Origin of the sequence: Sulfitobacter sp. UBA4523 (genome assembly GCF_002388305.1) — a bacterium.
Lineage (GTDB): Bacteria > Pseudomonadota > Alphaproteobacteria > Rhodobacterales > Rhodobacteraceae > Sulfitobacter > Sulfitobacter pontiacus.
The window spans coordinates 1,065-57,830 of the sequence record NZ_DGMH01000022.1; the positions used below are offsets into that span (position 1 = coordinate 1,065).

48 protein-coding genes and 1 pseudogene are annotated in these 56,766 nt (G+C 61.3%); 20 read left to right on the top strand and 29 right to left on the bottom strand.

All coding sequences use genetic code 11. From position 1 onward, the window contains the following. A partial coding sequence (locus B3849_RS04745) for a saccharopine dehydrogenase (protein WP_286779879.1) occupies window positions 1-855 on the top strand: 855 nt, incomplete at its 5' end. Window positions 856-891: 36 nt separating this feature from the next. Here B3849_RS04745 and B3849_RS04750 read toward each other — a convergent pair. The 12 genes from B3849_RS04750 to puuE all read right to left on the bottom strand — a co-directional run bounded on the left by B3849_RS04750 (window position 892) and on the right by puuE (window position 14,298). After that, window positions 892-1,623, bottom strand: a complete 732-nt coding sequence (locus B3849_RS04750; RefSeq protein ID WP_278425028.1) for an SDR family NAD(P)-dependent oxidoreductase — start codon at window positions 1,621-1,623, stop codon at window positions 892-894. Then, a complete protein-coding gene (locus B3849_RS04755; RefSeq protein WP_064217046.1) occupies window positions 1,620-2,183 on the bottom strand; it encodes a DUF3833 family protein in 564 nt (187 codons plus the stop codon). Before B3849_RS04755 ends, B3849_RS04750 begins: the two co-directional genes overlap by 4 nt. After that, entirely contained in the window at window positions 2,180-3,421 is a 1,242-nt protein-coding gene (locus tag B3849_RS04760; protein ID WP_180828320.1) for an MFS transporter, read from the bottom strand. Before B3849_RS04760 ends, B3849_RS04755 begins: the two co-directional genes overlap by 4 nt. Continuing rightward, entirely contained in the window at window positions 3,418-4,179 is a 762-nt protein-coding gene (locus B3849_RS04765) for a DUF1365 domain-containing protein (RefSeq protein WP_064217044.1), read from the bottom strand. The genes B3849_RS04760 and B3849_RS04765 overlap by 4 nt, the downstream gene beginning before the upstream one ends. Beyond that, entirely contained in the window at window positions 4,176-5,495 is a 1,320-nt protein-coding gene (locus B3849_RS04770; protein ID WP_278425027.1) for an NAD(P)/FAD-dependent oxidoreductase, read from the bottom strand. The genes B3849_RS04765 and B3849_RS04770 overlap by 4 nt, the downstream gene beginning before the upstream one ends. Before the next feature lie 143 nt (window positions 5,496-5,638). Further along, window positions 5,639-6,880 carry a DNA recombination protein RmuC gene (locus B3849_RS04775; RefSeq protein WP_184583452.1) on the bottom strand — a complete coding sequence of 414 codons (1,242 nt, stop codon included), beginning with the start codon at window positions 6,878-6,880 and terminating at the stop codon, window positions 5,639-5,641. Further along, window positions 6,877-8,775, bottom strand: a complete 1,899-nt coding sequence (gene mutL, locus B3849_RS04780) for a DNA mismatch repair endonuclease MutL (RefSeq protein WP_278425026.1) — start codon at window positions 8,773-8,775, stop codon at window positions 6,877-6,879. Before mutL ends, B3849_RS04775 begins: the two co-directional genes overlap by 4 nt. 73 nt (window positions 8,776-8,848) lie before the next feature. After that, a complete protein-coding gene (locus B3849_RS04785; RefSeq protein WP_132997885.1) occupies window positions 8,849-10,072 on the bottom strand; it encodes a urate hydroxylase PuuD in 1,224 nt (407 codons plus the stop codon). Window positions 10,073-10,083: 11 nt separating this feature from the next. After that, complete coding sequence (locus B3849_RS04790; RefSeq protein ID WP_278425025.1) at window positions 10,084-11,526, bottom strand: uracil-xanthine permease family protein; 1,443 nt, start codon at window positions 11,524-11,526, stop codon at window positions 10,084-10,086. 59 nt (window positions 11,527-11,585) lie between these two features. Continuing rightward, on the bottom strand, window positions 11,586-12,077 hold the full coding sequence (locus B3849_RS04795; protein WP_278425024.1) for an ureidoglycolate lyase: 492 nt from the start codon (window positions 12,075-12,077) through the stop codon (window positions 11,586-11,588). Continuing rightward, the gene (locus B3849_RS04800) at window positions 12,074-12,889 is read right to left on the bottom strand and encodes a bifunctional allantoicase/(S)-ureidoglycine aminohydrolase (RefSeq protein ID WP_132997883.1); all 816 of its coding nucleotides are present in this window, start codon (window positions 12,887-12,889) and stop codon (window positions 12,074-12,076) included. Before B3849_RS04800 ends, B3849_RS04795 begins: the two co-directional genes overlap by 4 nt. Continuing rightward, window positions 12,886-14,298: an allantoinase PuuE gene (gene puuE / locus B3849_RS04805; protein WP_005850229.1), complete on the bottom strand. Its 1,413-nt coding sequence runs from the start codon at window positions 14,296-14,298 to the stop codon at window positions 12,886-12,888. The genes B3849_RS04800 and puuE overlap by 4 nt, the downstream gene beginning before the upstream one ends. 603 nt (window positions 14,299-14,901) lie before the next feature. Here puuE and uraH point away from each other — a divergent pair. The 3 genes from uraH (at window position 14,902) to B3849_RS04820 (ending at window position 18,745) form a co-directional block, all read left to right on the top strand. After that, window positions 14,902-15,261, top strand: coding sequence for a hydroxyisourate hydrolase (uraH, locus tag B3849_RS04810; protein ID WP_005850231.1), 360 nt, complete (start codon window positions 14,902-14,904; stop codon window positions 15,259-15,261). Window positions 15,262-15,354: 93 nt separating this feature from the next. Continuing rightward, window positions 15,355-16,356: a deoxyribose-phosphate aldolase gene (gene deoC / locus B3849_RS04815; RefSeq protein WP_037965258.1), complete on the top strand. Its 1,002-nt coding sequence runs from the start codon at window positions 15,355-15,357 to the stop codon at window positions 16,354-16,356. A gap of 49 nt (window positions 16,357-16,405) precedes the next feature. Beyond that, window positions 16,406-18,745, top strand: a complete 2,340-nt coding sequence (locus B3849_RS04820) for an aldehyde dehydrogenase family protein (RefSeq protein ID WP_278425023.1) — start codon at window positions 16,406-16,408, stop codon at window positions 18,743-18,745. Window positions 18,746-18,825: 80 nt separating this feature from the next. Here B3849_RS04820 and B3849_RS04825 read toward each other — a convergent pair whose 3' ends face one another. From B3849_RS04825 to B3849_RS04855, 7 genes are all read right to left on the bottom strand, one after another. Further along, window positions 18,826-20,148 (bottom strand): M16 family metallopeptidase, encoded by a 1,323-nt coding sequence (locus B3849_RS04825; RefSeq protein WP_005850236.1) that lies wholly within the window; start codon window positions 20,146-20,148, stop codon window positions 18,826-18,828. Continuing rightward, window positions 20,145-21,488, bottom strand: coding sequence for a M16 family metallopeptidase (locus B3849_RS04830; RefSeq protein ID WP_278425022.1), 1,344 nt, complete (start codon window positions 21,486-21,488; stop codon window positions 20,145-20,147). Before B3849_RS04830 ends, B3849_RS04825 begins: the two co-directional genes overlap by 4 nt. 92 nt (window positions 21,489-21,580) lie before the next feature. Continuing rightward, complete coding sequence (locus B3849_RS04835; RefSeq protein WP_278425021.1) at window positions 21,581-22,084, bottom strand: DUF3035 domain-containing protein; 504 nt, start codon at window positions 22,082-22,084, stop codon at window positions 21,581-21,583. Window positions 22,085-22,146: 62 nt separating this feature from the next. Next, a complete protein-coding gene (lspA, locus tag B3849_RS04840) occupies window positions 22,147-22,656 on the bottom strand; it encodes a signal peptidase II (RefSeq protein ID WP_278425020.1) in 510 nt (169 codons plus the stop codon). Between the two features lie 18 nt (window positions 22,657-22,674). Continuing rightward, window positions 22,675-24,261 carry a bifunctional phosphoribosylaminoimidazolecarboxamide formyltransferase/IMP cyclohydrolase gene (gene purH, locus B3849_RS04845; protein ID WP_278425019.1) on the bottom strand — a complete coding sequence of 529 codons (1,587 nt, stop codon included), beginning with the start codon at window positions 24,259-24,261 and terminating at the stop codon, window positions 22,675-22,677. A 17-nt stretch (window positions 24,262-24,278) separates the two neighbouring features. Then, entirely contained in the window at window positions 24,279-26,027 is a 1,749-nt protein-coding gene (locus B3849_RS04850) for a heparinase II/III family protein (protein ID WP_278374901.1), read from the bottom strand. Between the two features lie 123 nt (window positions 26,028-26,150). Further along, window positions 26,151-27,422 (bottom strand): RsmB/NOP family class I SAM-dependent RNA methyltransferase, encoded by a 1,272-nt coding sequence (locus B3849_RS04855; protein WP_278425018.1) that lies wholly within the window; start codon window positions 27,420-27,422, stop codon window positions 26,151-26,153. A 90-nt stretch (window positions 27,423-27,512) separates the two neighbouring features. On the opposite strand from B3849_RS04855, the gene B3849_RS04860 reads away from it, so the two are divergent. After that, window positions 27,513-27,788 carry a DUF1674 domain-containing protein gene (locus tag B3849_RS04860; RefSeq protein WP_278425017.1) on the top strand — a complete coding sequence of 92 codons (276 nt, stop codon included), beginning with the start codon at window positions 27,513-27,515 and terminating at the stop codon, window positions 27,786-27,788. 101 nt (window positions 27,789-27,889) lie between these two features. Here the strand turns inward: B3849_RS04860 and B3849_RS04865 are convergent, their stop codons facing one another. Both B3849_RS04865 and dapB read right to left on the bottom strand, forming a co-directional pair. Next, the gene (locus B3849_RS04865) at window positions 27,890-28,246 is read right to left on the bottom strand and encodes a dihydrodipicolinate reductase (RefSeq protein WP_235183737.1); all 357 of its coding nucleotides are present in this window, start codon (window positions 28,244-28,246) and stop codon (window positions 27,890-27,892) included. 90 nt (window positions 28,247-28,336) lie between these two features. Beyond that, a complete protein-coding gene (gene dapB / locus B3849_RS04870) occupies window positions 28,337-29,152 on the bottom strand; it encodes a 4-hydroxy-tetrahydrodipicolinate reductase (RefSeq protein WP_278425016.1) in 816 nt (271 codons plus the stop codon). A gap of 79 nt (window positions 29,153-29,231) precedes the next feature. Here dapB and rbfA point away from each other — a divergent pair, with 79 nt between their 5' ends. From rbfA to pnp, 8 genes are all read left to right on the top strand, one after another. Further along, window positions 29,232-29,651: a 30S ribosome-binding factor RbfA gene (gene rbfA, locus B3849_RS04875; RefSeq protein WP_037942790.1), complete on the top strand. Its 420-nt coding sequence runs from the start codon at window positions 29,232-29,234 to the stop codon at window positions 29,649-29,651. Next, complete coding sequence (locus B3849_RS04880; protein ID WP_005850259.1) at window positions 29,648-30,394, top strand: phosphodiester glycosidase family protein; 747 nt, start codon at window positions 29,648-29,650, stop codon at window positions 30,392-30,394. Before rbfA ends, B3849_RS04880 begins: the two co-directional genes overlap by 4 nt. A 118-nt stretch (window positions 30,395-30,512) precedes the next feature. After that, window positions 30,513-31,430, top strand: a complete 918-nt coding sequence (truB, locus tag B3849_RS04885) for a tRNA pseudouridine(55) synthase TruB (protein ID WP_278425015.1) — start codon at window positions 30,513-30,515, stop codon at window positions 31,428-31,430. Further along, window positions 31,427-31,936 (top strand): DUF1643 domain-containing protein, encoded by a 510-nt coding sequence (locus tag B3849_RS04890; protein ID WP_278425014.1) that lies wholly within the window; start codon window positions 31,427-31,429, stop codon window positions 31,934-31,936. The genes truB and B3849_RS04890 overlap by 4 nt, the downstream gene beginning before the upstream one ends. Window positions 31,937-32,041: 105 nt before the next feature. Then, window positions 32,042-32,986: a calcium-binding protein gene (locus tag B3849_RS04895; RefSeq protein ID WP_278425013.1), complete on the top strand. Its 945-nt coding sequence runs from the start codon at window positions 32,042-32,044 to the stop codon at window positions 32,984-32,986. Window positions 32,987-33,180: 194 nt separating this feature from the next. Next, window positions 33,181-33,450 (top strand): 30S ribosomal protein S15, encoded by a 270-nt coding sequence (gene rpsO / locus B3849_RS04900; RefSeq protein ID WP_005850267.1) that lies wholly within the window; start codon window positions 33,181-33,183, stop codon window positions 33,448-33,450. A gap of 104 nt (window positions 33,451-33,554) precedes the next feature. After that, window positions 33,555-34,028: a GNAT family N-acetyltransferase gene (locus B3849_RS04905; RefSeq protein WP_278425012.1), complete on the top strand. Its 474-nt coding sequence runs from the start codon at window positions 33,555-33,557 to the stop codon at window positions 34,026-34,028. A 215-nt stretch (window positions 34,029-34,243) separates the two neighbouring features. Beyond that, a complete protein-coding gene (gene pnp / locus B3849_RS04910; protein ID WP_260004073.1) occupies window positions 34,244-36,379 on the top strand; it encodes a polyribonucleotide nucleotidyltransferase in 2,136 nt (711 codons plus the stop codon). A gap of 87 nt (window positions 36,380-36,466) precedes the next feature. Here the strand turns inward: pnp and B3849_RS04915 are convergent, their stop codons facing one another. From B3849_RS04915 to B3849_RS04950, 8 genes are all read right to left on the bottom strand, one after another. Further along, a complete protein-coding gene (locus B3849_RS04915; protein WP_286779880.1) occupies window positions 36,467-42,205 on the bottom strand; it encodes a hypothetical protein in 5,739 nt (1,912 codons plus the stop codon). A gap of 97 nt (window positions 42,206-42,302) precedes the next feature. Then, window positions 42,303-44,948 (bottom strand): beta strand repeat-containing protein, encoded by a 2,646-nt coding sequence (locus tag B3849_RS04920; protein WP_278374923.1) that lies wholly within the window; start codon window positions 44,946-44,948, stop codon window positions 42,303-42,305. A 47-nt stretch (window positions 44,949-44,995) separates the two neighbouring features. Then, on the bottom strand, window positions 44,996-45,508 hold the full coding sequence (locus tag B3849_RS04925; RefSeq protein ID WP_243250790.1) for a hypothetical protein: 513 nt from the start codon (window positions 45,506-45,508) through the stop codon (window positions 44,996-44,998). A gap of 368 nt (window positions 45,509-45,876) precedes the next feature. Beyond that, window positions 45,877-46,395 (bottom strand): DUF6505 family protein, encoded by a 519-nt coding sequence (locus B3849_RS04930; RefSeq protein WP_005850279.1) that lies wholly within the window; start codon window positions 46,393-46,395, stop codon window positions 45,877-45,879. After that, window positions 46,392-47,093 carry a biotin/lipoate--protein ligase family protein gene (locus tag B3849_RS04935; RefSeq protein ID WP_243250791.1) on the bottom strand — a complete coding sequence of 234 codons (702 nt, stop codon included), beginning with the start codon at window positions 47,091-47,093 and terminating at the stop codon, window positions 46,392-46,394. Before B3849_RS04935 ends, B3849_RS04930 begins: the two co-directional genes overlap by 4 nt. Next, the gene (apbC, locus tag B3849_RS04940) at window positions 47,090-48,157 is read right to left on the bottom strand and encodes an iron-sulfur cluster carrier protein ApbC (RefSeq protein ID WP_074636371.1); all 1,068 of its coding nucleotides are present in this window, start codon (window positions 48,155-48,157) and stop codon (window positions 47,090-47,092) included. The genes B3849_RS04935 and apbC overlap by 4 nt, the downstream gene beginning before the upstream one ends. Next, complete coding sequence (locus B3849_RS04945; RefSeq protein ID WP_009825478.1) at window positions 48,154-48,354, bottom strand: DUF6494 family protein; 201 nt, start codon at window positions 48,352-48,354, stop codon at window positions 48,154-48,156. The genes apbC and B3849_RS04945 overlap by 4 nt, the downstream gene beginning before the upstream one ends. Before the next feature lie 37 nt (window positions 48,355-48,391). Beyond that, window positions 48,392-50,344 (bottom strand): 4Fe-4S binding protein, encoded by a 1,953-nt coding sequence (locus B3849_RS04950; RefSeq protein ID WP_286779881.1) that lies wholly within the window; start codon window positions 50,342-50,344, stop codon window positions 48,392-48,394. A gap of 365 nt (window positions 50,345-50,709) precedes the next feature. Here B3849_RS04950 and B3849_RS04955 point away from each other — a divergent pair, with 365 nt between their 5' ends. The 7 genes and pseudogenes from B3849_RS04955 to B3849_RS04985 form a co-directional block, all read left to right on the top strand. Then, on the top strand, window positions 50,710-51,246 hold the full coding sequence (locus B3849_RS04955; RefSeq protein ID WP_005850288.1) for a DUF3305 domain-containing protein: 537 nt from the start codon (window positions 50,710-50,712) through the stop codon (window positions 51,244-51,246). Further along, the gene (locus B3849_RS04960) at window positions 51,243-51,860 is read left to right on the top strand and encodes a DUF3306 domain-containing protein (RefSeq protein WP_278424898.1); all 618 of its coding nucleotides are present in this window, start codon (window positions 51,243-51,245) and stop codon (window positions 51,858-51,860) included. The genes B3849_RS04955 and B3849_RS04960 overlap by 4 nt, the downstream gene beginning before the upstream one ends. Then, window positions 51,857-52,465 (top strand): TorD/DmsD family molecular chaperone, encoded by a 609-nt coding sequence (locus tag B3849_RS04965; protein ID WP_278424899.1) that lies wholly within the window; start codon window positions 51,857-51,859, stop codon window positions 52,463-52,465. Before B3849_RS04960 ends, B3849_RS04965 begins: the two co-directional genes overlap by 4 nt. Before the next feature lie 56 nt (window positions 52,466-52,521). Next, window positions 52,522-52,710 (top strand): twin-arginine translocation signal domain-containing protein, encoded by a 189-nt coding sequence (locus B3849_RS04970; RefSeq protein ID WP_005850294.1) that lies wholly within the window; start codon window positions 52,522-52,524, stop codon window positions 52,708-52,710. Window positions 52,711-52,811: 101 nt separating this feature from the next. Continuing rightward, a complete protein-coding gene (locus B3849_RS04975; RefSeq protein WP_286779882.1) occupies window positions 52,812-55,790 on the top strand; it encodes a formate dehydrogenase subunit alpha in 2,979 nt (992 codons plus the stop codon). A gap of 13 nt (window positions 55,791-55,803) precedes the next feature. Beyond that, window positions 55,804-56,397, top strand: a complete 594-nt coding sequence (gene fdh3B / locus B3849_RS04980) for a formate dehydrogenase FDH3 subunit beta (RefSeq protein ID WP_005850298.1) — start codon at window positions 55,804-55,806, stop codon at window positions 56,395-56,397. Window positions 56,398-56,483: 86 nt separating this feature from the next. Then, window positions 56,484-56,766 (top strand): annotated as a pseudogene (locus B3849_RS04985) (formate dehydrogenase subunit gamma); the annotation flags it as partial.

Below are 56,766 nucleotides of genomic sequence, written 5' to 3' on the forward strand. Positions count from 1 at the left end.
CCCGCCGATGCGATCATCTTTGGCCTGAAGGAACTGCCAGAGGACGGCACACCGCTGGTGCACCGGCACATCATGTTCGGTCACGCCTACAAGGGCCAATCAGCGGGGCGTATCCTGTTACAACGTTTCAAGGCGGGCGGCGGCACCTTGCTGGACCTTGAGTATCTGACCGACGAGACAGGCCGACGCGTCGCCGCCTTTGGCTATTGGGCAGGGTTCGCGGGGGCGGCGGTGGCCGTCAAATGCTGGGCCGCCCAAACCCGTGGGCAAGCTGTCGCCCCCATCACCCCCTACCCCAACGCCGATGCGCTGACCCGCGACCTGGCGGCAGAGATCGACGGGCTCGCCACGCCCGACGCTTTGGTCATCGGCGCACTTGGTCGGGTGGGCAGCGGTGCCGCCGATCTTTGCAGCCGTCTGGGGATCAAGGTCACCGGATGGGATATGAAGGAGACCGCCCACGGCGGCCCCTTCCCCGAGATTTTGCAGCATGTGCTGTTTTTCAACTGCATTCTGGCGGGACCGCAGACACCGGTTTTCGTGCCCAAAAGCGCGCTGGACAGGGATCGCGCGCTGCGGGTGATCGGCGATATCGCCTGCGATCCCGACAGCGACTTCAACCCCGTGCCGGTCTATGACCGCGCGACCACATGGGAAGAGCCCGCGTTACGCGTGCATGACACCCCACCTTTGGATGTCACCGCGATTGACAACCTGCCGTCGATGCTGCCGCTGGAAAGCTCTGAAGACTACGCCGCGCAGCTACTGTCGACGCTCTTGGCACTGGCGGAAGATGCCTCGCCCGTCTGGGCGCGGGCCCGTGCGCTGTTTAAAGAACACAGCGCCGCCGTGTGACGCGGTCAGATCGGGCGGATCACCCGCCCGGTCAACTCACCCGAATAGACGGTAGTAGATGCCGTCGGGCAGGAACTGCGCCAACCGGAAGAAAAGTGAGAACCCGAAGGGGAAGCTTTTCTTAAAGCTGCTGCCGCTCATATGCTCGACCACTTGCTGCGCAGCGGCCTCGGGCTCCATCAAAAAGGGCATCTTGAAGTCGTTCTTGTCGGTCAGCTGCGTGCGGATGAAACCGGGGTTGATCACCTGAACTTTCACGCCGGTCTTGCGCAGGTCGGCGTGCATACATTCCGCCAAGGACAGGGTGCCCGCCTTGGACGCCGTATAGCCAATAGACTTTGGCAGCCCGCGATAGGCCGTCAGACTAGAGGTGATCACGATGTGGCCCGCGTCGCGCTTGACCATATCGGGCACCACTTCGCCCATCACGCGCACCAGCCCGGTGAGGTTTACATCGATCATTGTGGTCGCATGCTCCGGCTCCCACTCCTGGGCCCCAAAGGGCCAATAGGCCCCCGCCAGATAGACAACGCCATCCACCGGCCCGACGGCCTTGACCGCCGCGCGGATGCTGTCGATATCCTGCACGTCGATGGTCTGGTAGCTTGCCGAAACGGGCAGTTCATCGACCAGCGCCGCCAGCTCGTCTTCAGACCGGGCAGAGACGATGACCTCGGCCCCCAGTCGGCCCAGCTTATGTGCCAGTGCTTCGCCCAGTCCGGCGCTCGCCCCGATCAGCCAATAGCGTTTTCCTGTCCATTCGGTCATGCTGCGTCCTTTCTGCGGATGGTGGCGACCAATTCGGCCACCTTCACCCCAAATTTTCGGAACTGACTGCGGTTGATGATCGTGCCATCGCCGGTCAGATACATCCAGTCCACGGTATTCAGCAGGTGCCCGCCCACGTCATCGGGCAGCCTGATGGTGTATTTCGATTGCACCGTCGCACCGACGTTGCGGCCCTTGGCCGTGCCTTTGACGTCCGGGGCGGTGGCGGTGAAATGCCCCGTCTCGCCCAATGTGATCGTCCATGTGCGGTCTTGGGTCGTGTTGTCGTCATAGACGAAATGTTCTTCAATACATGCGGTGTCGCCGTCCCATGTCACGTTGAAATCTGCCACGAAACTGCTGGTGACCCGCCCCGCGGGGCCAAAGATTACGCCTTCGCAGACCATGGCCCCGTCCAGATGTTTCCTCATGTCAAATACGGTGTAGTCATCCGCATAATCCGACGGCTTTTGCGCAGGGAAATCGGTGATCCGCCGCCGCGCCAGCCAGATTGCGGCCACCACTGCGGCCCCCAGAGCAAACTGCAACATGTCCATCATTCTTCATCATCCTTTTGCATCGGCGTGGCGGCCAGAAAACCGATGGCCAACAGCTTGAGCCCGCAAGGCACGCCAGCATAGAGCCATATGAGCGTCGAGATTGCCACCGGTCCATTGCCCGTCGTACCGCTGTCAAAGCCGGACGCCTGCAGGGTGGGAAGTAGCGTTATCGCCGCGAAGGCAAGGGCGAATTTCGACACCAGCGACCACAGCCCGAACCCCTCGGCGGCCTGCGGGGCGACCACCGCCATCCGCGCGGAGAACATCGCGGGCAGCAGTGTCAGGTCGGCCCCCAGCACCGCGCCAGAGGCGATGCAGACCAGCACGAACCACGCCACATCCCCCGCCCCCAGCAGCAAAGTCCCTGCAAACACAAGGATCGCCAAGCCCATTGCGGACAGCAGGACGGGTTTGGGGCTGAAACGCTCTGCCAGCTTGCCCCACAACGGGGCGGCTACCGCAGCCGAAAGAAAGAAGAGCAACAGCAGCGCCCCCGCCCACCCCGGGGCACGCAGCACGCTTTCGACGTAGAACAGAAATAACGTAGATGTGACCGCGACAGGGGCCGCATTGAACAGCGCGATCAGCAGCAACCGACGGGCAATCGGATCGCGCAGGACCACGCCGATCCCCGTCGGCCCCGCGATATCCGCGCCGCGCCATTCGCCCCGCATGGCAAAAACGCTGCCCAGACCAAGCGCGGCAAAACCGATGGCAAACCCTGTAAACGGGGCCCCCATCACCAGCCCCAGCATCACAGGCAGTACCGAGGCCGCGCAGACACCCAGCAACGCCCCCGTCTCGCGCCAGCGCGCCAGCACCAGATGCCCGCGTCCGGGCAGCAGCGCGGCTTTGGCGACCCCTTGCGCGTAAAAGCAGATCGTCAGAAAGCTGAACGCCGAAAACACCCCCGTCAGTGTCAGCGCGAACCACATCAGCGGCGGCAGCAGGGGCGGCACTGCAAACAGGGCAAACATCGATACAGCCATCAGGGCGACACCGACTGCGACAGCCGTGCCACGCCTGTGACGCAAGGCTTGCGATAGCCGCCCCAGCAACGGGTCCTGCACCACATCCAACAGGCGCAGCGCAAAAAGCACCGTGCCCAAAGCCCCGAGAGACACCCCGTATTCATCAACAAAGAACTTGGGCGCGTGAATATAAATCGGCAGCCCCGCCGCCGCCAGAAGCGACGCAAACAGCGCATAGGCAGGCAGTTGATGTGCCGAACGGGTCACGTGCCCGACACGTCTTTCACTGGCGGTTCAGGACGCGGGCGATAGCCGCCGCCCTTCCACCACAGCTTTAGCGCCTGCCAGTGGATCAAGGCCAACACCCGCCGCGCCCCGAAGGGACGCCGCAGCAGCGACCACAGGATTGCCCGGTTCGTGAGAGGGCCACGACGGCCCGTCAGGGTGGCGATCAAGCCCCCTTCGGACTGGGTATAATCGATCCAGACACCGATACGGTCGGCGCGGATATCAAAGCGAAAACTGTATCCCCCTTCGACCGGCTGAAATGGCGATACGTGGAAAATCTTGGTCGCGTGCAGATGATCAGTGGCCGTGATCGGGCGCAGGTCATCGTGGTGGCATAGATAGCTGTGCCGGTCACCGAAGGTATTCGATACCTCTGATATCACGGCGATCAGCGCCTCGTCCGCGCGGTGGCACAGCCAAAAGCTGACAGGGTTGAACACATGCCCCAGGACGCGCGGTTGCGCCATCAGCTCTATCCGCGCGACGCCCGTGACCTCGTGCTGTGCCAGAACATCGCGCACCCACGCGGCCCCGCGACCCGCGCCTTTGGTGCCGCCGTGGTCTTCGTCCCACAGCGACGTCACGGCCCCGCGGTTGCGCCCGAACAACGCTGGTGTTTGCAGCGATGCCTCTGCATCCAGAACCACGTAATCGACCGAATAGCGAAAGCTGTTTTCGACCGCCCCCTTGCGCCCATGATAGGTCACACCACGGATATGATCGACGCCGGCGCTCATTCTGCGGCCAGTGCGACCTTTGCCTTGGCCCGCAGCCCCTGCACCACGTCAACCGCGCTAGAGAGCCCGTCCTCGTGGAAGCCATGCTTCATCCAAGCGCCGCAGAACCAGGTATTCTGCGTGCCGTTGAAGGCGCGCACCTGCTCTTGTGCGGCCAGCGCGCCCAGATCATAGACCGGATGGCGCAGGGTGACCTGATCATAGATCAGCTCTTCGCGGATCGGGCGCTTGGTATTGAGCGTCACAAAATGCGGGTCGTCCATCGGGATCGGTTGCAGCGAGTTCATCCAGTAGGTCAGGTCGATCCGGTCGGACTTTTGGCCCTTATCCTCGGCATAGATCCACGAGGCCCAGGTCTTGCGCAGCTTGGGCATAACAGAGGCATCGGCATGTAGCACCACGTCGTTGGGCTGGTATTTCACCGCGCCCAAGGCCGCACGCTCTGCCGCGCTTGGGTCGGCCAGAAGGGCAAGCGTATCATCGGAATGGCTCGCAAAGACGACCTCGTCAAAGGCTTCCCATTCCACGCCATGGGTTTTCACCTCTGCGCCCAAGGGCGTGCGGCGGACGGATTGCACCGGCGTGCCAAGGCGAATGTCGACGCCCTTGGCTGTCAGCGATGCCCCCAGACGGTTCACATATTCCTGGGACCCGCCCTCAACCGTATACCACTGGTGCTGGCCTGTGTGGCTCAGCAAGGCGTGGTTCTCGAAGAAGTCGATCATGGAATAGGCGGGAAAATCCATGATCTTGTCCACCGGCGTCGACCAGATCGCGCCCGACAGCGGCGTCAGGTAGTATTTGCGAAAATATTCACCCGCGCCAAGCTTGTCCAAGAACCCCGCGATGGTCAGCGTACGGTCTTGCGCCAGCTTGGTCGCCGTGCTGTTGAACCGCACGATATCGGTCAACATACGCAGGAATTTCGGATTCAGCGCATTGCGCCGCTGCGCGAAAATCGAATCCAGCGTCATCAGCCCGTATTCCAACCGCCCCCCATCGATGGAGGCCCCAAAGCTCATGTTGGATTTGATCACCGGCACGTCGAGCTCTTTGAACAGCGCGGCGAGGTTGGGATAATTGGCGTAGTTGAACACGATAAAGCCCGTATCTACAGGCTGGTCGCCGTTCTTGCCCGCCATCTTCGTGCGCGCGTGGCCACCCAGACGGGGGCAGCTTTCGAACAAGGTCACCTGATGGTCGTCGCCCAGCATATGCGCCGCCCCCATGCCGGAAATACCCGCGCCGATGACGGCAATCTTTCGGTGGCCTGCCAAAGAGGTGTTCTGTGGCGGGTCGATGGCTTCAAATGGCATAAGGCGAGAATTTCCAGTCTGTCAGGTTTGTATCGGCACTTTCGGTGATACACGGGCTGGACGGTACATGAGTTGCAGTTAATCAGACACTAACTACGACTTTTTGTGACACCCTTGTCGTGGCTCCTCGCTTAGATAGCCCGTCAGGGCCGTTTGTCAGGGCGCGAAAGCGGCACAACGCGATTATCCTGCTCTGACAGTTCTTCGAAATCGAAATTATCCAGTTTTGCCGCACGTTTACCCGCGCGTTCAGCGGCCGTGCCCAAACCTTCAAGATCAGCACGGGCCTGCCCGAAATGGGTGTTCAGCTTGCCCACACGTTCGACCACGATCTCGACATCGCGGTGCAGCATCTTGAGCGTTTTCCGGATGGCCCCTGCCTGTTCCCGCATCCGCGCATCCTTGAGGATCGCGCGCATCGTATTCAGCGTTGCCATGCAGGTGGTCGGCGAAACGATCCAGACCCGCGCATCAAAGCCTTCGCGGACGAGTTCAGGGAAGTTCGCATGCAGCTCGGCATAGACGGCTTCCGAGGGCAGGAACATCAGCGCGCCATCCGCGGTCTCGCCCTCGATGATGTATTTCGTGGTGATCGCCTGAATATGCGACTTGACCGCAACCCGCATGGCGCGGGCGGCATCCTTAACCTCGTATTCCGTCTTGGCACGACGTAGGGCTTCATAGGCTTCAAGCGGGAATTTACTGTCGATCACGATCGGGCCGGGCGGGTTCGGCAGGTGGATCAGGCAATCCGCGCGCCTGCCGTTGGAAAGCGTCGCCTGCATTGTGTAACTGTCACTTGGCAGCGCCTTGGAGACGATATCGTGCAGCTGGATTTCACCGAATGCGCCACGGGTCTGTTTGTTGCTCAGGATATCCTGCAGCGACAACACGTCGCCCGACAGTTTGGTGATATTGTCCTGCGCCTTGTCAATCGCGGCCAGCCGTTCCTGTAGCTGGGTCAGGCTGGTCGTCGTCTGCTTGCTGGAACCGTGAAGTGTCGCGCTCATGCGTTCCTGCATCTCTGCCAAGGACCGTGCAGAGCGGGCCGCGTTCTCGGCCAGCCGGTCCTGCATTTGCTGCTGAACATGGGCCATGCGGGCCTCGATGCTTTGCACCATCTGGGCCTGCGCATTGGCTTGGGTATCCGACACGGTTTGCAAGCCGCCGCGCAGCTGTTCCTGCCCCATGCCAAGCTGTTGCACATGGCCGCCCAGTATCTGCATCTGGCGCGCCAGCGGGGCCGCCACCCGCGCCGACCGCCCCGCCGCACGCACCGCCATCACCAACAGGATCAGCACCAGCAAGACCACGCCCCCGCCGCCAATCAGCAGCAGCATGGCAGGGTCTGTCAGCGCGTAGGTTTCACCGCCAAGCTGGATCATGTGCGCCCGAACAGACGTTCGATATCGCTCAACTTCAACTCGACATAGGTGGGGCGGCCGTGGTTGCACTGGCCGGAATGGGGCGTCGCCTCCATCTCGCGCAGCAGCGCGTTCATTTCCTCGCCCCGCATCCAGCGGCCCGAGCGGATGGAACCGTGACAGGCCACACGGCTGAGGATCGCCTCGATCCGGGCCTGTAACGTGTTGCTTTCGTTCTGATCCGCGAGCTCATCAAGGATATCCAGCACCATCGCCTTGGCGTCCACTGTGCCAAGGATCGCGGGCGTTTCGCGCACGGCAATGGCACTGCCGCCAAAGGCTTCGATCCCCAGTCCAAACCGCGCGAGGTCTTCCGCGACCTCAAGCAGCCGCGCGCAGTCCGACGCTGACAGATCCACGATCTCGGGGATCAGCAAGGCCTGCGCCGCGACACCGTTTTCGGCCATCTGGCGTTTCAGCTTTTCATAGACCAGTCGTTCATGCGCCGCGTGCTGGTCCACGATGACCATGCCCGTCGCCGTCTGTGCGATGATATAATTCTCGTGCACCTGCCCCCGCGCGGTCCCGAGGGGGAAGTCCGGCGCGGGTTCGGCGGCGGGAGTGTGTGCGTCATGGGTCTGAGTGTCGTGGGTCTGGACGTCAGCGCCGCCAGCCTCGTACTGGGGGGGCGTTTCAACACGGCCCCACATGCCGGCGGTTTCGGCAAAGCCGGGCTCGGGCGCTTGCGCCTGATAGGAAGCGCTGCGCGCACCAAGCGAGGGGCGGTCCATCTGATACACCCGCGCACCGGGCTGTTCGGGGCGCATCGCCCCCAAAGTCGCATTCGCCACGGTGGTCGAGGCACGGTGCCCCGCATCCGCCAGCGCATGGCGCAGCGCCGATACGATCAACCCACGCGCCAGTCCGGGATCGCGAAAGCGCACTTCGGATTTGGCCGGGTGGACGTTGACATCCACAAGCCTGGGATCGCAATCGACAAACAGCGCGGCGGCGGGATGGCGGTCACGGCTCAGCAGGTCGAAATAGGCCCCGCGCAACGCCCCCACCAGCAGCTTGTCACGGACGGGACGCCCGTTCACAAACAGGTATTGCGTCACGGCAGAGCCGCGCGAATAGGTCGGCAGCGCCGCATAGCCCGTCAGGTGCAGCCCTTCGCGTTCGGCATCGATGGCCAGCGCGTTTTCAGCAAACTCGCGCCCCAACACCTGCGCCAAACGCCCGTGCAGCGCGGCGAACATATCGCCCTGTTCGGCCTCGGCGCGAAACACCTCGCGGCCCGGTCCGTCGCCGGACACATCGCGCAGGGTGAAACGCACGAAGGGTTCCGCCATCGCCAGCCGCTTGATGATGTCAGAGATCGCCTGCGCCTCGGCGCGATCGGTGCGCAGGAATTTCAACCGTGCGGGCGTGGCAAAGAAGAGATCGCGCAGGGTGACGACGGTGCCACCATTCAGCGCAGCAGGGCGCACAGGGCCGGTCACACCGCCGTTGACCGTAATCTCGGCCCCGTCTTGCCCAGCCACGCGGCTGCAAATAGTCAGCCGCCCGACAGCCCCAAGCGAGGGCAATGCTTCACCGCGAAAACCGAAGGTGTGGATGTTCAGTAGGTCCGTTCCGTCAATCTTCGAGGTCGCGTGCCGGGACAGCGCCAGCGTCAGATCGTCCGCGGCGATGCCGCAGCCGTCGTCGGTGACGCGGATCAGGGTCTTGCCACCATCGGCATACTCCACCGTGATTTGGCGCGCGCCTGCATCAATTGCGTTCTCGACCAGTTCCTTGACCGCAGAGGCAGGGCGTTCAACGACCTCTCCGGCGGCGATACGGTTAATCGCCGAGTCGTCGAGCTGCCGGATCACCGGGCGATTTTCGCTTATATTGGGGTTTGGATGCGCCATGCGGCTAGACCTAGCATAGAGGCGCGCGATTCTGAAAGCCGCGAATACGGATGGTTAACGCTCGTCGGCGAGGTTAATCCTGTGTGGCTGCATTGAACCAGGCGACGATCTCGGCGCGTTCGCTGGCCTGCATATGGCTTAAGTTGGCAGGGGGCATCGCATCGGTCACACCCGCTTGCAAATAAATCTGTCTGGCCGCGCTGGCGATCTGATGTTCTGTCTCAAGCCGGATGGATTTCGGCGGCCAAAGCAGCCCGTCCCACGCGGGCTCTGCCGCATGACACATGCTGCACCGACCGCGCACGATATCATGCACCCGGTCAAACCCTTCGGCCTGGGCAAAGCGCAGTGCGGGGCCGGTGGCCTTTTCCGGCTCGACGCTGCGGAACATCGGCGCGGTCGACAGCCACATGATCGTGACGAACAACAGCGCGGTGACCGCCCATGTCCATGTCGGATTGCCCTGACGCGCGTGCAGGCTGTTGAAGTAATGGCGGATCGTGACCCCCATCAGAAACACCAGTGCCGCAATCAGCCAGTTCATTTCCGACGCGAAGGCCAGCGGGTAGTGGTTGCTGAGCATCAGGAAGATGACCGGCAAGGTCAGATAGTTATTATGTGTGCTGCGCTGTTTGGCGATCTTGCCGTATTTCGCATCCGGCACCCGCCCCGCCTTGAGGTCGGCCACCACGATCCGCTGGTTCGGCATGATAATGAAGAACACGTTCGCCGACATGATCGTCGCGGTGAACGCGCCCAGATGCAGCAACGCTGCACGCCCCGAAAAGACCGAGGTATAGAAATAGGCCATCCCCACAAGGATCACATAGAGGCCGATCATCAGCCGTGTGTTGTTATCGCCGAATTTGCTTTTGCAGATCTGGTCGTAGACCAGCCAACCAAAGCCGAGCGACAGAAGGGAAATCCCCACGGCCTGCCAGTTCGCCAGTTCTGCGACAGTGGGATCGACAAGATAGAATTCCGCCCCGAGGTAGTAGACCAAGATCAGCAAGGCAAAGCCGGAGAGCCACGTCGAATAGCTTTCCCATTTGAACCAGATCAGATCGTCGGGCATCTGCGCGGGGGCCACCAGATATTTCTGCACGTGATAGAACCCGCCGCCGTGGACCTGCCATTCTTCCCCGTCCGCGCCGGTTTTGAGGTTGCGGTCGCGGTGCAGGCCCAGATCCAGCGCGATAAAGTAGAACGACGACCCGATCCACGCGATGGCCGTGATGACATGCACCCAGCGAACCGCAAACTCGATCCAAGCGCCAATGGCGGCCATATCGTACATGGGGTGGCTCCTTAGTGTAGCGTCTTGGGTGTATGCGGCAGTTTACCCTTAGAACTGCCTGACAACCCGCCCGAGACTTCCTCGGTTGATTCCTCTGCCAGTTCTTCGGGCAGAAGCAGGTTCAGTACAATAGCAATCAGGGCCGCGGGAAGCAGACCGCTGGTCAGCAGGATCTTGGCCGTGTCGGGCAGGTGTTGCACCGCGCCGGGTTCCAGCTGAAGCCCCAGACCGATCGAGATCGAGATGGCAAAGATCACCATATTGCGGCGGTTCCAGTCCACGTCGGACAACATCGACATGCCAGCGGCCACGACCATGCCGAACATCACGATAACCCCGCCGCCCAAAACCTCGATCGGGATGGTGCGGATCACGCCGCCGACCTTGGGGACCAGCCCGCAGAGGATCAGGAACAGCGCGCCGACGGTGACGACGTGGCGGCTCATGACGCCTGTCATGGCGATCAGGCCGACGTTCTGGCTGAAGGATGTGTTGGGCAGCCCCCCAAAAAGACCGGCGACGGCGGACCCGATCCCGTCGGCATAGGTCGCGCCCTGGATTTCGCGGTCGGTCGCCTCACGGCCCGCGCCGCCCTTTGTGATCCCGGCGACGTCACCCACGGTTTCAATCGCCGAGATAAACGCCATCAGACAAAAGCCGATGATCGCCGCTGCCGAAAACCCGAACCCGTATTTCAGCGGATTGGGCAGCGCAAAGGCGGCAGAGCGTGACCACGACCCGCTGATGTCGCCAAAGCTGAGCATCCCCACGGCCAACGCATAGATATACCCCACGATCAAGCCGATCAGCACAGCCGAGATCGACAGCATTCCGCGGGTGAAAAACTTGATCCCCAATGTGACAAAGATCACCACCAGCGCGGCCGACCAGTTCAGCAGGCTGCCATAGGCAGGCGTGCCAATCGCGGGCACACCACCGGCAGCGTATTGGATCCCCACCTTGACCAGCGCCAGACCGATCATCGTGACCACCAGCCCCGTGACAAGCGGCGGCAGCGCAAATCGGATCTTGCCGATGAACAGCCCCAGAAAGGCGTGGAACATACCGCCGATCACAACCCCTCCGAACAGCGCGGCAAGCCCGTCCACACCCTTGCCCGCCACCAGAGGGATCATGATGGGAATGAACGCGAAAGACGTGCCCTGCACAATCGGCAGCCCTGCCCCGACAGGCCCCAGCGTCAGCGTTTGCAGCAGCGTCGCGACACCGGCAAACAGCATCGACATCTGGATCAGGTACAGCAGTTCGGGAAAGTCGGGCGAGTTCGACCCGAACCCAAAGCCCGCCGCGCCCGCGATGATGATGGCGGGGGTGACATTGGACACGAACATCGCCAGCACGTGCTGAACACCCAGAGGAATAGCGCGATACAGCGGCGGCATGTAATTGGGGTCGCGCAGTTGTTCCGGCGTGCCGATGGCGTGGCGTGTCATATCAAATGTCCCTTGTTGATCGCTGGCCGCTATTTGTGCGATCCGATTATCTGGGGGGTTTACCCCTTGATCACATAAGGCGGGTCCAGCGGGTATTCGTCAAGGTTGGGGCTGGTGGCGATGCGGTCCACCACGGCGAAAAGCCCGGGCTCTGCCAAAGGGGTAAGCACGCCGTGCCATGTCCCGCGGTGAAAGTTCACGCCTTGATGCGGTGCCGTCAAGAACGCCAGCGGTGTGCCGGGGGTATCGCCCTCGTCGGGTGCCACAATCACAAGAAACGGCGCGCCCGTTAGCGGCAGGAAGGCTTGCGACCCTTCGGGGTGCCGTTCAAGCAGGTCCAACTGGTACGGCAGACTACGGGCCTGCGCGTTGAAGATGCTGATGCCCGCGCGTCCGTCGGGCCCGAAATCCAGCTTTGCCAGATCATGGTGCCGCCCACAAAGCCCCGCGTTGATGATCCGGTCCGGCGCGCCCGACGCGTCCAGCACTTCACCGAAAGGGGCGAAGGCATCTGCGGTCAGGGGCTGAACGGTGATCTCGCGCGGGCTCATAGCGACAGCGGCATGTGGCGGTTCACATCCTTATACAGCAGATAACGGAAGGGTTCTTGCCCCGTTGCAATACAGGCCTGCGGACAAAAAGCACGCAGCCACATGAAATCACCCGCTTCAACCGGCACCCAGTCGCGGTTCAGCAAATAATCCGCCGTGCCCTGAATGACGTAAAGCCCGTGTTCCATCACATGGGTCTCTGCGAAAGGGATGCGCCCGCCCGGTTGGAAGGTCACGATATTAACGTGCATGTCGTGGCGCAGGTCGCCTGGGTCCGCGAAACGCTGGGTCGCCCAAGCGCCATCGGTATCGGGCATGGCAATCGGCGCGACTGCGTCGTCATGGGTCACGAATGCCTCCGGCGCATCCAAGCCGTCCACGGGCACATAGCGCTTGCGTACCCAGTGCAAGCCGCAAGGCGTATCGCCGGTGTTCCAAAGCGTCCATTTGGCCGCAGGGGGAATATAGGCGTAAGACCCTGCCACAAGATCATACCCCTGCCCGTCCAGCGTCAACCGCGCGCGGCCTGTGGCCACGAACAAGACCGCTTGCGCCTGCGCGTCCGGCTCGGGCGTGTCGCTGCCACCCTTGGGGGCAAGCTCTACCGCGTATTGCGCGAAGGTTTCGGCAAATCCGGTCAGCGGCCGCGCCAGCACCCAAGCGCGTGTGTTCACCCATCCGGGCAGCAAGCTGGTTACGATGTCCCGCTGCACCGAAGCAGGGATCACTGCGTAGGCGTCGGTGAACACAGCCGTGCTTTCAGGAGAGACAGTCTGGTCCGGCAGACCGCCGGGGGGGAAGGCATAGGTCATAGCATATCCTCCAGCCGCAACCGTGCGATCCGTTCGACCTGTGCGCATGCGGTGGTAAATTCATCTTCGGTTGCGTTGGCGATGCGGGTCTCGAACTGGCGCAGGATGCCGTCCTTATCGTGATCCTTCACCGCGATGATAAAGGGAAACCCGTGTTTCGCGACGTATTGGCTGTTCAACGTCTCGAAGCGGGCGCGCTCGGCATCGGTCAAGGCGTCCAGCCCGGCGCTGGCTTGTTCTTGCGTGCTTTCAGCCGTCAGCCGTTTAGCCGCCGCCAACTTGCCCGCCAGATCGGGGTGCGCGGTTAGCACGCCCAAGCGTTCCGCCCGCGTCGCCGACCGGAACATCCGCGCCAAAGCATTATGTATCCCCGCGACAGAGTTATGCGCGGGCCCCAGTTCAAGGTCATAGGCGCGTTCGGCGATCCACGCTGAATGTTCGAACACCCCACCGAATTTCGCGACAAAGCTGGCGCGGTCCATCTGGTCCAGACGCAGGCGCGGCTGAGGCGGATGGGTGACACGCCAATGCTCTGCGATGTCGATGCGGCGCGGCGTCCAGACGCCTTCGAACCCTTTGATGTAGTCGATAAAGCGTTTCAGCGCCTGTATCCGTCCGGGCCGCCCGATCAGACGGCAATGCAGCCCGACCGACATCATCTTGGCCTGCCCGGCGCTGCCTTCGGCATAAAGCGCATCGAAGGTATCGCGCAGATAGGCATAGAACTGATCGCCCGAATTAAAGCCCTGCGGCGTGGCAAAGCGCATATCGTTGCAATCAAGAGTATAGGGGATAATCAGCTGATCGCGCCCTGCCACCTGCATCCAATAGGGCAGATCATCGTCGTATGTATCCGAGATATAGTCGAAGGCCCCCGTCTCTGCCGCCAGCGCAACCGTGTTCACAGAGCTGCGCCCCGTGTACCAGCCACGCGGCGCTGTGCCGACGACCTCGCGGTGCAGGCGGATCGCCTCGTCCATGTCGGCGCTTTCAACCTCGGCGGTGTGATCCTTATAGTCGATCCATTTCAGCCCGTGGCTTGCGATTTCCCAATCGGCCTGGGTCATCGCCTCTACCTGCTGCGGGGACCGTGCCAAGGCGGTGGCGACGCCATAAACGGTAACAGGGATATCGGCCCCCGTGAACAGGCGGTGCAACCGCCAAAAGCCCGCCCGCGCGCCGTAGTCATAGATGGATTCCATGTTCCAGTGACGTTGCCCCGGCCAAGGAGCGGCCCCGACGATTTCGGACAAGAAGGCCTCTGATGCGGCATCCCCGTGAAGCAGACAGTTCTCGCCGCCTTCTTCATAGTTCAGCACGAATTGCACCGCGATCCGCGCGCCGCCCGGCCATTGAGCATCAGGCGGTGTGGGGCCGTAGCCGTGAAAATCACGAGGGTAGCGTGTCATGGGATCGTCCTTTGGTCAGCGCCTGCGCGCGCGGGGAAACCGCGCGCTGCGGGCCGTTGTTTTAGTCAACCAACGGTTTTCTGGCACTGATTTTTCGCAATGTACAGCCAGCCAACCCTTCCCGAAAGGTCGGCCGGCTGCCAGATCGGCTCGAGTGGCCCTGCTCTCTTATAGCGAAAGTTCTAAGGCGCTGGCCGGCCTGAAACTCAAACACATGCGGGGGGCATATCGGGCGGGAAAGTGAGTGGAAGGGGCCGCTCTTGCTGCGCTATGCAACACGAGTCCTGTCGGCCCCTGCCCAATGATCGTCGCACCACGTGCGACTTGCCCGATCATAAGAATTCTGTCCCCCAGAATACATACTCGGATTGTATGGGTCGCTGGCAGGCAACACCTCCGATTGAATGTTGTGTACCATATAGGCGCAGGATGATTCGCGGCTCAAGCAAAAACGATTCGGTAGGCGAATTATTTTTCGCCATCGCCCGAATCACCGCCTCTTTCAGCGCTGGCGCGCCCAGAAAGCCGCCCATCAATCCGCCATTGACCTAGCCCGACACCCGCCTATCGTAAGGGTCCAACGGATCAGGAAAGACCCCACCCATGGCAAACGGCTACTTGACGACGCATGTTCTGGACACCGCCCGCGGCCGCCCCGCAGGCGGGCTGGAAATCACGCTTTACCGGATCGAGGGGGCCAACCGCATGAAACTGGTGCAGATGACCACCAATGCTGACGGTCGCACCGACACGCCGATCTTGCCTAAGGGCCAGTTTGCGGCTGGCACCTACGAGCTGGTGTTCGAAGCCGGGGCCTATCTTGATGCCATCGGAGCGGAGCCCGAAGCACCGCGGTTCCTGGACCAGATCCCCCTCCGCTTTGGCATTTCGGATGCGGATGCGCATTATCACGTGCCGCTTTTGCTATCGCCGTTCGGCTATTCAACCTATCGCGGCAGCTGAACGCCGCTGGCGGATGTGACGTGAGGGCGCGATGCTTGCATTGCGCCGTTGCCCCGTGGCACATTGCCTGTCTGATCAGACAGGAAAGCGCCCATGTCCACGCATGTATATGACCCGACCGAACTGGCCCAAAGCCACCTGCCACAGGTGACGGAACCCCGCAATCCGGGGATGCCGCTGGATATGGATTGGGTGCGCGCCGTGCAGGTGAACTCCTCTGCGGTGGAGCGCCGCGCCGCGGGTTTGCCCGCGCGCCGTTCCGTGAAGAAAGACTATCAGGCCGCGTGGCTGCTGCGCGCCGTTAGCTGCATCGACCTGACCACGCTGTCAGGGGATGATACCGCGCGCCGTGTCGAGCGGCTTTGTGCGAAGGCACGTCAACCGATTGCGCCCGCGCTGCTGGACGCGCTTGGCATGTCGCAGATCACTGTGGGCGCGGTCTGTGTCTACCACGAGATGATCGCCCCCGCCAAAGCAGCACTGCAGGGCACAGGCATCCCGATTGCTGCCGTTTCTACAGGATTTCCCGCCGGTCTCTCCCCGTTCGAGCTGCGTCTGCGCGAGATCGAGATGAGCGTCGCCGCCGGAGCCGCCGAGATCGACATCGTTATTTCGCGCCGCCATGTGCTGTCAGGTGACTGGCAGGCGCTTTATGATGAAATGCGTGCCTTCCGCGCCGCTTGTGGCGATGCGCATGTCAAGGCGATCCTCGCGACCGGAGAGTTGGGCAGCCTGCGCAACGTCGCGCGTGCCTCGCTGATCTGCATGATGGCGGGGGCTGACTTCATCAAGACCTCCACCGGTAAGGAAAGCGTTAATGCGACCCTGCCCGTGACCCTCGTGATGATCCGCGCGATCCGCGACTATTTCGACCGCACCGGCTTTCGCGTTGGCTACAAGCCCGCGGGCGGGATATCGAAGGCGAAGGACGCGCTGGTCTATCTGGCCATGATGAAAGAGGAATTGGGCGACCGCTGGTTGCAGCCCGACCTCTTCCGTTTCGGGGCGTCGTCGCTGTTGGGCGACATCGAACGTCAGCTCGACCATCATGTGTCGGGCAGCTATTCCGCAAGCCATCGTCACGCCATCAGCTGAGCCGCGTGAAACCAATGTCGGATTTGAGTATTTTGAAAAGGGTGAACCCATGAGCGTGTCCGAAATCTATGAAACCATGGACTATGGGACGGCACCGGAAAATGCCGCTGACGCACTGGCGTGGCTGGTCGATCAGGGCAGCCGTTTCGGGCATTTCATCGACGGCGCGTTCACCGAGGCGCGGGATGATTTCGAAAGCCGCAACCCTGCCAATGGCAATGTGCTGGCAACGTTGACGCAGGCCAGCCAGGCAGAGGTCGACACCGCGGTTGCCGCGGCGCGCAAGGCACAGCCCAAATGGGCCAAGCTGGGCGGTCACGGGCGGGCGCGGTTCCTTTATGCGCTGGCGCGGTTGCTGCAAAAACACAGCCGGTTGTTCGCCGTGCTGGAAACGCTGGACAACGGCAAACCCATCCGCGAGGCGCGCGATGTGGATGTGCCCTTGGCGCAGCGGCATTTCTATTATCACGCGGGCATGGCCCAGTTGATGGAGTCCGAGCTACCCGACGCAGAAGCGCTTGGCGTATGCGGGCAGATCATCCCGTGGAACTTCCCGCTGCTGATGCTGGCGTGGAAGGTGGCCCCTGCTTTGGCGATGGGGAATACGGTGGTATTGAAACCGGCGGAGTATACGTCGCTGACCGCGCTGCTGTTTGCCGATATCTGTGTGCAGGCGGGCCTGCCCAAGGGTGTCGTGAATATTGTCACCGGTGACGGTGCCGTGGGCGAGATGATCGTGCAGGCTGAGGTAGACAAGATCGCCTTTACCGGGTCGACCCCTGTCGGACGGCGCATCCGCGAGGCGACCGCCGGAAGCGACAAGGCGCTGACGCTCGAGCTGGGGGGCAAGTCGCCCTATATCGTGTTCGACGATGCGGATCTGGATTCGGCCGTCGAGGGGCTGGTGGATGCGATCTGGTTCAATCAGGGGCAAGTCTGCTGTGCAGGCTCGCGTCTGCTGGTGCATGAGCCCGTGGCGGATCGGTTCTATGCCAAGCTGCGGGCGCGGATGGCGAAGCTGCGGGTCGGTGACCCGCTGGACAAATCCGTGGATGTGGGCGCGCTGGTGGACCCCGTTCAGGTGCAGCGCGTGACCGAAATGGTCGCCGCCAACACCAGTGGCGAGGTGTTTACCGCAGGTGATATCCCCGCGACCGGATGCTATTATCCGCCCACATTGATCACCGGCATGAACCCTGCCGATCCGTTGATGCAGGACGAGATCTTTGGCCCCGTGCTGGTATCCACCACCTTCCGCACCCCTGCCGAGGCGGTCGAGCTGGCCAATAACAGCCGCTACGGGCTGGCGGCGACGGTCTGGTCCGAGAATATCAACCTCGCGCTGGATATCGCGCCCAAGCTGGTATCGGGCATCGTCTGGGTGAACGGCACCAATATGATGGATGCGGCGGCGGGCTTTGGCGGTGTGCGCGAAAGCGGCTTTGGCCGCGAAGGCGGCTGGGAAGGGCTGGCGGCCTATACCCGTCCAAAAACCACGCAAAAACCTTTGAAAGAGATCACGGCCTTTTCCGGCAGCGGCACGCCAGCGGACCCGATCGACCGGACAGCCAAGCTTTATATTGGCGGCAAGCAAAGCCGCCCCGACAGCGGCTATTCCGCACCGGTCTGGGGCAAGTCCGGCGATCTGCTGGGCCATGTCTCGCTCGCGTCGCGCAAGGATGTGCGCAATGCCGTGGAAGCGGCTCATGCCGCAAAGGGGTGGAGCAAGACCACCGGTCATCTGCGCGCGCAGATCCTCTATTATATCGCTGAAAATCTGGCGGCACGCGGGGATGAATTCGCACGGCGTCTGGATGCGATGCAGGGCGCTAAAACCGGTAAATCCGAGGTCGATCTCGCGGTCAAACGTCTGTTCACCTACGCGGCCTGGGCCGACAAGTATGATGGGCAGGTGCATGGCGTACCGATCCGCGGCGTGGCGCTTGCCATGAAGGAACCTGTGGGCGTGATCGGCGCGCTTTGCCCGGCGGAGGCACCCTTGCTGGGGCTGATCTCTTGCATGGCACCGGCGATTGCGATGGGGAACCGGATCATTTTGTCCGCCAGCGGCCCCTTCCCGCTTACTGCGACGGATTTCGTGCAGGTGCTTGAAACATCTGACGTGCCCGCGGGTGTGGTGAATATCCTGACCGGGCCGCAGAAGGACATCGCCGAAACAATGGCGCGGCATATGGACGTGGATGCGGTCTGGAGCTTTGGCGACAAGGCGCAAAGCGAAACCGTGGAGCGGGCCAGCGCGCAAAACCTGAAGCGCACATGGGTCAACAACGGTATGGCGCGCGACTGGGACGGCGCAGAGGGTGAAGGCAAAGCGTTCTTGCACGCCGCGACCGAGGTCAAGAATATCTGGATCCCTTACGGCGAATAACCTGCCGATGTTCTGAAACGAAAAACGGGCGCTGAGAAGCGCCCGTTTTTTTGTGTCCGGTCCTATGTTGGAGGCAGCGGTCAGTCGCTTTCCTGCGCCGTGGCCTCGATCCCTTCGGGTTGGCCGACAACAACAAAGGCCAGCCCGTCAGGGTCCAGCAGGTCGTCGGCAACACGTTTCACATCGTCCAGCGTCACCGCCTCGACCTTGTCGTTGCGCGTGGCAATATAGTCGATGGGCAGGTCGATCATCTGCATCCCCACAAGGATGCTCGCGATGGTCTGGTTGCCGTCAAAACGCAGCGGGTAGGAGCCTGTGATATAGGTCTTGGCATCGTCCAACTCTTGCTGGGTCACGCCCTCGGCCGCGGCTTTGGCCCATTCGTCCTTGATCACATCCATCGCCTGCCCGATCCGGTCGTTCGCCGAACTGACCGATCCTTGCCATGTTTCAGCCAGATCCATCGGCACCAGATAGGAATAGACGCCATAGGTCAGCCCGCGTTTCTCGCGCACTTCGGTCATCAGACGGCTTTCAAACGAGCCACCGCCAAGCACTTGGTTCAACACGGTCGCGGCAAAGAAATCATCATCCTTCTGGGAAATGCCCTTTTGCGCAAAAATTGCGACAGATTGGGGCGTCGGGAAATCGACGACCGTCGTGCCTGATGGGATAGAGACCTCGGCCTGTGGGGGCAGCGGTGCACCGGTTTCGGGCAGATCGCCCAACAGTTCGTCAAGCATCAGGCCCAGCTCTTCTGGCGTGATGTCCCCCACCGCACCGATGAAGATACGGTCGCGCGCCAGCACAGCCTTATGTGCCGCGACAAGGTCATCGCGTGTCAGAGCGGTCACCGTTTCTTCAGTCCCGCTGAGCGGCGAGCCGTAGGGGTGATCGCCATACAGCAGCTCGTCCATCTTTTTGCGCGCGATATCGTTCGGGTCTTTCGCGCTGGAGCGGATCCCCGAAAGCACCTGCCCGCGCACCCGTTCAATCGCGTCCGGGTCAAACCGAGGCGTTTGCAACGCCTGTTTCAACAGCGCGATCGACGCGTCCTGATTTTCGGTGAGAAAACGCGACGATACGGAAAGCGCGTCGTCATCCACGCTGAACCGGAAGCTGCTGGCCAGCCCTTCGGCGGCACGGGCGAAATCGCGTGCGTCCATGTCGCCGGCCCCCTCTTCCAGCAGGCCCGTCATCAGGTTGATTGCGCCGCGTTTTTCGGGGGCATCCAGCGATGCACCGCCGCGAAAGCGCACATCAAGTGCGACGAAGGGGATCGAATGTTCCTCTACCAGCCACGCGGTGATGCCACCGGGGGACGTCACCTCTTGGATGTCCACCTCGGCACGGGCGGGAAGCGCGGCCAGAACCGTCAGGACGATTGCGTAAAACAGTCTCATTCCGTCACCTCTTCGCGCATCAGCCACCCTGTGACAGAGGCTTCGCGGTTAAACACATCTTTGGCGGCCTGCATGATGTCTTCGGCTGTTACGGCCTCAAGCACATCCGGCCAGTCCTGCACGTCCTGCACGGTCAACCCGATGGCAAGGGCGCTGCCATAGCGGTTGGCGACACTGTCGGCGTTATCGCGGGCATAAATTTGTTCGGCACGGACCTGTTGCTTGATCCGTTCAAGTTGCTCGGCATCCACCCCGTCTTTCATGAAACCCGCGATGGCGGTGTCCATGGCATCTTCGGCGTCCTGCAAGGACACGCCCGGTTGCGGCACGACGACAAGGTTAAAAGTCGTATCGTCCAGCGATTGACCGCTATAGAACGCCGCTGAATAGGTCGCGACAGGCGCGTCAAACTGCAGTTTTTCGGCGAAATACGATGTAGTGCCACCGCCCAGCAGTTCGGCCAACATGGTCAGGGCCGCTGCGGTTTTCTGGTCGCCGGGATCACGTTCCTGCGCCAGATAGGACCGGCTGACGTATTCCTGTGCAACGCGGTCATCGCGAAAGATCAGGCGCCGTTCGGCGGTCTGTGGCGGCTCTTGCGTCCGCGATCGGTCGGGCAGATCCGGATTGGCGGGGATCTTGCCGTAATATTGCTCTGCCAGGGTGCGAACGTTTTCAGGCTCTACATCCCCAGACACGACAAGGATCGCGTTGTTGGGGGAGTAATACAGCTTGTAGAAATCCAGCGCATCCTGCAGGTCCAGCGCGCGCATCTCGTGCATCCAACCGATGATCGGCGTGCCGTAGCGGTGGTTGAGGTATTGCGCGGCATTAAGCTGTTCACGGAACAGCGCGCTCGGGTCATTTTCGGTGCGCTGGTTACGTTCTTCGATGATCACATCCCGTTCGGTCGCGATGTTTTCCGGTGTCAGACGGATGTTTTTCATCCGGTCGGATTCCATCTGCATCATCAGTTCAAGCCGGTCTGCGGCAACCCGTTGGAAATAGGCGGTATAATCATAGCTGGTGAAGGCGTTATCGCGCCCGCCATTCTTGGCAACTGTGGCTGAAAACTCGCCCGACTCCATTTTGTCGGTGGCTTTGAACAGCAGGTGTTCCAGAAAATGCGCCACGCCCGACGACCCTTTGGGTTCGTCCGCCGAGCCAGCGCGGTACCACACCATCTGCTGCACAGCGGGGGCGCGGTGGTCTTCGACGACCACGACCTCCATCCCGTTGTCCAAGGTGAAATGCGTGACGTCTTCGTTGTCACGCGCAAGCGCGGCTGTGGTGGGCAGCGCAAGCGCCAATAGGGCCCCGAGGGCCGGTAATCTGATCATGGTCGGTCCTTTGAGCAGGGTCCTGAGACCTCTTACTTACGCCACCCCACGGGGTGATCAAGGGACCTAACAGAATTGTAATTCGGCCAGCGTCACTCTGCCGGAGGGGCGGAGGGCGTGCGTGCACCGGCCCGACGCCAGCGCGCGGCTTCGCGGGGGGCATCAAGGATCTGGCGTTTGTAGGCTTGGTCGTAGCGATCTGTCGGCACGATCTTGATCTGCGTGAACCGCGCCTTGCGCTTGCGGAACGCAGCATCGGTTTCGGCAAGTTCCTGACGGATGTTCGCCGCCACGCCCATGCGGCTGGCCTGTTGCACCAGCGCGGCGTCCGAGGCGGGGATGCCTGTTGCATTGCTTTGCGGTGTGCCGCCAAAGGCCAGAACCCCTTCGGCAATCGCGTTGCGGTCCGTCAGGTTCGCCTGCCCCGGCGTTGGCACGGGCAGCGCGTTATAGCTGTCAGGCTGCTGCAGGGGTTTGGAGGGCTGGACCATGAATTCGTCAGGCCCTTTCGCAGTGCTGCGAATGTCCCGCAGGCCAGTGTTGCCGCAGGCCCCAAGGGCAAGCGGTAGCAAGACAAGAGCGGCGACAAAGCGCATGACGGATCTCCTTAAGGACTTGTTAAGGTCTTTGTACCAATATCGCAGTCACGCGGTAATTGTCACTGGCCTTTTTTCTGGGCCTTTTTCGGTGTGGCTTTCGCCGGTTTTTTGGTGTCGCTGGTAAAGTAAATCAGGCCCAAAGCGCCCGCAAAAATGAAGACATCGGCGATGTTGAACACGAAAGGATTATTGATACCGCAGCAAGACATGTTCAAGAAATCAAGCACATAGCCGTAGATCAGGCGATCAACCACATTGGCCAATGCCCCCCCGATCAGCAGACCTGCGCTGATATTGGCCCAAAGGCTCATGGTTTGGCGGCTTGCCCAGATCAGCACGCCCACGCAGATTGCACAGGCCAGCCCGATGAGAATCCAACGACTTGCGTCGGACCCATCACCGAAAAGGCCAAAATTGATCCCGCGGTTCTCGCCGTAGCGAAAGTTGATCAGCGGCGGCAGTACGTCGATGGACCGGATACGGCTAAGCTCCATCGTATGCACGACAAGATACTTGCTAAGCTGATCCGCAAGAAACGCCGCAAAACCGGCCCAAAAAATAGTACGCATAACGACCGCTTTCCGTGGTTAGTGGCGGAAGTGGCGCATGCCGGTAAAGACCATGGCAAGCCCGGCCTCATCCGCTGCTGCGATCACTTCGTCATCCCGCATCGACCCGCCGGGCTGGATAAGCGCTGTCGCCCCTGCTTCTGCGGCAGTGATCAACCCGTCAGCAAAGGGGAAGAACGCATCGGAAGCGACGACAGAGCCCTGCGTCAGCGGCGCGGGCAAGCCCATGGCTTCGGCCATATCCTGCGCTTTGCGTGCGGCGATACGCGTGCTGTCGACGCGGCTCATCTGGCCGGCACCGACGCCCACGGTCGCGCCATCCTTGACGTAGATGATCGCGTTGGATTTCACGTGTTTCGCGACGGTCCAGGCGAACATCAGGTCCGACAGCTCTTGATCGGACGGCTGGCGCTTTGTCACGACCTTCAGTTCATCCATGGTGATGCGGCCAACGTCTTTGTCCTGCACCAGATAGCCCCCCGACACCTGACGGAACGACAACGCCGCCTGTGCCGGATCGGCCAGACCGTTGGTGGTCAGCAAGCGCAGGTTCTTCTTCTTGCCAAAAATCTCCATCGCTTCGGGTGTGGCGTTCGGCGCGATCACGACCTCGGTAAAGATCGCGCTGATCGCCTCGGCTGTTTCGGCGTCAAGCGTCTGGTTCAGCGCGATAATCCCGCCAAAGGCGCTGGTGCGGTCGCAGTCGAACGCGCGGGTATAGGCATCCACCATCGACGTGCCTTGCGCCACGCCGCAGGGGTTGGCGTGCTTGATGATCGCACAGGCTGGCCCTTTGGCCGGATCGAATTCGCTGACCAGTTCAAAGGCCGCATCAGTGTCGTTGATATTGTTATACGACAGTTCTTTACCCTGATGTTGGGTCGCCGTAGCAACACCGGGACGTGCCGAGCCATCGGTGTAGAAGGCCGCTTGCTGGTGGGGGTTCTCGCCGTAGCGCAGGGTCTGCGCCAGCGTGCCGCCTACGGTACGACGACGCGGGGTGTCCCCGACCTGCGCGGCCATCCATGTGCTGACAGCCGTGTCATAGGCCGCCGTGCGGGCATAGGCCGTCTGCGCCAAACGCTGGCGCAGCGCATAGGTGGTCTGCCCGTTATTCTCGGACAGTTCGTTGATCACTGTCGTGTAGTCTTCGACATCGACGATCACATTCACAAAACCGTGGTTCTTCGCGGCAGAGCGGATCATCGCAGGGCCACCGATATCGATATTCTCGATCACCTCGGCATATTCCGCCCCTTTGGCAACGGTTTCTTCAAAGGGATACAGGTTCACCACAACCAGATCGATCGCGCCAATGTCATGTTTGTCCATCGCCGCGACGTGTTCATCATTGTCACGCAGCGCCAGCAACCCACCGTGCACGACGGGGTGCAGCGTCTTGACCCGCCCGTCCATCATCTCGGGGAAACCGGTGACCTCGGACACATCTTTCACCTCCAGACCTGCGTCGCGCAGCGCCTTGGCGGTGCCGCCGGTGCTCAGCAATTCGACCCCATGCGCCGCGAGCGCCTGCCCCAGCTCGACCAGACCGGTCTTGTCAGATACGGAAAGAAGCGCGCGGGAGACGGGGTGAAGATCAGGCATCGGGGAGGTTCCTTTGGTCAGTCTTGGTCATCATATGGATCGTCGAGCGATAAATCTCGCACGCCAATCGCAGTTTCCTGCGCTTTGGACAAGGACCACCTGACCCTGCTCGCATAGTCGACGACCCGCCCGCTAAGCAGAATTTGCACCGACGCGCGGGGTTTCAGCCGGTTGCGCTCAAGGTAAACGCTTGGTTCCAAAGACAGTTTATGTGTCCCATCATGACGGAACACCCAGATTTCGCCGCTTTTCTGGGCCATGGAAATTGCCGCCCCGCCCAGATCGACGGTGGCATCCACATCCGGGTGCAGGTGGAAACGAATCTCGAACGGGATACCGGCAAGCTTCACGGCATCCATTTCCCGATCAAAGACACGCTTTTCAGCGGACTCTATCGCGAGCAGCATGTCCTCCCCCGCGAGGCCGCGACCGTCGTGGGTCAGTTCCAGGCTGCGGGCATGGGTCAGGCCAAAGCCCGCGACATAGCCATTATGCGCGCCCTGAAACTGGGTGCCGTCCCCGACGGAGCCGATTTCGACGGGCACATAGGTGGGACATTCGATCAAAGCCTCGGCGCCCGTGTGCCGGTCGGGCTCCGCCAGACGCGCGCTGGAATAGCCGCCAAGCGACAGGCCGGAATGCGACGGTGTCGCACGCCCCGCCCGCCGCCAATCAGCGCCAAATGAATCGCCCGGCCCGCAGTTCACGACCAAAGGGCGCCGCCCGCTGGTCAGTTCAAACGCAAGCGTAGAGGCATGGGCATTGAACGATGCGGCCCCGCCGGGGGGCGGGCTGGCGTCGACGATCACACTGGTGCGCCCTGCGGACAGGCGCGCATACCCCATCGACAGCCCGTCTGGCTGGCGCGTCTTGATCTTCGCCGTGGCCAGCGCGTGATCCAGCCAGCCTTCGGCCCCGCGCCCGCCGCCATGGAACCGCGCCAGCCCGCCGTCGGAATGCCGCAGGGTGCGTAGAGTGGGCGCGATGCGTTCGATCGCCTCCATATGCGCAGTTGGCGTGCCGCGTCCCGCATCGCTTAGCGCGGCGGCGGCCCATGTCAGAAGGGTAAATGCGTGCAACAGCTCTTCGGGGTTGCGGGTGGGCAGGCCACCCTGCGCATCGATCTGCGCCTCGCATTCGCGGGCCAGTGCCTTGATCGCCGGATCGGCGCGCGCCTCTTGCCCCTCAAGCGAAAGACCGGCGTAGATCAACCCGGTCAGCGCCTCGAACCGCGGCAATCCCGGGGCTGCGGCATGCCAGCGACGCGACAGGAAATCCGTTTGTTCGACCAACGAGCGATAGAAGACATCGCTTTCGTCTTGCGAGGTGCCACGCAGTACAAACAGGGCGTGGTTGATCCAGCGGATCAGCCGCCGTCCGGTCAGATCAGGGGTCCAGCCGATGCCTCGGCCCTTGCCGTAGTGGTCGATCCAGCCCCAAAGCCAACGCTGCGCCGTGCCGCGGGCGCGCACATCGCCAACCGCAGCCAGATCATCCATCCAGGCGAAACCGTGCAGATCACGCGCGAAATCCTGATCCGGCGTGGCGACTTCCCACAGGCTTGACGCGTCTGGCGCTTCGATCAGACTGCCGGAAAACAGGAGGTTGCCCGCGATCAGCTGCCGCCCCCGCGCAAAAGACCCGATGGTGCGCGGTTCGGGCGAGGAAACGAATCCCCTCGCTTGGGTACGCGTTTTGGTCGCGGCACGGGCGTGCCACCGGTTTAGAAAACGCGTTTTTCGCGCATTGAAGCTGGTACTTGTCATGCGGCTGCCCTTGTACGCTCTGCTGGCGTTTTGCGGATGTTAGCCGCTGTTGCCACCTGAGTCACCGCATTTTGACACGGGTTTTTACGGGCGACGCAAATCCGCCCGCTTCAGGTTCGGCCTTTAGGCGTCCTTGCGCAGGCAGGCGATGTAAAACCCGTCCATGCCACCCAGTTCAGGCCAGTAATCGGGGCGCAAACGCAGGCCGCCCTCTTGGGTTGTCCACGCGGGATCAACACCGGGCACAGCCAAAGCGTCTCGGTCGACGCGCATATCCGCATGACGTTCCAACGCCTCGTCGACCTGCACTTCGCCTTCGTCGGGCAGCAGGGAGCAGGTGCAGAAAATCAAGCGCCCCCCGGGGTTGAGAAGGGACCACGCATGGTCGATCATTTCCGACTGCAGCTCGATCAGATCACCGAATTCGGACCCATCCTTGGCGTGGGGCAGATCGGGGTGACGACGGATCGTGCCCGTAGCAGAGCAAGGCGCATCCAGCAGAATCGCGTCAAACGTCCCTTCGAACCGGCGCGCATCGACGACAACGACTTTGGCCGGCAGATGCACCCGTGCAAGGTTTTCCCGAACCCGCTGCATCCGCTGCTTGGAGTTATCGACCGCCGTCACCTGCGCACCTGCGGCGGCAAGCTGCATGGTTTTGCCCCCGGGCGCGGCGCAAAGGTCGAGCACGGCCTCGCCTTTTTGTGGCGCAAGGATTTTAACGGGCAGCGCCGCGGCGGCGTCCTGCACCCACCAATCGCCTTCGGCAAAGCCGGGCATGGTGGTGACCTGCCCCGCATCGGCGACGCGCACCGAACCGGTGGGCAAGACGGTGCCGCCCACGGCCGCGGCCAAACCTTCAGGATCTCGTTTCGCGGTCAGATCCAGTGGCGCACCTGCGAAATGCGCGGCCTCGATTCCCGTCATCGCGTCGGGCCCCCAGGCTTCTGTCAGCGGACCCCGCAGCCATTTTGGCAAGCGCGGTGCGCGCAAGGCCGCCCATGCCTCTGGCCCTTCGGCGGCGATTTTGCGCAAAACGGCATTGGTCAGCCCCTTGAGGTGCCCGAGTTTCTTATGCGTCGCGACCAGTTCGACCATCGCATTCACAACGCCGTGGGCCGCGCCGCCCTGACACAGTTCGACGGTGCCGACGCGCAGCGCGTTGCGCACGGTCAGCGGCGGGTATTTCGACAGGCGCTTCTGCAACAGACGGTCGGCGCGTTCCATCCCGCGCAGGGTATCCATTGCCAAACGCTGCGCCCGTGCGCGGTCATCGGGGGGCAGCTTGTCCAACGCCCCCGCCGACAAGAGCTCTGACATCAGACGTTCTTCCCCCAGGATCATATCCAATAGGTACACCGCACTTCTGCGGGCCTGAACGCCGGTGTCTGACATGCGATACGCTTTCTTCTTTGGGGTGCCCGGGTTGTCTGGGCTTGGTTCCGGCGTATATCAAGGGGACAGTGGCCTCAAGAGGATGAGAGTATGACCGAAGCCGGCAAACGCCCCATGCCAAGCCCACCCCATGATCCGACACCCATGCCGGAGCCCGGGCCGGATATTCCGCCAGAACCCACGCCCGATCCGATGCCGATGGTACAAGAGCTTCCCCCCGCCGCGCAGCGCGCGCTGGCGGAGGCCGCCGAACGCCGCAAGGCCGCGCAGGCACTGGACCTGCCTACAGAGCTGGGTGGCCGCGACGGACCAGAGCCTGTCCGCTATGGCGATTGGGAGAAAAAGGGCATCGCTGTCGATTTTTAAGACATGTGCCCCCTATGCGCTGAATCCCCCATGCGCTGACCCCGCGTCGCGCAGATCAAGATTACGGCCAAGCGCCCTGCGGCGCTTGCACATAGGCGAGGCTATTTCAACGAGAAGACCGCTGACTGCCCTGCCCCCTTATCCGAGGTAAAGCGGATTTTCCCACCGTTTACAGCGACTTCCTGACAATTGTAGCCAAGGTCGTCATCGCCCCAGATCAGGCTGCGGCAGAAATACCCGCCCTTCCAGACCCATTGGCCCGACACATCCCACACGGCACCTGTACCCGATATGCCGCCGCTTTCAGTAACGCGCAATTCGACCAGCGGGCGGGTCAGTGTTTTACCCTCCACCACCGAAACGAAATCGCGCTGGCTGTCCAGTTTCTGGAATTCCGCCCAAGCGGCCCCGGTCAGCGCAAAGAACGCCGCGCAGGTCAGTAACGTCAGTTTTTTCATCACACCCTCCAACCAGATTGTTCCCATGAACATACGGGCCAGAGGTTAAGATAGTTTCACCACGGTGAAGCGACAGGGCGGCGGGTGGCGTCAGTCGTTCAGGCCCAGAACGTCCAGCATATCATAGGCTCCGGCAGGTTTGCCCTGTCCCCAAACGGCAGCTTTGATGGCACCGCGCGCAAAAACCGCGCGATCCGATGCGATGTGGCGCAAGATGATTCGCTCGCCCGCGGCGGCGAACATCACGTCATGTTCTCCCACAATGTCGCCCCCGCGGATCGCTGTGAACCCGATGTCACCCCGCTTGCGCGCGCCGGTGATCCCGTCACGCCCGCGGTCAGAGACATCCGCCAGCGCGACCCCGCGCCCTTCCGCGGCGGCTTCGCCCAACATCAGCGCGGTGCCCGACGGCGCGTCGACCTTCTGGTTGTGATGCGCCTCTATCACCTCGATATCAAAGTCTTCATCAAGCGCGGCAGCGACACGTTTGGTCAACTGGGTCAAAAGGTTAACGCCCAGGCTCATGTTGCCCGCCCGCACGATCGCCGTCTGCTTTGAAGGTCCGTCCAGCGCGCTGATCTGCGCGTCGGTCATACCGGTGGTGCCGATAACATGGACCACACCCGCATCGGCCGCGATCTTGGCGAAGGCGAGTGTCGCTTCCGGAGCGGTGAAATCAATGACCGCCTGCGCGCCTTGCATCGCCTCTGCCACGTTATCGGTCACGATCACGCCAACAGCAGTGCCGCCCATAGCAACACCAATATCCTGACCGACCCACGCATGCCCGGCACGTTCTACCGCACCCGCCAGATGCACCCTGTCGCTGGCAGAAACCTGCCCAATCAACATCTGGCCCATGCGGCCCGAAGCCCCTGTAATCACTATGCCGGGTGTATCGCTCATGTTATGCTCCTTATTCGGTTCCGGTTTAGCGCGTGGTGATCTGCTTGGCAAAACCTCAGCGAACCCTTAGATGAAGCGCATGGCAAAGAACAAGTTTCATGAGGGCTCAGGCCCGTCGCAACGGCAGCTTCGCGTAGGCGAAACCATTCGTCGCGCCCTATCGGATGTTCTGGCGCGTGGCGATGTCCACGACCCTGAACTGAACCGGATGTCGATCACCGTGGGCGAAGTACGCGCCTCCCCCGACCTGAAGATCGCGACGGCCTATGTGCTGCCTTTGGGCGGAGACGGCCAAGAAGACGTGCTTAAGCTGCTTGCGCGCAACAAGGGCGAGCTCCGCCGGTTGATGGCGAAGAAGCTGGTCCTGAAATACGCACCGGACCTGCGGTTCCAATTGGACGAAACATTCGACCGTATGGACGAAACGCGCCGGATGCTGGCGCAGGACGTGGTGCGCCGCGATGCTGACGCCCCCGACCGCGGATCGGAAGACACGTGAAACGGTTCTGGGCCGCGCTTGGCTTCATGGGCTGGGCCGCCGCGCCCGTCCAAGCCGAAACCTGCGAAACCCTGACATATAACGGCACCGGCTATACCCTGTGCCACGTCGACCTGACGCAGGACCGGCTTGAGCTGTTCCTTTACGATGCGGACGGCAAACCGCATGGGTATTTCAACACATTGAATACGGCGTTGAAAAAGCGCGGCGCACAGCTGGGCTTTGCGATGAACGCGGGCATGTATCATGATACCCGTGCGCCGGTGGGCTATTACCTTGAGAACGGCAAAGAATATCAGCAGGTAATCAGCAGCGACGGCCCCGGTAACTTTGGCCTGCTGCCCAATGGCGTGCTCTGCCTGCGCGACGGGCGTGCCGATGTGATCGAAACCAAAGCTTTTCTGCGCGACGCCCCCGACTGCCGCAGCGCTACACAATCGGGACCGATGTTGGTGATCGATGGCAAGATGCACCCACGCTTTCTGAAAGATGGCACCTCGCGCTATATCCGCAACGGCGTTGGCACCAGTGCCGATGGCAAACGCGCGGTTTTTGCCATCTCGAACGAGACGGTGAATTTCTATGATTTCGCGCTGCTGTTCCGGGATCACCTAAAGCTGCCAAATGCGCTTTATTTTGATGGCAATATCTCGAGGATGCGCGCACCCGATCTGGGCCGCAATGACTTGGGCTTTAGCGCGCTTGGCCCTATCATTGGCGTTGTGAAGCCCGACGCACCGTAGCGCAACAAGAGTTTTCTTGCCTTCGGCGAGGATTTTTCACCATTTGGAAGCCAGAGTCTCTGGGCAATCTTGCCGGACCTTTGATAGGAGGCGGGCAAATCAATTAAGGGCATTTGATATGGGACGCAGGCGCAAGGGACGGGATATTTCGGGGTGGTTGGTGGTGGACAAGCCCGCTGGCCCGACCTCTACGACCGTGGTGAACAAGGTCCGTTGGGCGCTGAACGCGAATAAGGCGGGCCATGCGGGCACCCTTGACCCCGAAGCCACCGGCGTTCTGGCAATCGCGCTTGGCGAGGCGACCAAGACGGTTCCCTTTATCACGGACGCGATGAAAGCCTATGAGTTCACGGTCCGCCTTGGGATCGCGACAAATACCGATGATGCCGAGGGTGAGGTCATCGCAACCTCGGAGCTGCGGCCCGATGACGACGCGATCAAGGATGCTTTGGGCAAGTTTATCGGTGACATCCAACAGGTGCCGCCGCAGTTTTCCGCCGTGAAGATCGACGGCCAGCGCGCCTATAAACTGGCGCGCGACGGTGAAACGATGGAGCTGGCAGCCCGCCCGCTTTTTGTCGAACAGCTGCTGCTGGTGGACCGCCCCGATGCCGACCACGTGACGTTGGAGATGGTGTGCGGCAAGGGCGGCTATGTCCGGTCGATTGCGCGCGATCTGGGACAAGCCTTGGGGTGTCTGGGCCACGTGCGCGAATTGCGCCGCATCTGGTCGGGCCCGTTCGAGGCCTCTGAAGGGCTGACGCTGGCGCAGATCGAAGAGATGGCGCGCACAGACGCTTTGGACGCGCATTTGCTGCCGTTAGAGCAAGGGTTGCAGGACCTGCCAGAGGTGAAAGCCACGCCGGAAGGGGCCACCCGTCTGCGCAACGGCAACCCCGGCATGGTGATCGCCCATGACATTGAATATGGCGACGAGGTCTGGGCGTCGTTTGAGGGCCGCGCTGTTGCTGTTGGGCGTTTCAAGGCGGGCGAATTGCATCCGTCGCGTGTGTTCAACCAGCCCCGTTCTGCGTGATCACGCGCAGCCATACCAAGGGCGACGCGCCGTCGACGGCTGTCTATTCGGACTGCGAAAACTACCGCTATAGTCTGACCCGCGTCTGGCACCCCGAGGCGGAGCGGGTGCTGTTCGTCATGCTAAATCCGTCAAAAGCGACGGAAATTGAAAATGACCCCACGGTCGAGCGGTGCGAGCGCCGTGCCCGCGCCTTGGGCTTCGGGGGGTTTCAGGTCACCAATATCTTTGCCTGGCGCGAAACCAGCCCCAAGCTGATGCGTCAGGCCAAAGACCCCGTCGGCCCTGATAACGATATGATTTTGAACGAAGGTATCTTGTGGGCCGATCAGGTGATCGCGGCTTGGGGCACCCATGGCGCACATCTTGGACGGGGTGCGCAGGTGCAAGAACTGCTGTCGCGTAGCCAAACGCCCGTGTACCATTTGGGCCTGTCCAAAGACGGGCACCCCAAGCATCCTTTGTATATCCGATATTCTCAGGAACCGATTTTCTGGGGCCTTTAGGGCAAGCTTAACTTTCTTGATTCTATGGTGCTGATGCGGCCTTGGGTTTTGGGGCTGTTTCATCTGTATCCCCGCGTGATGCGGGCAATAGGGTCGGGTTTGCACATGCTGTTTCTTGCCGGATTAATGGGGTTGATCACTGTCGGGGCCGCCGCCTTTATCGACATCGGGGTCGAGGAGGAGGAGTCTGCCACCGACGAAGATGCACCGGCCGGCGATGTGATCTCCGGCACCCCCCGGGATGACCTGATTATCGGCTCGGGCGGCAGCGATCAGATCGCGGGCTATGGCGGTGATGACCTTGTGGAGGCGCGCAATGGCGATGACACCGTGTTTGGGGACAGCGGCGATGATACCTTGAGGGGCGGCGCGGGGAACAATGACCTACATGGCAATGATGGCGATGATCTATTGGCGGGGGCCGAGGATGCGGATGGGCTTACCGGCCATAATGACGATGACATCCTGCGGGGCGGCGCGGGCCACGATACGCTAAACGGCTCTGCCGGGGGTGATACGCTTTTCGGGGATAGCGGGGATGACGCCGTGATGGGCGGTTTGGGCGATGACCTGCTGATTGGGGGGCGCGGGCAAGACGCGCTCTTTGGTGGATGGGGGAACGATACGATTGACGGCACCGTCGATCCGGACCGGCAGGATGCGCGCATCACCGATACCGACGAGGGGGATTACCTGAATGGCGGTGGCGGCGATGATCTAATCCTTGCGGGATCAAACGATACGGTGACCCCGGGCGCAGGGCGTGATGATGTGATCCTTGGCGATTGGGTCAGCCCCGATGGCATCGTCGATATCCGCAGTTTCGACATAGAAGATGACAGCCTGCTGCTGGTCTGGGACGACAGCGATGCAGCCGCGACAGCGCCCAAGGTGGCAGTTGAACCGGATCCGGAGGATCTGCACTCCCATCTGATATCAATGGACGGGGCGATTGTGGCAATGGTGCAGTCGGACCAGTTGCTGATGCCGGGCGACCTATCGCTTATCCCCCTCAGCTCGGCCCTCGCTGCGGGGCTAACGCGCGGCTGAACGGCCGATGCCCTCTCACCGGACAAAGAAGCCAACGCGCCCCGCGACGCATTAATCCTTTGCCAAGGGTGCGAAACTTTCCTATACGCCCCCATCGCCCGATGATTCCTGTCAGCGGGTGATACTCCATGGGCCTGTGCTGGACGACATCCCGGCCTGTGCCATCACTTTAACCTTTCGAAAAGGAGACCCCGATGTCGATTACGCAAGAAGAAAAAGCACGCGTCATGAAAGAATTCGGCACCAAAGAAGGCGACACAGGTTCGCCCGAAGTACAGGTTGCCATTCTGTCCTCGCGCATCGCAACGCTGACCGAGCACTTCAAAACCCACAAGAAAGACAACCACGGTCGCCGTGGCCTTTTGAAAATGGTTGCGACACGCCGGAAGCTTCTGGACTATGTCAAAGGTAAAGATGACGCGCGTTATCAGGACCTGATCAAACGTTTGGGCCTGCGCCGCTAACCAGCGCTGCACCGCCACAACGATGAAAACCGCGCCCTGGCAACAGGGGGCGGTTTTTTTTGTTTCCCCCTGTGCTTTAGTGATGTGCGCCAAAAGGAGAGCCCATGCCAATCAACCTGCGTGACCTCACCCCGCAAGATACCGATGCAGCCGCGCTGCTTTTCTTTGCCGCGGTGCATCAGGGCACCGCCGATGTGTATTCAGCCGAGCAACGCTTCGCTTGGGCCGGGAAAGCGCCCGCACCCGCCACATGGCGAGGGCGGTTTGATACCGTCTCGGGTATCGTGGCCGAGATAGACAACCGTATGGCGGGGTTCATGACCCTTGACCGCGAGGGGCTGATCGATCTGGCCTTTGTGCACCCCGATCATATGGGCACGGGCGTGGGGCGCACTGTGTATTTTGCCATCGAAGACCGTGCCCGCACATTCGGCGTGCGACGTCTTCGGACCTTTGCCAGCGAAAAGGCAAAGCCGTTTTTTACGCGTATGGGCTGGACCGTCGAGGCCCCCAACATCGTCACCAAAGGCGGGGTCACCTTGCAAAACTATAAGATGTTCAAGACCTTGTCAGGCTGACCCCCTTGCCGCTCTGTTGCGGCTTGCAATCTGCGGCCTCTAGGGCCGCGTGCAGCGATCAACGCTTCCCTTCCCATCGCAGGCAAACTGCTGTATGGCCGCACAATCTGAAAGCCGGCGCCCGGACTCCAGCGCCCGACAAAGAAGATACCGGAGTCAGGGGGAATATGCCCTCTACGCAAATGGCCCGATCCGGGCCGAAACAGGAAACGTAGATGTTTAATGTAACGAAAAAATCCATGCAGTGGGGCGAAGAGACGCTGACACTGGAAACTGGCAAAGTGGCCCGTCAGGCAGACGGTTCGGTGATTGCGACACTGGGCGAAACCAGCGTCATGGCGAACGTCACCTTTGCACGCCAGCAAAAACCCGGTCAGGACTTCTTTCCGCTGACCGTCCACTACCAAGAGAAATACTACGCCGCCGGTAAAGTACCGGGTGGCTTCTTCAAGCGTGAGGCCCGCCCCACCGAGAAGGAAACCCTGACAGCCCGTCTGATCGACCGTCCGATCCGTCCGCTGTTCGTTCCCGGCTTCAAAAACGAAGTTCTGGTGATGTGTACCGTTCTCAGCCACGATCTGGTTAACGATCCCGACATGGTCGCCATGATCGCTGCCTCCGCAGCGCTGACCATTTCCGGCGCGCCGTTCCGCGGCCCGATCGGTGCCTGCCGCGTTGGTTTCGAGGATGGCGATTACGTTCTGAACCCGACCGTCGACGACATGCAGGACCTGCGCCTGAACCCTGATCAACGTCTTGATCTGGTTGTCGCCGGCACCAAAGAAGCCGTGATGATGGTTGAATCCGAAGCCTATGAGCTGTCGGAAGAAGAAATGCTGGGTGCGGTGAAATTCGCGCACGAGCAGATCCAGCCTGTTATCGACCTGATCATCGATCTGGCCGAAGACGCTGCGAAAGAGCCGTTTGACTTCCAGCCGGTTGACTATTCGGACCTGTCCGCTGCTGTCAAAGCCGCTGGCGAAGACGCCATGCGCGCCGCCTTTGCAATCGCCGACAAGCAAGAGCGCACCGCCGCTGTTGCCGCTGCCCGCGAAACAATCAAAGCAGCGCTGACCGACGAGCAACTGGAAGACGCGAACCTCGGGTCCGCTCTGAAAGGCCTCGAAGCGTCCATTCTGCGTGGTGACGTGGTTAAAACCGGTAAGCGTATCGACGGCCGTAAGACCGACGAAATCCGCGACATCGTGGCCGAAACCGGCATCCTGCCCCGTACTCACGGGTCGTCGCTGTTCACACGTGGCGAAACACAGGGTCTGGTTGTGACCACTTTGGGCACCGGCGATGACGAACAGTTCATCGATGCGCTGCACGGCAACTTCAAATCCAACTTCATGCTGCACTATAACTTCCCGCCCTATTCGGTTGGTGAAGTTGGCCGTGTCGGTGGCCCCGGCCGTCGCGAAATCGGTCACGGCAAGTTGGCTTGGCGTGCGTTGCAGGCGGTTCTGCCTGCCTCCACTGACTTCCCCTACACCATCCGCGTTGTGTCCGAGATCACTGAATCGAACGGCTCCAGCTCGATGGCGTCGGTTTGCGGTGGCTCCTTGTCCATGATGGACGCAGGCGTTCCATTGAAAGCGCCCGTCGCGGGTGTTGCCATGGGTCTGATCCTGGAAGAAGACGGCTCCTATGCGATCCTGTCCGACATCTTGGGTGACGAAGACCACCTGGGCGACATGGACTTTAAAGTGGCCGGTACCGAAGCAGGTATCACGTCGCTGCAGATGGACATCAAGATCGCCGGCATCACCCCCGAGATCATGGAGAAAGCTCTGGCACAAGCCAAAGCGGGCCGTGTGCACATCCTGGGCGAGATGAACAAAGCCATCTCCGGCGCGGGTGAATTCTCTGTCCACGCTCCACGCATCGAAACGATGCAGATCCCAACCGACAAGATCCGTGAAGTGATCGGGTCCGGCGGTAAAGTGATCCGCGAGATCGTTGAAGTGTCCGGCGCGAAAGTCGACATCAACGACGAAGGCATCATCAAGATCGCATCGCCAAACGGCGACTCGATCAAGAAAGCCTATGACATGATCTGGTCCATCGTGGCCGAGCCTGAAGAAGGTGCGGTTTACACCGGTACCGTCGTCAAGATCGTTGATTTCGGTGCCTTCGTGAACTTCTTTGGCAAGCGCGACGGTCTGGTACACGTATCCCAGATCGAAAATCGCCGCCTGAACCACCCTTCGGATGTTCTGAAGGAAGGTCAGGAAGTGAAAGTGAAGCTGCTTGGCTTTGACGATCGCGGCAAGGTGCGCCTGTCGATGAAAGTTGTCGATCAGGAAACCGGCGAAGAAATCAAGAAAGAAGAAGGCGGCGAAGCGTAAGCTTCTCCACCCGTTCTGAAATGACGAAAGCCCCGGCCTATGTGCCGGGGCTTTTTTTGTGCCGTGACGGGTTAGTCCCGTTTGGCTTTAGCTTTCCATAAAGCTGTCCAGACGGTCCCAGAGCGAGTTATCCAGCAGCAGCTTGAAGCGCAGGTAGAAACCTTCCTGATACAGATCGCTGCGCAGGGCCGATTTGTTCATCGCGCGGTTATAGCCCAATGCAACCAGCGCACCTTTGGTAGGGGCAAACCCGATCTCTGCGCCGATACCGTTGGTGGCATTGCCTTGGTCGTCCCACAGGTGCGCGGCGTTCAAGCCGACCTGGAACCGGTTGTCGCCGAACTCGTAGTTAAAGCCAGCCTGCACCAGTTGGGTAGTGGCGCGGGCAGAGAACCCGCCAAGGGTGGTCAGCTTTTGCGACTGGCCCGCGTATTTCGCGTTCAGGCGCAGGTCGGCGTCTACTTCATAGGCCGCGTCTACGGACCACATATGGGTCACCGACTTGGTCTCGCGCTGTTCGATGCGGTGCTCGTACCATGCCAGCACTTCGAGGCGTGGATCGTGAACCGGACGGTAGGCGATACCAGCACGCGACCGGATCCGGCGGTGGTCACGACCGTCGCGCTTGTCCAGTGCAACACGGGTACGGCCCAGCACGGTGAAGTCAGGTGTGATCTTACCCGCGATACCGAAGCTGGCGTAATGGGTGTTGCCGTTGTCTTCAAAGGTGGTGTCCGCATCGGCATCGCCCACCCAGCTTTCCGCGCTGGACCCCCACTTCGCGCCAAGGGCAACGCTGGTCAGACGGTGATCGTCGCTTTCCATGCTGCGGGAATGTTCAATCCCGAAGCTGAAGCTGGTGTTCCCGTTCATGGCCCATTTGCCCATCATCGCTTGGGTAAACATGGTGTCCGAAGATCCCAGACCTTTGACGAAATCGGTGCTCCCGCGCAGCCAGTCATTCAGGTCGTAAGAGAAACCCAGCTTGGAATGTGTGGTCACGGTGTCGTCGCCAAAGGTCATTTCGACCTCGCTATAGGCACGCCAGCCGGGCACGGGCTCGCGGTACATGCCCAGGGTCAGCTCTGTCGGACGGTCCGAGCCGCCAAAGGGGTGACGCAGCTCTGCGGTGATGACGGTGCCGGGGCGGTTCGCAGGGGTCCAGTGGCCGCCAAGGATCAGACCGGGATGGGCCTTCTTCGAGGTTGCGGTGTGGTCCAGGCGATACTCCAGCCCGATGTAGCCTTTGAAATTCGTGCTGAACTCTTTGGCATAGACGGCATCCACGGTCAGTCGCTCGATGTCAGAGGTGCGGTCACGTACATAGTCCACACCAAGAACAAAGTCGCTGGTCCCGTCGATCTCAAACCCGTAGTTCAGACGTGCGCGGGTGGTGCCGGGCAGTGCCAGACCGCCGCGCGAGGCAAACTTCTCGCCGGTGTGAACCATCTCGAAGTTGAAGTGTCCGGTTTCCTTGCGGATGTCGTAGGACAGACGGTAGGCGGTATCCGATACGCCATTCGCATCTTCGGAGCGCGCAGCCTCGGCTTCCCACACGCCACCCTGCGTCCCCTCGTGACGGATATAGGCAGAGTGCAGACGCTCGCGGGCGGTGTTGCCACGGTCGGCATCGGCATGCACGATACGTGCGCCAACGGTGGTGCGGTCGGTCAGCGCGAGGTTCACCTCACCGCCATACAGCCAGTAGCGGTCGGCCCCTTCCACATCGACTTCGTAGGTGACGCGCACCGACACAGGGTTGCCCTGACCGTCGAACTGGCGCACCGCATCGTCAAAAGTGATCGAGTTGCCAAAGAAGTCCAGCAGGTAGTCGCTGCCGCGGCGCAGCGGCGTGGTCGAGATGACATCCCCGCCCTCTTCATCGCGCACCAGCAGTTCAACCCGCTCGGAGCCTTGTACATAGCCGTCCAGATCCAGGTCATAGGGGCCGGACACACCACGCCCGAGGAATTCCTGCACGCGCTGCTCTTGGGCGGTACGGGCACCGAACAGGGTCACGCCGACCTTGTCGTTTTCCCAATGGGCCTTGGCACCGGTCACCACGCGACGCATGCCGTCAAGCTTCAGCGCGCTGGCTTCGGGTTCGATCGCGATGTCACCGTAAAGGATGTACGAACGACCCTTCTCGACCTTAACGTACAGGTTTTCCGAGGATTGCGCGTCGAAGCCACGTTCGGAGTTGTCGCCATACACAGGGTAGAATTCGTCGCCACGGATGTCGCGGAACAGGCGGTCTTCGGTGTCACGGTCCGAGCTATAGCGCAGTGTCAGCAGCGCATCACCCGAGATCACGCCCTTGAGGTACACTTCACCCCGCAGACCGGTGGTTGTGTCTTCGAAAGAGCTGAAACGATCCGCGTCGAGCAGCTCACCCTTCGCACCGCCCAAGGCCACGGCCCCTTCGATCACGCCAACCATGATGCGCTGGTCCAGATCGGGGGTGAACGTGATGGTTTCTTCGGCGCGGCCAAAGGCACCGCTGATGGTGATACGGTCTGTGCCTGCAACCTGTGGCGGGATCAGCCCAAAGGTGGCCTCGCCGTTGTCCAGATAGACCTGCACGCCGGGGGTGCCTTCGCGGATGTCGGCTACGTCCCAAAGTGCCAGCTTGGCGCTGAGTGTCACGGTGCCGGAGGCAGGTACAGGCATGCCACGGGCATCCAGCACACGCACCACAACCGGGATCACATCGGTCGGCGATGCGGGCGCGGTGTCGGGCATGATCACCTCGAATTTGGCGGGCTTGCCGGGGGCAACCACGGTGATTTCCTCGCGGACACGTTCGATGCCGAAACCGTCACGGCCGACCAGCGTCAGGGTGTTCTGCCCCGCGTCCAGTTTCACCGCGACAAAATCCAGGGCCTGCGTGTTGTTCTTCTCGAAGCTTGTACGCTCGCCTACGCGGTCGCTGCTCAGCTCGCGGCCGTTCACCAGCAAGCCCAGCGACAGATCGCCCTTGCCCTTGACGCGCACGCTTTGGGTGCGGCGATCCAGTGTCTGACCGTCGGTCAGGTCCACGAAACCGGGTGCATCATCCAGCGTTTTGATCAGCATCTCGAGCGACTGGCGCTGTGCCTTGCCAGACGCTTTTTCAGAGACGGAGTTCGCCGCGCGGTTTTCATCCAGACGCTGCATCAGACGCGAGGTCAGCTGCGTGGTGGTCGCCACACCGGCTTCGCTGCGTACCGAACGTACCGGCGCACGCTGGCCTTCAATCGGCAGGTCGGCAGCCGTCAGCGCGTTGGATTGCGGCTGCTCGGCAAAGTACTTCTGACGCTGGTCAACCTCGGCCATCGCTTCGGGGGTGCAGTCCAGCACGGCGAAGTGCTCGGCGCGCAGTTCCCCTTTGCGCAGCGGGATCAGGCGCGACCCACCGCGCAGCAGATCGTTGGTGCGGGTTACGGTCACTTCGGTACCAACGGGCAGGGTTTCGTCCTGCACAAGGAACGCATGGGTCACGGGGCGCAGACCGAAAAGGGAGTATTTACCATCCATATCGGTCACAACCGACAGGCCCTCTTGGGTCACGATACGGACGCCGGGGATGCCTGGTTCAGTGTGGTCGCCACGGATACCGTCTTTGTCACAGTCCATAAAGACCGACCCGATGATAGTGGCTTCGCGGGCGAAGACGCCACCGCTGTTGTTCAGCTTGACCATCGCACGGGCAGTCTGTGACTGCATCACGGTACCGGTGCCCGCCTGACGACCCGTCAGAACCGCGGTGTTCTCGTTGCGGCCTTCGCGGGCGGCTGCGGTGAACTGCATGACATAGGTCAGCTCGTGGCTCGACAGGGGGGCCAGCATGCCCAGGTCATAGGTCATGTCACCCGACGCATCGACGGCAGGGTCTTCCATTGTCTCGCCGTTGAAGGTCACCGACCCTGCAACCAGCTGGCTGCCAAAGGCGGGGCGATCCATGATCTCGGCACCGATCAGCGCCTGGTTCATGTTATTGGTGAAGTTCAGGGTGTAGACCACGAACTCGCCCGCGCCGACCATGTCCTTGTCGGCCTGCTTGTCCAGCGCCAGCGGCACACCATAGTGTGGATCCGCAGGAATGTCCGAGATGTCGAGCATCCCACCGGCGTGGCGGAAGCTTGCCATATAACCGGCCCCCGCAACACGACGGTTAAAGCCAGGGAAGTCGGCGCGCACGGAAGGAACGTCCCATGCGGGGGCGTTCATCACGGCGTACTGGTATTCACCGGCAGGCATGTCACCGAAGCTGAAGAATCCGCGGGCATCGGTCATACGGCGCGCCATTTCGGCACCGCTGTTCATGTCCATCAGCGCGATGGCCACATTCCCGATCGGCTCGTTGGTCAGCGCATTGAACAGGAAGTTACCGGGGGTGATCAGCAGCTCGTCTTGCAGCGCGGCACCAGCACAATCGGCAGTGGCGATCAGACGGTCACCGTCGGTGGTCGCGATCACATTGTCGCCGGATACGGGCACATCCATCCGCGCCATAGGGACGGCGGCGGTAAGGAAAACACCATTGTTAGGGTCTGTTTCTGTGGCGGTCACACGCTCTACATCGCCGGTCAGGAAGCTGCGCAGCGTGATGATCGCACGATCTGCGGACATCGTTTCGTTGCACGCACCGGCGGTCAGACGCAGGCGGGTATCGCTGTTTGGCACGGCGTGCGGTTGGTCCGCTGCGGTTTCAGGATGTTCAAAGTGCAGGGCACCGGTCCCGGCAGCATCGCGGCTGTAAACCGTTGTGTTAGAGTCTACATCAACTGTGCGATCTTCCATTTTCACGAAGCTGCGGGCGGTGTTGGCGACCTCTACGTCGCCCAGGTTCATGGGCACCGTCACAATGAACGCGGGGTCGCGGGCAAAACCGATTTCATAGTCGCCCTCGTGAAAGAAGGCCACGGCGTCGACCTCGCCAGCAGGGCGCGCCGTCTGGTAATCATGACGCGCATCACCTGCCGCGTGATACAGCGCAACCATGCCGCTTGGGTCGGTGATGCTGTGGAAACGGGCGTTCAGGGGCACCTCGTCGCGCAGCAGAACACCTGTGGCGGCGGCCCCGTCGATGCGGATCTGGGCACCGTGTACGTCACCATAGGCCAGCACATCACCGTCCGAGTCATTGCGCAGGCGCAGCGTGTAGGTCAGCTGTGTTTCGTCTTCCATCTCGCGGACGGATTGTTCCTTTTGCAGCTCAAGCGAACTGCCCATGATGGTGGTCTTGCCAACTGCGGCCCCCCTCAGGATGCGACGTGCCGCGAAGCCTGTTGTGCTTGTGGCGGATACCGACAGCACCGACTGCATCAGCGTGGCGGGAGTGGCGTAGAAGGAGGTGCGGAATTCGTAGATGAGCTGAGCGCTGTCGCCCACATCCATGAACATCGGCGCGCCCGCGCTGATCGTGGCTTCGCCATTGTCGATGCGGCCGTTGGCATTCGCGTCATAGACAAGGCGGGCGTCGTTCATCATGGCGGCACCCTCTTGGTGCTGCATGGTCATGGCGGCGTTCAGCGGGACGTTCCCGATGTTGGCGACCTCGAAGTAGTATTGCGCCATCGCACCACGGGTCAGCATCAGTTCGGAGTATCCGTTGACATCCAGCGCAGGCACTGCGGCTACTTTGGCGTCTACGGCGTTCGAGTATACAGTCTCGATGATGCCCAGCGCTTCGTTAAAGTAGGTGGTCTGCGCGACGTTCCGGATGAAGGTTCCTGCGGGTACCTGCTTGGCAGCGGCGCCGTGCGGCAGGAGGGAGATCACCAGCGCGACGATCCAGAAACACGACATCATGCGGAGGGCGGTTTTGTGAAAGGTGCGGTCCATTTGATCAATCCCTGTTCTATCTTTTCTAAGAGGAGAGGAAGTGTGGTTCCCCCGGAGCGAGGGGGGGAAGGGTGCTCCGGGGAAACCTGGGGTTCGTTTACTGATCCACCTGAACGGTGAATTCCAGCGTGGCGAACCCACCCGGAAGGACCGTGCCGTGGTCGCTCGAGATATTGCTCGGAGTGACTGTGGCGGTGCTACCTGCCGGGAAGAGCGTTTCGCTGCATGTGCCACCACAGTTGGTTACCGATGTGTAGGCAGGGGCGGCATCAGAAATGATGACGTTTGCAGCGGGAGAGGAGCCGGTGTTTTCAGCTTCCACTTTGTAGCGGATGCACTGACCGGGAGAGACGTTCTGACGGGTCTTGGTAAAGGTCCCGACGGTGCCGTCGCAGTTGGCGTCGATGTACTGGTACTTGCTCAGCGTGACGTCGCCAGAGATGATCACGATCCGGTCTTCTACTGCGTTGTCAGCAGTATTCGCGTCGGTCGCTGTGCCACCGTTCAGCGAGGGGGCAAGGCTGATGGTACCGATTTCGGTCACACCGCTTGTCGCTGTCGATGGTGTTTGCACACGGTAGATGACCGAGATGCTTTCACCGGGGGCAAGCCCGTTCACACCAGCCGAGACACCGTCTGTCAGATCATTAAAGTTGTCGATCACCAGCTCGGAGGGGTCGATCACACCGTTGCCGTTTGCATCCCAGAACAAAGCGCCAGAGAAGTTGTTCAACCCTGTGTCGTTGATCGCACCTTCGGTGATCGCAACGTTACCGGTGTTGGTGATGGTGTGCACCATGTCGACGATACCACCGGGCGAGGCCTGGGCGTTCTGGTCATCGATGATCTCTACGTTGTAGATCTCGTTCACGGTCACTCCGTTGACGATCCGGTCGCCTTGGCCCGAGACAGAGGACACCAGCGCGATGTCGACCAATGTGTCACCCGGTGCCTGATCTGCCGGCGGGGTTACCACAACGGTGAAGGTATCGCTTGCACCAGCAGGGATGGTCCCGGTGTTGCTGATCGCGGACCCGTCAGCGGAGCGGAATTCGACGGTCCAACCGGCGGGCAGCGCTTGTGCCAGCGAGAGGTTGTAGCTGTCGGATACCGGACCGTTGTTCTGCACGACCATGTCGTAGATGACCGGTGCACCTGGATCGGTGGCATAGTTCACCCAAGGCGCGCCGGCATTGGTGGGGACAAGGCCATCGCCTTCGGAGCCTACAACTGCGTTCTCAAGATCAACGGCAGAGGCAAGGATCGCACCGGTGAAGGTCGCTGTCGATGTATCGGAAACACCCGAGGCATCGGAGGTAGTGGATACGGTGGCGTTGAAGTTGGCAGCAGCCGTTGGGGCCACATCTGTTGGCAGTGTTGCGATCAAGGTGACCTTGGCGCTGTCACCCGCAGCAAGCGGACCGACGGAACCGATGATCGGTGTCACACCATCTGCACCCACAAAGCGGAAGGTTGTGCCCGCGGGGTAGTCGATGTTGCTGACATCAAGCGTCAGGCTGTCGGTCTGGTTCGACCGGTTGGTCAGCACGAACTCATGCTTCACTGTGCCACCTTGGGCCGCATTGCTAGTTTCGGTCACGACATCGTTGTTTGCCGCATCATCATCTGTTGCCGAAGCCGTCGTTGGATCCGCTGCACCTGCACCGTCGATGGCTGTATCAGCGATAGAGACCGCGAATTGGTCGTCCACGATGATAGAAGCTGTGTTCGAGGGGGGGAAAGCAACGTTGTTGATTGCCTGTGTGGCGACGTTTTCAATGATACCCGCATCAGCAGTGTCGAGGATCACAGCTTGGAACGTCACGCTACCGGAGCGGCCGGAACCGACGTTCGAGATGTTGAAGTTGACGCTCTGGCCGTTGTTGTCAAAGGCGATTGTCTCGCCCGAGCCATTGGTCGCATCGACCGAAGAAGACCCGTTGGCGTCATCCAGAATACCCGCGGCGTCAGACCACCGTGCAGAACCGGGCACATAGGCCAGGCGACCGTCCAGAATATCATCGACGGTATAGTTGTTCGCAGCAGCCAGACCGGTGCTGGAATATGTCAGCTCGATGCTCACGGTATCGCCGGCATCGACGATGTTGGGGTTACCGCCGGACGCCGCATCAGCGACCATGGATTTGACCAGTTCGACAATCGCGTCGTTCGAGATGGTTAGCGTATCGGTGTTGACGGCTGTCGATGTGCCGTCAAGATCAGACCTTGCGGTCACTGTGATGCTGTCCGACCCTGTTGCGTTCGAGGGGACAGAGACTTCGATGACGACGCCGAACTGCTCGCCCGGTGCCAATGTTGGCGTTGCGGTCAGCGGTGTAGCGCTATCCGCGACACCATCCATGTTCGCATCCGGATAGAAGACGATGGCAGAGGTATCGAGCGTGCCTGTGTTTGTCTCTACTGCGGTCAGTGCGAAGAAGTCTGCGCCGTTCCCTTCGTTGGTAACGATGTGCGGCAGGAAAGCTTTACCACCGGGTGCGATGGTTTCGTTGTTGTCCGAGGTCAATGTCACGCCAGCAACCTGCTGAACGATCGTTTCAACCGTGTTCGACGTGACCGTGATGGTATCGCCCGCTTGGTTTGTATAGGTCGCAACCGCTTGGTTGCCGATCACGGACCCGGCCTCTGGTGCGGCGGCCAAAGCGGCTGCGCCAAATGCGGCAGTCACCGCCATCGCGCTTGCAGAGCGCATGAAGAAAGATTGATGTTTCACGTTAGTCATTCCTTTGATTTATCTAGATTAGGTAAATAGGATCAGGTTCCCCCCGATCAGTTGACGCGCACCCGATAGCTGTTGAGTGCGATTTCGCCTGACTCCAAAGGTTCGCTGAGCGTCCAACGGACGGCAGCAATCTGATCCTCAGGAAGTGGTTCTGGTTGGAGTGTGCCATCTGCACCGGCGACCATGCGGGTGGCGGGAAGTGTGGACCATTCAAGGCCATCGTTTTCAGGGTCGAGATCAGCCTGGACTTCGAACACGGCCTTGATCGATGTGCTCTGTGCGCCAAGCGTCAGGGTGACCCCTTCGGGTACGGGGGCCGCAATAACGATCCCCGCAAGTGCGTCTGCAGTCGTGTTCTCGTGCTGCAGTTGGTATTGGATGACCTCACCAGGGCGGACGGTGCCCCGCTCGATCAACTCCTCTTCGCCACCGTCATTGGTTTCGACGATGCGGAAAGAAAATGTGCTGGAAAGTGCGTCAGCAAAAGCCGGCACGCCGGCGACAGAAATCGCGACACCAGCAAGCAGTGCACGGGCGATTTGTTGAGTTTTGAAAGTCATAATTTTTTCCCCTAGTTGCCGACCACCGCCGGCGGTTTTGATGAACCGGCCCAGTGTTTGGGCTGTCCTGAACTCATCATCAGGGGAAATGTCTCGGGGTGCATTCTCGCTTAGGGTTAGGTTTTTGATCTGCTGGGCAGCCCCCTACCCGTCCGTATATGCGGCGCTATCAATTCGATGGCAAAACACGCAATTCGCGCGGTGATTGCAGACGCAAACCCGCATCTCGCCGCGCAAAGCAGGCGAGTCACCCTCATGCAAAAGGGCATTGATTCTATTTATTTTGGGGAATGTTTGGCCCGATCCGGGCCCAGATCAGGGAAAACCCCGACCGGATAGCCGGACAGGGCGTTTCGTATAGTTAACTGTCAGTGAGAATGGCCGTGCCCGCCATGATCGTCATCGTCTAACGATCCGTGTACCGCAAACTGGTCAATTCCCGCATCCTGCGGTTCAATGAAACGATAGCTTTCGCGCACACCGCTGTCGGAAAGCTCGCGTGCGACGGTCAGCAAGGTGTTTGGCGCGTGGTCGGCGCAAAGCTCCATCATCTGGGCGACTTCCTCTTCCGCGACGGGGCGGGCCGCTTCGGGCGACGGCGCGCCATAGATCTCGACGAAATGCTTCATCAGCTGCAAGGTGATCGCTTCAACCTCGAAGGGTTCGGCTTTGGTCACGGCAACAAAGGTGACGCGGCCAAACGTCTCTACGCCCATCCAGCCATTCGCGAAGGCCTGCCGCGCCTTGCCGGTCAGATCACCTTCGGACCAGTTCGAAAATTCGAACCCGCCAGAGACGCACCATTCGCCTGTGCGCGCGGGCGCGTGGAACACATTGCGGTCGCTTTCATCAAAGTGGATGGCGCGGGCGAGGAAAAGATCGCTCATGGGGCTGGCTCCAGCAGGTCGGTGAGAGGGATTAGATGCGTGGTCGTATCGGTTTTCAGCAGCAGACCAAAGTTTTCGTCTATACCGGTAAAGTCGCCCGTCAGATCGCCATAGGTGATCTGATCGCCCATAGCCCAGGCCAATCCGGTCCATTCCTTGTGCAAGGGGCCCGCGCCCTCGTCATCCCAGCGGTTCAGCGCCACCAGCATATGCCGCGCCCAGGCCTCTAGCAGCTCGACCGGGCTCACCTCGGCACAACCCTCGCCATAAAGTGTGGTGACATCCGGCGTTTCGCCCGGCGTGTCGGATTGCGGCAATAGCTTCACGTGAAACGCAACGACCAGCCAATCGGGCACGTGATGAGGGTCTGTATCAGACGCCGCCGCCCGCATCTGGCCGCAGATCGCACCGTTCAAACGCAGATCGCCGTTCCATGCGAGATGCACCCCCACCTCTGGCGGGGCGAGCGCGCCAAGCGCGTTCTGAAAGCCCACCGCACAAAGCGGGAGCATCGCCATCGCCCGGGCCAGCGGCACCTCGGGCGCAAAGACGATGGCGGCCTGCAATACGCTGGGCCCCAGATTATACAGCACCAGCCCCGCATCACACCCCTGCCGCGCCTCTGCGCAGGCCTGAGCGAACGGGTCCTCCGCCTGTGCGCCGGTCAACAAAGGGGGGAAGACGGGGCTGTCGCTCATGCGTGCCCGCCCGCGATCAGGGCCTTGGCCACCTTGCGGAAGCCTTCGGCCTGCGCGCTGTCGGGTTTCGACACCACAATCGGCGCGCCCCCGTCAGCCGCGACACGGATATCCAGATGCAACGGAATCTCGGCCAACAAAGGCACGCCCAGCTTTTCAGCCTCGGCGGCGACGCCACCATGCCCAAAGACATGTTCCTCGTGCCCGCAGTTAGAGCAGATATGCGTGCTCATGTTCTCGATCATCCCGAGGATCGGGGTCTTCAGTTGGTTGAACATGTCGATCCCCTTACGGGCATCCAGCAGCGCCACATCCTGCGGTGTGCTGACGATGATCGCGCCGTCCACATGGGCCTTTTGCGCCAGCGTCATCTGCACATCGCCGGTGCCGGGGGGCAGATCGACGATCAACACATCCAGCGCGCCCCATTGGACTTGCATCATCATCTGCTGCAACGCGCCCATCAGCATCGGGCCGCGCCAGACGACCGCCTGATCGTCATTGGTCATCAACCCGATCGACATCATCGTCACGCCAAAGTTGCGCATCGGCAGGATCGTCTTGCCATCGGGGGACGCAGGCCGCCCGGACACGCCCAGCATCCGCGGCTGCGAGGGGCCGTAGACATCGGCATCCAGCATGCCCACGCGACGCCCTTCGGCGGCCAGCGCACAGGCAAGGTTCGCGGCAACGGTAGATTTACCCACCCCGCCCTTGCCCGACGCAATGGCGATGATCCGGTCCACGCCGGGGATCTTCTCGGGCCCCGCGGGTTCGGACTTGCGCCCCAGCTTCAGGTCGGGCGGCGGTGCCTGCTTGGAATGGGCCGTCAGCACGGCCGAGACAGAGGCAACGCCCTCGAGCGCCTTTACAGCCGCGTCGGCCTCGTCGCGCAGCTTGGCGTAGGCGTCGGCGTGGCTCGGGTTGACCTCAAGCACAAAGCGCACCGCGCCGTCGTCGACGGTCAGTGCCTTCACAAGCCCAAGCTCTACAATATCCTTACCGGAGACGGGATCGTTCAGGGTTTTCAGGCAGGCCAGTACGGCATCACGGGTGACGCTCACGCTTCGGACTGCCCTTGGATCTTGCCAGTCACGACATGTTCAAGGTCCAGCCCGTCAATGGTCAGCACCACCTTGGCCTCGAAGGTCTTGCCGCCGGTGTCGCCGTTTTCGCGCATCGCTTCTTCGATCGCCTGCTGCGAGGTCACACCGACCTGCTTGAGGAACTTGCGCATCGACATGTTGAAATCATCGCTCATGATTTTCTCCTGTTCTTTGGGTGGGTCGGCACAGCGCTTAGTGATCTTTGCGCTTGCTGAAATAGTCTTCGGATGTGCGCACACGCGGGCGTTCTTTGCCAGCCAACGGATTGTTCTGCGCGTGGTACTGCGCGTTGATCCGGCAGTTATCGCACATCTGGATCATCTTCGCCGCCTCGGACGAGGCGAACATCGCGTGTTTTCCTGCCAGCTTTTCGGTGATCTTTTCAACCGTGGACTTCACGCCGAAAAGCGACCCGCATTCGATACAGGCAAAGGGCTCTTCCTCATGCAGCACCACTTGGGTGAAGGCCTGCGCGGTCAGGTTCAACTGCGGCTTTAGTGTAATCGCATCCTCGGGGCAGACGTTCGCACATAGCCCGCATTGCAGGCAGGCGTCTTCCTGAAAGCGCAGCTGGGGCAGATCGGGGTTATCGCCAAGCGCCCCGGACGGGCACAGCGACACACAGGACAGGCAGAGCGTGCAGGCATCGGTATCCACCAGCACCGCGCCATAGGGGGCGGCGTCGGGCAGGTCGATCACCTTGGCCTCGGGCTGAAGGGTCTTGCCCGCAAGCCGCGCGACCTGACGGCGGGTGCCCAGAGGCAGCAGCGTGTCATGCGCGGGCTGTGCGGTTTCGGTGACCAGTGCGGTTTCCAGCGCATCGGGGTCGGCCACATCAATGAGACGGATCGTATCGGTGCCGCTGATCGCGCGGGCAATCTCGGCCTGCACCTCGATCACGTCACGCTCTGTACGCGGCGACAGCAATACATCCACATGTGCAAAGCCGCAGCCAAGGGCGGCAAGCATCTCTGCATGGCCAAACCCTGCCAGCGCATCCACAGCCAGCGGGATGACATCAACCGGCAAGCCCGCGCCAAAACGCGCGTAAAGGCGGATCATCTCGGCCCCGTGGTCGTCGTCATGCACCAGCAAGCGCGGCGCGGTGCCGCCTGCCTTGCGATAGGTGGATGCCAGCGTCGACAACCGGCGGAACAGGGTATCCACGGGCGGCGCGTCATAGGTGATCGCCCCCGAGGGGCAAACCGCAGAACAGCTACCGCAACCCGCGCAGATCATCGGGTCAATCGCCACATGTTCCCCGGCCGAGGTGATCGCCCCCGTCGGGCAGAGGTCCAGACAGTTGGAGCAGGCGGCCTGCCCGGCCCGCGAATGGGCGCAAAGACTTTCACTCAGCCGCACGTAAAGCGGCTTTTCAAAGGTGCCGACCATCTGCATGGCCTCGCGCACGGCCTCTGCCACGGCGGGCTTGCTGCCCGGATCGGCCCGCAGATAGCCGTCACGCTTGTGCGGCGCGGGAAACAGCGATGTATTCCCCGTCAAATCCAGAATGATATCGCATTGCGACTTGGCCCCGTCCCGCGGCGCGGTGAACGAAGGCGCGCCGCGCCCGCCGGGGATCAACATCTGCAACTGGTCAAAGGTCAGGCTGAAATCGCCCAATGCGCCCGACGCCTTGCGCAGATCGCCTTTGACCACGTCAAAACGCGGATCAACTGCCGCGTCATAATCGCCCTGCCACAGCACCGTCACCGCAAGCGTATCGGCCACCATCTCTGCCACCTCAAGCGCGAGGGCGGGCGGGGCCATGATCAGACACGTGCCCTCAGACACGACATCCATCACCCGTGGTGCCGGTGCGGCAAGCTGCTGCTCCGCCATCAGGGCGGCCATCTTGGGCGTCGCGTCCCCCCGATCGTCGTGCCAGCCGGCGCGATCGCGAATATCGACGAACTGGGGCACCTCTGCGTTGATCTCGGCGGCCAGCTCTTCGAAACGGGGGCGTTCCTGCTGGCACGCGATCACGGTGTTGCCCGCGGCCATCGCCTCTGCCGCGGTGCCGATCTGGTCGGTGCACAGACAGCTATAGACCTTGGAGCACGGCAGACCCGTCGCCTTTGACAAGGCAGGCGCGTCAATATCCTGACTGCCCAGACAGTCGCACAGCAGAAAAGTCTTTTCCATAATCTCCTCGGGGACAGCACCGGATGGGATGGGTCAAGCGGCGGGGTACTGTCAGCGCTCGCAGGCCAAGCTAGTGGTGTTCGCGACCCGCCGCAAACCCCTAATTTCCCCTGCGTCCCGCAAAAGGGCCGTTCGCACCTACGGCATGAATTACCCAACAAAAACAGTCGGAAAGACCGAAACCCCAGTCAAATATGGCAAATGCTGACGCATGGGAAATGCCGCATTGCAGCAATCACAAAACTGTGTGATTCAACCCTAGAATCCTCTTTGATACGCGTTATGATTACGTCAATATGAGGCCGGAAACGCCTGAAACATCATCGGAAACCAAATTGAACGCACCGCTTAAATCAGCGCAATCGATGCCCGTCGGGGTCGTCCTTCGCAAGTCACCCGGCGTGACGAAATGGGCGAAGGTCGTTTGGCGTGCGGTTTGTGTCCTGCCCGGTGCCGACCCCGCCGACTGGAAGCTGCTGCGTACCGAAGGCGAGGTGTCCGACTATCACGTGACCACTGTGCCGCTAACGCTGTACCGCTCTGACACCGAAGCCTATGTGCACGGGCTCGCCGCGAATGTGCCCTGTCTTTATGTCATCTGCCGCGAAACCCGCGACCCTGCCCGCCCGCTTGAGGTGGTGATGGTCACCGCCTCTCCCTATGAGGCGCAGGATTACAGCGACAATGGCGAAGATATCGTCGAAAAGGTCATGATGACCCCGCAGGTCCATGCCTGGATCAGCGCCTATGTCGACACGCACCACGAAGAAGAAGCCTTTGTGAAGCGTCGGCGCGACAAATACCAAGAGCCGAAGCAAGACGGGATCGGGGACGCGCGCATCTCGCAGACGACCGATGTCTACCGCGCACCGCGCACGTCGCGTTCGGGGTCGTCACAATGACCCGTCACACATCCTTCTGGGATCGCCGCCGCGCTGCCGTCAAGGCAGAGGAAGCCGCCGCGCAGCAAGCCGCCGCAGAGCAGGCAGAAGCGCAGCATCAGGCCGCGCTGGCGGAAAAATCCGACGCCGAACTGCTGGCCGAGTTCGATCTGCCCGATCCTGATACGATGAAAGCGGGCGATGATTTCTCGGCCTTTATGGCCCGTGCCATTCCCGAACACCTGCGCCGCCGTGCGCTGCGCAAACTATGGGTGTCCGATCCGGCGCTGGCCTGTCTGGATGATCTGGTCGACTACGCTGACGACTATACCCAAGCCTCTGCCGTGACGAGTTTCACCACCAGCTATGAGGTTGGCAAAGGGCTGCGCCGTCATATCGAAGATGTCGCGCGCAAGGCTGCGGCCGCGCTCGACACCGCCACCGATGCCGCAGAAACACCTGCTGAAACAGAGCCGACCACGCCCGTCGTTCCGGCAGAGGTCGACGCACCCGCCGTCGCCGTGGCCCAAGCGGATACCCCCGCAGAGCCCCCCGTCACCGAAACAGCGATGGAAGAACCCGCAGCCCTGCCCCCGCGCCGCATGGCCTTTCGTTTTGAGGAGCAAAGCGCATGACCGCTGCCGCCCAAGCCACCCAAGTCTCTGCCGAAGATCGCCTGCGCGCCGATCTGTACAACTATCTTGGCGTGATGCTGGCCCGCCCTGCGGATCAGATGTTGCTGGACCAGACCGCCGGCCTGTCCGGCGATGACAGCCCGTTGGGCGAAGCGATCAACGGGCTTGCGCGCGTGGCCAAGGCCATGACCCCCAAGAAAGTGCAAACCGAATTCAACGCGCTGTTCATTGGTCTCGGTCGGGGCGAGCTGCTGCCCTATGCCAGCTATTACCTGACCGGCTTTCTGAACGAAAAGCCACTCGCCTCCCTGCGCAGCGACATGGCCGTACAGCGCATCAGCCGCGCCGAGAATGTCTTTGAACCCGAAGACAACATCGCATCCCTGATGGAGATGATGGGCGGTATGATCGTCGGGCGCTTTGGGGCTCCGGCCAGCGACGCCACGCAGCGGGCGTTTTTCAACAAACACATCGCGCCTTGGGCGGGTCACTTCTTTACCGACCTGCAAGGGGCCAAGAACTCCGTCCTATATGCCGGGGTTGCCGCAGTCGGCAGCGCCTTCATGGACATTGAACGCGAAGCATTTCGTATGACGGCGGGATAACCGCACCACATCAGGCGGGGCTTCCCCCCGCATAACCAAGGAAAGGGGTACAACCCATGACCCAGGATACCAAAGGCACCAACCGCCGCAATTTCCTGAAACTGGCAGGGACAGCCGCACCGGCAGCCGCCGTTGCCGTGGCCAGCAGCGGCACCGCCGCCGAGGCGCAGCCAGTCGATCTGCAATCGGACAAGATGCAAGATACCGCGCACACCCGCGCCTATCTGGAAAGCACACGCTTCTAATTCAGTGATCATCACCCCGCGCGCCTAACCACCGCGGGAGGGAAACTCAGCCCCGGTCCGACCCACACGGTCAAAGCACGCGGGCATCAAGGGAGACTATTATGCTTCGGAAAAAGACCAACGGGATGGCACGGCGGCCCCAGCGGGCGGGCATGCTATCCGACATCGCGGAAAAATCCGTTGACCGTCGCGCATTCCTGCGCGGGTCCGGTCTGGCCATCGGCGGCCTTGCGGCGATCGCATCGACCGCGGGCTCTGTCACACAAGCGTCAGCTGCCACCGCCGTCAGCGGCGCGGTAGAGACGATCAAATCTGTCTGCACCCACTGTTCGGTTGGCTGTACCGTCATCGCCGAAGTGTCGAACGGCGTCTGGACGGGGCAGGAACCCGGCTGGGACAGCCCGTTCAACCTTGGCTCGCATTGCGCCAAAGGGGCGTCGGTACGCGAACATGCCCACGGTGAACGCCGCTTGAAATACCCGATGAAAAAAGAGGGTGGCCAGTGGGTTCGGATCAGCTGGGAACAGGCGATCAACGAGATCGGCGACAAGATGAACGTGATCCGCGAAGAAAGCGGTCCCGATTCCGTCTACTGGCTCGGCTCGGCCAAGCATAACAACGAACAGGCGTATCTGTTCCGCAAGTTCGCGGCCTATTGGGGCACCAATAACGTCGACCACCAGGCGCGTATCTGTCACTCCACCACCGTTGCGGGCGTTGCGAACACATGGGGCTACGGTGCCATGACCAACAGCTACAACGACATCCACAACAGCCAGGCGATCTTTGTCATCGGCGGCAACCCTGCCGAGGCGCACCCCGTGTCGCTGCTGCACCTGCTGAAAGCGAAAGAGCAGAACAACGCGCCGATGATCGTGTGCGATCCACGCTTTACCCGTACAGCGGCCCACGCGGATGAATATGTCCGCTTCCGTCCCGGTTCGGACGTGGCGCTGGTCTGGGGTATCCTCTGGCACATCTTCGAGAACGGGTGGGAAGACAAGGAGTTCATCCGCACCCGCGTTTGGGGCATGGACCAGATCCGTGACGAAGTCGCGAAGTGGACACCCGAAGAAGTCGAACGCGTGACCGGCGCGCCTGCGTCGCAGCTTGAACGCGTTGCGCGCACCCTGGCCAACAACCGTCCCGGCACCGTGATCTGGTGCATGGGCGGCACGCAGCACAGCAACGGCAACAACAACACCCGCGCGTACTGCATCCTGCAGCTGGCTCTTGGCAACATGGGCACCGCGGGCGGCGGCACAAACATCTTCCGCGGCCACGACAACGTTCAGGGTGCCACCGATCTGGGCGTTCTGGCCGATACGCTGCCGGGCTACTATGGTCTGTCCGCAGGGGCTTGGGCCCACTGGGCGCGGGTTTGGGAAGAAGACCTTGAATGGTTGCAATCCCGCTTCTCCAAGGCGTCGTTCAACGACACCTCGATGATGAACCTCACCGGTATCCCCGTGAGCCGCTGGATTGACGGCGTGCTGGAAGACAAGGAAAACATCGACCAGCCGGACAACACCCGCGCGATGGTTCTGTGGGGCCACGCGCCCAACTCGCAGACCCGTCAAAAGGAAATGGTCACCGCGATGGAGAAACTCGACCTGATGGTCGTGGTCGATCCATATCCAACGGTGTCCGCCGTGATGCAGGACCGCCAAGACGGGCTGTATCTGTTGCCCGCAACGACCCAGTTCGAAACCCGCGGCTCTGTCACCGCGTCCAACCGGTCGCTGCAGTGGCGTGATCAGGTCGTCGAGCCCCTGTTCGAATCCAAGCCCGACCACACGATCATCAAACTGTTCGCCGACAAGTTCGGCTTCAGCGATCGTTTGTTCAAGAACATCGCGCTAGACGGCGACGAGCCCAACATCGAGGACCTCACCCGCGAATTCAACCGCGGCATGTGGACCATCGGTTACACCGCACAAAGCCCCGAGCGCATGAAGATGCACATGGCCAACCAGCACACCTTTGACCGTACCACGCTGCGCGCCAAAGGCGGACCGGCCGACGGGGACTTCTACGGTATGCCTTGGCCCGCATGGGGCACACCCGAGATGAACCACCCCGGCACAGCGAACCTGTACGATATGTCGCTGCCCGTTGCCGAAGGCGGTCTGACCTTCCGCGCCCGTTTCGGTGTGGAACGCGACGGGGACAACCTGCTGGCCGAAGGCGTCTACAGCGCTGGTTCCGAGATCAAGGACGGCTACCCCGAGTTCACCATGGCCATGCTGCGTGAACTGGGTTGGGACAAAGATCTGACCGACGAAGAGATGGCCGTCATCAACTATGTCGCGGGCTATCCCGAAGGCGAACCGGCGAACGGAAAGCCTAACGAGGAAGTTGGTGAAACATCCCAGACCGGCGAAACCCCGTCGGACTATATCGCCGACACCGGTGGCGTGAACTGGAAGACCGACCTCTCGGGCGGCATCCAGCGCGTCGCGATCAAGCATGGCTGTGCCCCCTTCGGCAACGCCAAGGCCCGCGCCGTGGTCTGGACCTTCCCCGATCCGGTGCCAATCCACCGCGAACCGCTGTACACCAACCGTCGTGATCTGGTCGCCGACTACCCGACCTATGACGACAAGAAGTTCTGGCGCCTGCCCACCATGTATAAGTCCATCCAGGAGAATGACTTCTCCAAGGACTATCCGATCGTGCTGACCTCTGGTCGTCTCGTCGAATACGAAGGGGGCGGCGACGAAACCCGATCCAACCCCTGGTTGGCCGAGCTTCAGCAGGACATGTTCATCGAGATCAACCCGCGTGACGCCAATAATCTGGGTGTGCGTGACGGGGCCGATGTCTGGGTCGAAGGCCCCGAAGGCGGCAAGGTCAAGGTGATGGCAATGGTCACGGAACGTGTCGAAAGCGGCGTGGCGTTCATGCCATTCCACTTTGGCGGCCACATGGAAGGCGTTGATTTGCGGGACAGATACCCAGAGGGGGCCGACCCTTACGTCCTGGGTGAATCCACCAACACCGCGCAAACATATGGCTATGACTCAGTAACTCAGATGCAAGAGACGAAAGCGACTCTCTGCAAAATCTGGACAGCGTAAGGAGACTATCAAGATGGCAAGAGCAAAGTTTCTCTGCGACGCCGAACGCTGCATCGAATGCAACGCCTGCGTCACGGCCTGTAAGAACGAACACGAAGTACCGTGGGGCATCAACCGCCGTAAGGTCGTCACCATTCAGGACGGCCAACCCGGCGAGCGGTCGATCTCGGTCGCGTGTATGCATTGTTCCGATGCGCCCTGTATGGCGGTCTGCCCTGTAGACTGCTTCTACCAGACCGACGACGGCATCGTTCTGCACTCAAAAGACCTATGCATCGGCTGCGGTTACTGCTTCTACGCCTGCCCCTTCGGCGCGCCGCAGTATCCACAGGCGGGCAACTTCGGGTCGCGCGGCAAGATGGACAAATGTACTTTCTGCGCCGGTGGCCCCGAGGAAAACCACTCCGAAGCGGAATTCCAGAAGTACGGCCGCAACCGGATCGCCGAAGGCAAGCTGCCGATCTGCGCCGAGATGTGTTCGACCAAAGCGCTGCTGGCCGGTGACGGCGATGTCGTCTCGGGCATCTACCGCGAACGCGTTGTCGCACGCGGCTTTGGCTCGGGCGCCTGGGGCTGGGGCACGGCATACGAGCAAAAGGGCGGCTAATCCCCCTTTCGCATATTCATGCTTTCCTTGGCCCGCTGGCACCTGCTGCTGGCGGGCCAACTATCTTTATCCTGTCGGAGGTCCCGATGACATTGCTGCGCGTTCTGCTGCCTCTCATATTTCTTGTGTCCTTTGCCGGTCTTTCCGCCGCGCAAGACACCTCGGGCGATGCCTCGGTCCTGCAACCGGGCCAACAGTCGCTTGAAGACATCATGGCCCGCCAACGCGGCGAGGACGTGCCCTTTGGGGCCGAGCTTCCCTTGCCGCTAGAGGGCAACCCGCCCCCGGCCGAATCTCACCTTGGACCGCTTGGTGGCGCATCCGACGCGGACCTGTGGCGCGAGATCCGGGCGGACGCCCTGCCCGACG

Excerpts from the sequence above, each read along its gene's own strand:
- B3849_RS04750 (WP_278425028.1), bottom strand. The coding sequence starts at position 1,623 with ATGACCGAATGGACAGGAAAACGCTATTGGCTGATCGGGGCGAGCGCC.
- B3849_RS04755 (WP_064217046.1), bottom strand. The coding sequence starts at position 2,183 with ATGATGGACATGTTGCAGTTTGCTCTGGGGGCCGCAGTGGTGGCCGCA.
- B3849_RS04765 (WP_064217044.1), bottom strand. The coding sequence starts at position 4,179 with ATGAGCGCCGGCGTCGATCATATCCGTGGTGTGACCTATCATGGGCGC.
- B3849_RS04770 (WP_278425027.1), bottom strand. The coding sequence starts at position 5,495 with ATGCCATTTGAAGCCATCGACCCGCCACAGAACACCTCTTTGGCAGGC.
- B3849_RS04775 (WP_184583452.1), bottom strand. The coding sequence starts at position 6,880 with ATGATCCAGCTTGGCGGTGAAACCTACGCGCTGACAGACCCTGCCATG.
- mutL (WP_278425026.1), bottom strand. The coding sequence starts at position 8,775 with ATGGCGCATCCAAACCCCAATATAAGCGAAAATCGCCCGGTGATCCGG.
- B3849_RS04785 (WP_132997885.1), bottom strand. The coding sequence starts at position 10,072 with ATGTACGATATGGCCGCCATTGGCGCTTGGATCGAGTTTGCGGTTCGC.
- B3849_RS04790 (WP_278425025.1), bottom strand. The coding sequence starts at position 11,526 with ATGACACGCCACGCCATCGGCACGCCGGAACAACTGCGCGACCCCAAT.
- B3849_RS04795 (WP_278425024.1), bottom strand. The coding sequence starts at position 12,077 with ATGAGCCCGCGCGAGATCACCGTTCAGCCCCTGACCGCAGATGCCTTC.
- B3849_RS04800 (WP_132997883.1), bottom strand. The coding sequence starts at position 12,889 with ATGACCTATGCCTTCCCCCCCGGCGGTCTGCCGGACCAGACTGTCTCT.
- puuE (WP_005850229.1), bottom strand. The coding sequence starts at position 14,298 with ATGACACGCTACCCTCGTGATTTTCACGGCTACGGCCCCACACCGCCT.
- uraH (WP_005850231.1), top strand. The coding sequence starts at position 14,902 with ATGGCAAACGGCTACTTGACGACGCATGTTCTGGACACCGCCCGCGGC.
- deoC (WP_037965258.1), top strand. The coding sequence starts at position 15,355 with ATGTCCACGCATGTATATGACCCGACCGAACTGGCCCAAAGCCACCTG.
- B3849_RS04820 (WP_278425023.1), top strand. The coding sequence starts at position 16,406 with ATGAGCGTGTCCGAAATCTATGAAACCATGGACTATGGGACGGCACCG.
- B3849_RS04825 (WP_005850236.1), bottom strand. The coding sequence starts at position 20,148 with ATGAGACTGTTTTACGCAATCGTCCTGACGGTTCTGGCCGCGCTTCCC.
- B3849_RS04830 (WP_278425022.1), bottom strand. The coding sequence starts at position 21,488 with ATGATCAGATTACCGGCCCTCGGGGCCCTATTGGCGCTTGCGCTGCCC.
- B3849_RS04835 (WP_278425021.1), bottom strand. The coding sequence starts at position 22,084 with ATGCGCTTTGTCGCCGCTCTTGTCTTGCTACCGCTTGCCCTTGGGGCC.
- lspA (WP_278425020.1), bottom strand. The coding sequence starts at position 22,656 with ATGCGTACTATTTTTTGGGCCGGTTTTGCGGCGTTTCTTGCGGATCAG.
- purH (WP_278425019.1), bottom strand. The coding sequence starts at position 24,261 with ATGCCTGATCTTCACCCCGTCTCCCGCGCGCTTCTTTCCGTATCTGAC.
- B3849_RS04850 (WP_278374901.1), bottom strand. The coding sequence starts at position 26,027 with ATGACAAGTACCAGCTTCAATGCGCGAAAAACGCGTTTTCTAAACCGG.
- B3849_RS04855 (WP_278425018.1), bottom strand. The coding sequence starts at position 27,422 with ATGTCAGACACCGGCGTTCAGGCCCGCAGAAGTGCGGTGTACCTATTG.
- B3849_RS04860 (WP_278425017.1), top strand. The coding sequence starts at position 27,513 with ATGACCGAAGCCGGCAAACGCCCCATGCCAAGCCCACCCCATGATCCG.
- B3849_RS04865 (WP_235183737.1), bottom strand. The coding sequence starts at position 28,246 with ATGAAAAAACTGACGTTACTGACCTGCGCGGCGTTCTTTGCGCTGACC.
- dapB (WP_278425016.1), bottom strand. The coding sequence starts at position 29,152 with ATGAGCGATACACCCGGCATAGTGATTACAGGGGCTTCGGGCCGCATG.
- rbfA (WP_037942790.1), top strand. The coding sequence starts at position 29,232 with ATGGCAAAGAACAAGTTTCATGAGGGCTCAGGCCCGTCGCAACGGCAG.
- truB (WP_278425015.1), top strand. The coding sequence starts at position 30,513 with ATGGGACGCAGGCGCAAGGGACGGGATATTTCGGGGTGGTTGGTGGTG.
- B3849_RS04895 (WP_278425013.1), top strand. The coding sequence starts at position 32,042 with ATGCTGTTTCTTGCCGGATTAATGGGGTTGATCACTGTCGGGGCCGCC.
- rpsO (WP_005850267.1), top strand. The coding sequence starts at position 33,181 with ATGTCGATTACGCAAGAAGAAAAAGCACGCGTCATGAAAGAATTCGGC.
- B3849_RS04905 (WP_278425012.1), top strand. The coding sequence starts at position 33,555 with ATGCCAATCAACCTGCGTGACCTCACCCCGCAAGATACCGATGCAGCC.
- pnp (WP_260004073.1), top strand. The coding sequence starts at position 34,244 with ATGTTTAATGTAACGAAAAAATCCATGCAGTGGGGCGAAGAGACGCTG.
- B3849_RS04915 (WP_286779880.1), bottom strand. The coding sequence starts at position 42,205 with ATGGACCGCACCTTTCACAAAACCGCCCTCCGCATGATGTCGTGTTTC.
- B3849_RS04920 (WP_278374923.1), bottom strand. The coding sequence starts at position 44,948 with ATGACTAACGTGAAACATCAATCTTTCTTCATGCGCTCTGCAAGCGCG.
- B3849_RS04925 (WP_243250790.1), bottom strand. The coding sequence starts at position 45,508 with ATGACTTTCAAAACTCAACAAATCGCCCGTGCACTGCTTGCTGGTGTC.
- B3849_RS04930 (WP_005850279.1), bottom strand. The coding sequence starts at position 46,395 with ATGAGCGATCTTTTCCTCGCCCGCGCCATCCACTTTGATGAAAGCGAC.
- B3849_RS04935 (WP_243250791.1), bottom strand. The coding sequence starts at position 47,093 with ATGAGCGACAGCCCCGTCTTCCCCCCTTTGTTGACCGGCGCACAGGCG.
- B3849_RS04945 (WP_009825478.1), bottom strand. The coding sequence starts at position 48,354 with ATGAGCGATGATTTCAACATGTCGATGCGCAAGTTCCTCAAGCAGGTC.
- B3849_RS04950 (WP_286779881.1), bottom strand. The coding sequence starts at position 50,344 with ATGGAAAAGACTTTTCTGCTGTGCGACTGTCTGGGCAGTCAGGATATT.
- B3849_RS04955 (WP_005850288.1), top strand. The coding sequence starts at position 50,710 with ATGCCCGTCGGGGTCGTCCTTCGCAAGTCACCCGGCGTGACGAAATGG.
- B3849_RS04960 (WP_278424898.1), top strand. The coding sequence starts at position 51,243 with ATGACCCGTCACACATCCTTCTGGGATCGCCGCCGCGCTGCCGTCAAG.
- B3849_RS04965 (WP_278424899.1), top strand. The coding sequence starts at position 51,857 with ATGACCGCTGCCGCCCAAGCCACCCAAGTCTCTGCCGAAGATCGCCTG.
- B3849_RS04970 (WP_005850294.1), top strand. The coding sequence starts at position 52,522 with ATGACCCAGGATACCAAAGGCACCAACCGCCGCAATTTCCTGAAACTG.
- B3849_RS04975 (WP_286779882.1), top strand. The coding sequence starts at position 52,812 with ATGCTTCGGAAAAAGACCAACGGGATGGCACGGCGGCCCCAGCGGGCG.
- fdh3B (WP_005850298.1), top strand. The coding sequence starts at position 55,804 with ATGGCAAGAGCAAAGTTTCTCTGCGACGCCGAACGCTGCATCGAATGC.